The 49,627-nt window shown below is 66.9% G+C and carries 47 protein-coding genes and 3 tRNA genes (1 of these 50 running past the window's edge); 33 read left to right on the top strand and 17 right to left on the bottom strand.

The genetic code is table 11. The features are described 5' to 3' along the window. Window positions 1-155: 155 nt before the first annotated feature. Genes AC57BR_RS13040 through AC57BR_RS13030 form a run of 3 tightly spaced genes read right to left on the bottom strand, consistent with a single transcriptional unit; the run spans window position 156 to window position 2,599 of the window. The gene (locus tag AC57BR_RS13040; RefSeq protein WP_496361164.1) at window positions 156-1,016 is read right to left on the bottom strand and encodes a lysophospholipid acyltransferase family protein; all 861 of its coding nucleotides are present in this window, start codon (window positions 1,014-1,016) and stop codon (window positions 156-158) included. Window positions 1,017-1,026: 10 nt separating this feature from the next. Then, complete coding sequence (locus AC57BR_RS13035) at window positions 1,027-1,827, bottom strand: DUF1295 domain-containing protein (RefSeq protein ID WP_496361162.1); 801 nt, start codon at window positions 1,825-1,827, stop codon at window positions 1,027-1,029. 13 nt (window positions 1,828-1,840) lie between these two features. Beyond that, a complete protein-coding gene (locus AC57BR_RS13030; RefSeq protein WP_496361160.1) occupies window positions 1,841-2,599 on the bottom strand; it encodes an alpha/beta hydrolase in 759 nt (252 codons plus the stop codon). 53 nt (window positions 2,600-2,652) lie between these two features. Between AC57BR_RS13030 and AC57BR_RS13025 the strand changes: the two genes are divergently transcribed. The 6 genes from AC57BR_RS13025 to AC57BR_RS13000 all read left to right on the top strand — a co-directional run bounded on the left by AC57BR_RS13025 (window position 2,653) and on the right by AC57BR_RS13000 (window position 8,980). Continuing rightward, on the top strand, window positions 2,653-4,104 hold the full coding sequence (locus AC57BR_RS13025) for a YibE/F family protein (protein ID WP_496361158.1): 1,452 nt from the start codon (window positions 2,653-2,655) through the stop codon (window positions 4,102-4,104). A 71-nt stretch (window positions 4,105-4,175) separates the two neighbouring features. Continuing rightward, entirely contained in the window at window positions 4,176-5,357 is a 1,182-nt protein-coding gene (dusB, locus tag AC57BR_RS13020) for a tRNA dihydrouridine synthase DusB (protein ID WP_496361156.1), read from the top strand. Next, on the top strand, window positions 5,341-6,654 hold the full coding sequence (locus AC57BR_RS13015) for a deoxyguanosinetriphosphate triphosphohydrolase (protein ID WP_496361154.1): 1,314 nt from the start codon (window positions 5,341-5,343) through the stop codon (window positions 6,652-6,654). The genes dusB and AC57BR_RS13015 overlap by 17 nt, the downstream gene beginning before the upstream one ends. A 52-nt stretch (window positions 6,655-6,706) precedes the next feature. Next, a complete protein-coding gene (gene dnaG / locus AC57BR_RS13010; protein ID WP_496361152.1) occupies window positions 6,707-8,653 on the top strand; it encodes a DNA primase in 1,947 nt (648 codons plus the stop codon). Window positions 8,654-8,709: 56 nt separating this feature from the next. Continuing rightward, window positions 8,710-8,782, top strand: a tRNA-Asn gene (locus AC57BR_RS13005). A gap of 125 nt (window positions 8,783-8,907) precedes the next feature. Next, a tRNA-Asn gene (locus AC57BR_RS13000) sits at window positions 8,908-8,980 on the top strand. A gap of 114 nt (window positions 8,981-9,094) precedes the next feature. On the opposite strand, the gene AC57BR_RS12995 is transcribed toward AC57BR_RS13000, so the two are convergent. The 3 genes from AC57BR_RS12995 to AC57BR_RS12985 form a co-directional block, all read right to left on the bottom strand. Next, window positions 9,095-9,502 (bottom strand): hypothetical protein, encoded by a 408-nt coding sequence (locus AC57BR_RS12995; RefSeq protein WP_076798221.1) that lies wholly within the window; start codon window positions 9,500-9,502, stop codon window positions 9,095-9,097. A 123-nt stretch (window positions 9,503-9,625) separates the two neighbouring features. Next, on the bottom strand, window positions 9,626-9,805 hold the full coding sequence (locus AC57BR_RS12990) for a hypothetical protein (RefSeq protein WP_496361150.1): 180 nt from the start codon (window positions 9,803-9,805) through the stop codon (window positions 9,626-9,628). Window positions 9,806-9,915: 110 nt separating this feature from the next. Then, entirely contained in the window at window positions 9,916-11,136 is a 1,221-nt protein-coding gene (locus AC57BR_RS12985) for a multidrug effflux MFS transporter (RefSeq protein ID WP_496361148.1), read from the bottom strand. Window positions 11,137-11,316: 180 nt separating this feature from the next. On the opposite strand from AC57BR_RS12985, the gene AC57BR_RS12980 reads away from it, so the two are divergent. From AC57BR_RS12980 to AC57BR_RS12955, 6 genes are all read left to right on the top strand, one after another. Next, window positions 11,317-12,198: a phage holin family protein gene (locus AC57BR_RS12980; protein WP_496361146.1), complete on the top strand. Its 882-nt coding sequence runs from the start codon at window positions 11,317-11,319 to the stop codon at window positions 12,196-12,198. Between the two features lie 55 nt (window positions 12,199-12,253). Continuing rightward, window positions 12,254-12,877 carry a CDP-alcohol phosphatidyltransferase family protein gene (locus tag AC57BR_RS12975; protein ID WP_496361144.1) on the top strand — a complete coding sequence of 208 codons (624 nt, stop codon included), beginning with the start codon at window positions 12,254-12,256 and terminating at the stop codon, window positions 12,875-12,877. Next, window positions 12,877-13,785, top strand: a complete 909-nt coding sequence (locus tag AC57BR_RS12970; protein WP_496361142.1) for a DMT family transporter — start codon at window positions 12,877-12,879, stop codon at window positions 13,783-13,785. The genes AC57BR_RS12975 and AC57BR_RS12970 overlap by 1 nt, the downstream gene beginning before the upstream one ends. A 107-nt stretch (window positions 13,786-13,892) precedes the next feature. Continuing rightward, complete coding sequence (locus AC57BR_RS12965) at window positions 13,893-15,089, top strand: glycosyltransferase (RefSeq protein WP_496361140.1); 1,197 nt, start codon at window positions 13,893-13,895, stop codon at window positions 15,087-15,089. Window positions 15,090-15,252: 163 nt separating this feature from the next. Next, a tRNA-Ile gene (locus tag AC57BR_RS12960) sits at window positions 15,253-15,326 on the top strand. A gap of 139 nt (window positions 15,327-15,465) precedes the next feature. Continuing rightward, window positions 15,466-16,656, top strand: coding sequence for an acyl-CoA dehydrogenase family protein (locus AC57BR_RS12955; RefSeq protein ID WP_496361138.1), 1,191 nt, complete (start codon window positions 15,466-15,468; stop codon window positions 16,654-16,656). Between the two features lie 18 nt (window positions 16,657-16,674). Here AC57BR_RS12955 and AC57BR_RS12950 read toward each other — a convergent pair whose 3' ends face one another. Then, window positions 16,675-17,238, bottom strand: coding sequence for a M23 family metallopeptidase (locus AC57BR_RS12950; protein WP_496361137.1), 564 nt, complete (start codon window positions 17,236-17,238; stop codon window positions 16,675-16,677). A gap of 420 nt (window positions 17,239-17,658) precedes the next feature. On the opposite strand from AC57BR_RS12950, the gene rpsB reads away from it, so the two are divergent. The 6 genes from rpsB (at window position 17,659) to AC57BR_RS12920 (ending at window position 22,606) form a co-directional block, all read left to right on the top strand. Continuing rightward, window positions 17,659-18,510 (top strand): 30S ribosomal protein S2, encoded by an 852-nt coding sequence (rpsB, locus tag AC57BR_RS12945; protein WP_496361135.1) that lies wholly within the window; start codon window positions 17,659-17,661, stop codon window positions 18,508-18,510. Between the two features lie 126 nt (window positions 18,511-18,636). Then, window positions 18,637-19,473 carry a translation elongation factor Ts gene (tsf, locus tag AC57BR_RS12940; RefSeq protein ID WP_306921968.1) on the top strand — a complete coding sequence of 279 codons (837 nt, stop codon included), beginning with the start codon at window positions 18,637-18,639 and terminating at the stop codon, window positions 19,471-19,473. Window positions 19,474-19,597: 124 nt separating this feature from the next. Next, window positions 19,598-20,335 (top strand): UMP kinase, encoded by a 738-nt coding sequence (gene pyrH / locus AC57BR_RS12935; RefSeq protein WP_496361132.1) that lies wholly within the window; start codon window positions 19,598-19,600, stop codon window positions 20,333-20,335. A gap of 97 nt (window positions 20,336-20,432) precedes the next feature. Then, the gene (gene frr, locus AC57BR_RS12930; RefSeq protein WP_003805927.1) at window positions 20,433-20,990 is read left to right on the top strand and encodes a ribosome recycling factor; all 558 of its coding nucleotides are present in this window, start codon (window positions 20,433-20,435) and stop codon (window positions 20,988-20,990) included. Continuing rightward, window positions 20,990-21,913, top strand: coding sequence for a phosphatidate cytidylyltransferase (locus AC57BR_RS12925; RefSeq protein WP_496361130.1), 924 nt, complete (start codon window positions 20,990-20,992; stop codon window positions 21,911-21,913). The genes frr and AC57BR_RS12925 overlap by 1 nt, the downstream gene beginning before the upstream one ends. 105 nt (window positions 21,914-22,018) lie before the next feature. Continuing rightward, window positions 22,019-22,606, top strand: a complete 588-nt coding sequence (locus AC57BR_RS12920; RefSeq protein ID WP_496361128.1) for a DivIVA domain-containing protein — start codon at window positions 22,019-22,021, stop codon at window positions 22,604-22,606. Between the two features lie 23 nt (window positions 22,607-22,629). On the opposite strand, the gene AC57BR_RS12915 is transcribed toward AC57BR_RS12920, so the two are convergent. The 4 genes from AC57BR_RS12915 to AC57BR_RS12900 all read right to left on the bottom strand — a co-directional run bounded on the left by AC57BR_RS12915 (window position 22,630) and on the right by AC57BR_RS12900 (window position 26,452). After that, window positions 22,630-24,096: a sodium/solute symporter gene (locus AC57BR_RS12915; protein WP_496361126.1), complete on the bottom strand. Its 1,467-nt coding sequence runs from the start codon at window positions 24,094-24,096 to the stop codon at window positions 22,630-22,632. Window positions 24,097-24,118: 22 nt separating this feature from the next. After that, window positions 24,119-24,469 carry a DUF485 domain-containing protein gene (locus tag AC57BR_RS12910; protein WP_496361124.1) on the bottom strand — a complete coding sequence of 117 codons (351 nt, stop codon included), beginning with the start codon at window positions 24,467-24,469 and terminating at the stop codon, window positions 24,119-24,121. Further along, window positions 24,466-25,185: a LytR/AlgR family response regulator transcription factor gene (locus AC57BR_RS12905; protein WP_496361122.1), complete on the bottom strand. Its 720-nt coding sequence runs from the start codon at window positions 25,183-25,185 to the stop codon at window positions 24,466-24,468. The genes AC57BR_RS12910 and AC57BR_RS12905 overlap by 4 nt, the downstream gene beginning before the upstream one ends. A gap of 70 nt (window positions 25,186-25,255) precedes the next feature. Continuing rightward, window positions 25,256-26,452: a sensor histidine kinase gene (locus AC57BR_RS12900; protein WP_496361120.1), complete on the bottom strand. Its 1,197-nt coding sequence runs from the start codon at window positions 26,450-26,452 to the stop codon at window positions 25,256-25,258. Between the two features lie 164 nt (window positions 26,453-26,616). On the opposite strand from AC57BR_RS12900, the gene AC57BR_RS12895 reads away from it, so the two are divergent. Beyond that, complete coding sequence (locus tag AC57BR_RS12895) at window positions 26,617-27,000, top strand: DUF485 domain-containing protein (RefSeq protein ID WP_496361118.1); 384 nt, start codon at window positions 26,617-26,619, stop codon at window positions 26,998-27,000. Next, window positions 26,997-28,613, top strand: coding sequence for a monocarboxylic acid transporter (locus AC57BR_RS12890; RefSeq protein ID WP_496361116.1), 1,617 nt, complete (start codon window positions 26,997-26,999; stop codon window positions 28,611-28,613). The genes AC57BR_RS12895 and AC57BR_RS12890 overlap by 4 nt, the downstream gene beginning before the upstream one ends. Before the next feature lie 167 nt (window positions 28,614-28,780). Here the strand turns inward: AC57BR_RS12890 and AC57BR_RS12885 are convergent, their stop codons facing one another. From AC57BR_RS12885 to AC57BR_RS12870, 4 genes are all read right to left on the bottom strand, one after another. Beyond that, entirely contained in the window at window positions 28,781-29,401 is a 621-nt protein-coding gene (locus AC57BR_RS12885; RefSeq protein ID WP_496361114.1) for a hypothetical protein, read from the bottom strand. Beyond that, window positions 29,402-29,806, bottom strand: a complete 405-nt coding sequence (locus tag AC57BR_RS12880) for a DUF4383 domain-containing protein (RefSeq protein ID WP_496361112.1) — start codon at window positions 29,804-29,806, stop codon at window positions 29,402-29,404. A gap of 127 nt (window positions 29,807-29,933) precedes the next feature. Continuing rightward, window positions 29,934-30,374, bottom strand: coding sequence for a hypothetical protein (locus tag AC57BR_RS12875; protein WP_496361110.1), 441 nt, complete (start codon window positions 30,372-30,374; stop codon window positions 29,934-29,936). A gap of 293 nt (window positions 30,375-30,667) precedes the next feature. After that, window positions 30,668-31,141, bottom strand: coding sequence for an Lrp/AsnC family transcriptional regulator (locus AC57BR_RS12870; protein WP_306921989.1), 474 nt, complete (start codon window positions 31,139-31,141; stop codon window positions 30,668-30,670). Window positions 31,142-31,337: 196 nt separating this feature from the next. Here AC57BR_RS12870 and pdhA point away from each other — a divergent pair, with 196 nt between their 5' ends. From pdhA to AC57BR_RS12855, 3 genes are read left to right on the top strand one after another with little or no spacing between them, the layout of a single operon-like run. Beyond that, window positions 31,338-32,513 carry a pyruvate dehydrogenase (acetyl-transferring) E1 component subunit alpha gene (gene pdhA / locus AC57BR_RS12865; protein ID WP_496361107.1) on the top strand — a complete coding sequence of 392 codons (1,176 nt, stop codon included), beginning with the start codon at window positions 31,338-31,340 and terminating at the stop codon, window positions 32,511-32,513. Further along, entirely contained in the window at window positions 32,513-33,523 is a 1,011-nt protein-coding gene (locus AC57BR_RS12860) for an alpha-ketoacid dehydrogenase subunit beta (RefSeq protein ID WP_496361105.1), read from the top strand. The genes pdhA and AC57BR_RS12860 overlap by 1 nt, the downstream gene beginning before the upstream one ends. Window positions 33,524-33,531: 8 nt before the next feature. Beyond that, the gene (locus AC57BR_RS12855) at window positions 33,532-34,926 is read left to right on the top strand and encodes a dihydrolipoamide acetyltransferase family protein (RefSeq protein ID WP_496361103.1); all 1,395 of its coding nucleotides are present in this window, start codon (window positions 33,532-33,534) and stop codon (window positions 34,924-34,926) included. A 161-nt stretch (window positions 34,927-35,087) separates the two neighbouring features. Here AC57BR_RS12855 and AC57BR_RS12850 read toward each other — a convergent pair whose 3' ends face one another. Then, a complete protein-coding gene (locus AC57BR_RS12850) occupies window positions 35,088-35,762 on the bottom strand; it encodes an SACE_7040 family transcriptional regulator (RefSeq protein ID WP_496361101.1) in 675 nt (224 codons plus the stop codon). A gap of 145 nt (window positions 35,763-35,907) precedes the next feature. Between AC57BR_RS12850 and AC57BR_RS12845 the strand changes: the two genes are divergently transcribed. From AC57BR_RS12845 to AC57BR_RS12810, 8 genes are all read left to right on the top strand, one after another. Further along, the gene (locus AC57BR_RS12845) at window positions 35,908-37,515 is read left to right on the top strand and encodes a carboxyl transferase domain-containing protein (RefSeq protein ID WP_496361099.1); all 1,608 of its coding nucleotides are present in this window, start codon (window positions 35,908-35,910) and stop codon (window positions 37,513-37,515) included. 7 nt (window positions 37,516-37,522) lie between these two features. Further along, window positions 37,523-39,763, top strand: coding sequence for an acetyl/propionyl/methylcrotonyl-CoA carboxylase subunit alpha (locus AC57BR_RS12840; protein ID WP_496361097.1), 2,241 nt, complete (start codon window positions 37,523-37,525; stop codon window positions 39,761-39,763). A 2-nt stretch (window positions 39,764-39,765) separates the two neighbouring features. Next, window positions 39,766-40,941, top strand: a complete 1,176-nt coding sequence (locus AC57BR_RS12835) for an acyl-CoA dehydrogenase family protein (protein WP_496361095.1) — start codon at window positions 39,766-39,768, stop codon at window positions 40,939-40,941. A gap of 55 nt (window positions 40,942-40,996) precedes the next feature. Continuing rightward, entirely contained in the window at window positions 40,997-41,839 is an 843-nt protein-coding gene (locus tag AC57BR_RS12830; protein ID WP_496361093.1) for a CoA transferase subunit A, read from the top strand. Window positions 41,840-41,841: 2 nt separating this feature from the next. Beyond that, on the top strand, window positions 41,842-42,582 hold the full coding sequence (locus tag AC57BR_RS12825) for a CoA transferase subunit B (protein ID WP_496361091.1): 741 nt from the start codon (window positions 41,842-41,844) through the stop codon (window positions 42,580-42,582). Then, window positions 42,579-43,130, top strand: coding sequence for a MaoC family dehydratase (locus tag AC57BR_RS12820; protein ID WP_496361089.1), 552 nt, complete (start codon window positions 42,579-42,581; stop codon window positions 43,128-43,130). The genes AC57BR_RS12825 and AC57BR_RS12820 overlap by 4 nt, the downstream gene beginning before the upstream one ends. Before the next feature lie 15 nt (window positions 43,131-43,145). Beyond that, window positions 43,146-43,976 (top strand): HpcH/HpaI aldolase/citrate lyase family protein, encoded by an 831-nt coding sequence (locus AC57BR_RS12815; RefSeq protein ID WP_496361087.1) that lies wholly within the window; start codon window positions 43,146-43,148, stop codon window positions 43,974-43,976. A 106-nt stretch (window positions 43,977-44,082) separates the two neighbouring features. Then, a complete protein-coding gene (locus AC57BR_RS12810) occupies window positions 44,083-46,647 on the top strand; it encodes an ATP-dependent Clp protease ATP-binding subunit (RefSeq protein WP_496361085.1) in 2,565 nt (854 codons plus the stop codon). A 78-nt stretch (window positions 46,648-46,725) separates the two neighbouring features. Here the strand turns inward: AC57BR_RS12810 and AC57BR_RS12805 are convergent, their stop codons facing one another. After that, window positions 46,726-48,171, bottom strand: a complete 1,446-nt coding sequence (locus tag AC57BR_RS12805) for a lipase maturation factor family protein (protein WP_496361177.1) — start codon at window positions 48,169-48,171, stop codon at window positions 46,726-46,728. 119 nt (window positions 48,172-48,290) lie between these two features. Here AC57BR_RS12805 and dxr point away from each other — a divergent pair, with 119 nt between their 5' ends. After that, window positions 48,291-49,505, top strand: coding sequence for a 1-deoxy-D-xylulose-5-phosphate reductoisomerase (gene dxr, locus AC57BR_RS12800; protein WP_496361083.1), 1,215 nt, complete (start codon window positions 48,291-48,293; stop codon window positions 49,503-49,505). A 19-nt stretch (window positions 49,506-49,524) separates the two neighbouring features. Further along, a protein-coding gene (locus tag AC57BR_RS12795) for a M50 family metallopeptidase (protein WP_496361081.1) crosses the window boundary here: on the top strand, window positions 49,525-49,627 show its beginning. It continues 1,229 nt past the right edge of the window; only the first 103 of its 1,332 coding nucleotides appear in the window; it begins with the start codon at window positions 49,525-49,527; the stop codon falls past the right edge of the window.

Genomic DNA, 49,627 nt, shown 5'->3' with positions numbered 1-49,627 from the left:
CGAGACGAACAGTCCCATGATCAACCCGCAACCCGGGAAGTCGCCAGAGCCTCGGCGAGCTAGGCGCATACTTTCCCACTCCACGGCGCGCCAGCGGCGCTCATCCGCTGTGTAGCAGCTCAGGGCGTTCCCAGGCCTGGGAACGCCCTGAGCTGCTACCTACTTGGGCTGTTTCCCTCTGGACCCGCTGTTATTCGGGAAGTACGACGGCGGTCCCTCGCCAGATCGGCCGCATCGAGCCTTTGGCGTTCCGCCTCCGAGATTGCGCCGCCGCCGAGGTCCGCCGGCATCCACCAGTCGCCCGGCTGCGCGGCCACCGGAAAGCCGGCGATGGCGGCGTCGATGCCCGCCTGGAGCGTCCTGCGGAGCCGCGCCGTTTCAGCCTCCGGGTCGATGCCCAGGGCCGGGTGCACCGGCTCGCCGATATGCACCCGGACCGGCGCGCGGCGGATGCGGTGCAGCGGAAGGCCGTTGCCGCGGGTCAGGATCCGATGGGCACCCCAGACGGAGACCGGAATGAGCGGCACGCCCGCCTCGGCTGCCATCCGCACGGCCCCCGTTTTGCATTCGCGGACCTTGAAGCTGCGGCTCACGCCGGCCTCGGGCATGACGGCCACGTATTCGCCGGCGCGGAGCCTGGCCACGGCGTCGTCATAGGCCGCAGTTCCCGAGCCGTGGCGCACCACCACCTGGCCCGCTGCGCTGATGAAAGGACCCGCCAGCCAATGGTCAGCGGCTCCCTGGTGGATCATGAACCGCAGCTGCCCGCGGTTGTGGCGCCACAACACCAGTTCGGCAGCGGCGAAGTCCAGATAGCCGAAATGGGTGATGGCGACGACGGCACCCCGGCCGGGCAGCACCGCCCTCGCCGCGTTGTCGCCACTCGGTGCTTTTCCGCCGGGCAGGTTTTGCTGCCCGGTGACGATCAGGCGGATCCGGAACAGCCAGCGCAGGAACAGCCCGGTCCGGATGAGGATGCGGTAGAAGCGGTCGCTGGCGGCTGGGGTCCAGGGCATGCGGACGCCTTCAGTGCCGCCGCGGCGGCCAAGGGACAAAGCCGCTGGTGGACTGCACGTATTCACGGTAGCCGGGTCGGCCGGACATGGCCTTCTCTGTGAGCGGCTTCCCGGTCTTGGCGGCCAGGGTCCAGACCATCAGCGCAGGGGAAAGGGCGGTCAGTACGCCGGGCCAGGACTCCGCCGCGATGAGGTACAGGCCCGCCCAGACGGCGGCGTCCCCGAAGTAGTTAGGGTGCCTCGTGTAGCGCCACAACCCGGTGTTCAGGACGGTTCCCCTTCGCGCCGGATCGCTCTTGAACTGCTCCAGCTGCCGGTCGCCCACGGACTCGAAGATGAACCCGGTCAGCCATACCGCCGAACCTGCCACGGCGAGCGGACCCAGCGGACCAGTGGCGAACATGCCCACCTGGATGGCGAGCGAGACGAAGAACATCACCAGGCCCTGGGGCAGGTAAACGCGGCGGAGGGCGGAGGCGTTCCGGGACCCGCGTGCCCCTTTAAGCAGCGCCACGTAGCGGGGGTCCTCATGGCCGCCGCGCGCCCGGCGGCCGATGTGCGCGCCAAGCCGGATCCCCCAGATGCCCGTCAGAACCAGCAGGAGCACCCGCCTGCCGCCGTCGCCTTCCCCGGCCGAGAGGACAAAGGAGATCACCGCGACGACGACAAAACCCGGACCCCACGCCACGTCCATCACCGAATGGCGCGCTTGGCCGACCGCCACGGCATAGGTGACGGCGAGCACCAGCACCACGCCCAGCGCCGTCCACGGCAGGCTGGCCAGGAACGCCTCCAGCGGAAACGGGTTCATGAAAGTGGTCGCCTCACAGAAACTGCAATGTCTCGCCGGACGGGGGAAGTACCCTGTCGAGCGCTGCGGCGGACGCGGAGGGCGCTGCCCCGGGAACTCCGGTCCGTTCCATGAAGGCCTTCATCAGGAACCCGGTGGCCAGCCTGTGCCACAGCCGGACCCGCCGGAACATGAAGTGCCCGGCGCCGCGGAGCGAGACGTACCGCAGCTCCGCCGCTCCCGGTGCCGCGCGCCGCGCGAACCGCAGTGAGGCCGACGGACTCGTCCACCGGTCCTCGTTCCCGTGCACAATCAGGACTTTCCGTCCATTGACCGTGGAAGCGGGCGTGGCATCGTCGAGCCACGGGGCCAGCGCCACCACGGCGTCCACGTCCGGTTCGTCCGCGGCGCAGATCGCGGTGAGGCCGCCCATCGAATGCCCCAGCAGGTAGATGGGCACGCCGGGGTGCTCCGCGCGGATTTTGGCGAGCGCCCAGCGCGCATCCTTCAGCGGGGTCATCTCCTCGCCGTTCCAGCCGCGCACGCTGTTCCGCAGGATCCACACCGCCAGGCCATGTTTCCGGCCGGCGGCGTGCAGGTGGCGGGCGAACGGCACCATCCGCGCAGGGCTCAGGTGCCGGGCCTGGACGGGCTCGAAGCTGTGCGACTTGCCGCCGTGCAGCACCAGGGCCACGCCGCGGGTAGGACCGGACGGGGCCAGAACCGTCAGCACCGCTTCGTGGTCAGTTCGGCGTTGGCTCACTGCTGCATCCTCCGACACTTCGTCGTTCATTTATCAACCCTATGGCGGCCGCCGTAGAGTTCAAGCATGAGGTTTAGCTGCTGATGGGTGCAGGTCACTCCCACGGTCATACAGGGCATTCGGAGCCAACTGCTGAAGCGATGGCTGCCCGCAGGAAAGCCAACAGGATTCTGGCTGCGGTGCTGGTCCCGCTGACCCTGCTGACCCTCGCGGCCATGGCGGCCCTCTGGCCCTCGGGCAGCAAGGAGGGCCTGACCCTGGCCAACCCGTATGCCGCAGCTCCGGGCGTCACCTTCGACACCGGACGGATCCAGCGGGTGGTCACGGAGAGCTGCACGCAGGCGCCAGCCGGAGACTCTGCAGCCCAGGACGGCACAGCCCAGGGCAATACAGACGGCGGCTCGCAGTGCACCTTCGCGTTCACCGAGCCGGACAAGGGCGGCAACCCGGTCAAGGTGGTGATCAATCCGGACATCGCCAAGTCGCACGGTGTGAAGGTGGGCGACAACATCCGCTACCTGAACCTGTCCCACGCCCAGGCGGCCGCCACCGGCGCCGATGCGCCGGCGGCCCAGGGGTCGCCGTCGTACATCTTTGTGGACTTTGTCCGCACCATGCCGATCATCCTGCTGGCCATCCTCTACGCCGTCGTGGTGGTGGCCGTGGCGCGCTGGCGCGGGCTGCGCGCGCTGATCGGCCTCGTCGGCGCCTATTTTGTGCTGGGCAGCTTCATGCTCCCCGGCCTCGTGGAGGGCAAGCCGCCGCTCCTGCTGGCCCTCGTCGGCTCCACGGTGATCATGATTGGGGTGCTGTACTTCGCACACGGCTTCTCGGCGCGGACCTCGACGGCGCTGCTGGGCACCATATTCGGGCTGGGCATCACTGCGCTGCTCGCGGCGTGGGCCACCGACGCGGCGAACCTCGCAGGCGTGGGAAGCCACGACGCCGCCACGCTCGTGAACATCTCGGACAACATCTCCATCTCCGGCATCATCCTGTGCGGCCTCATCATCTCCGGGCTCGGCGTGCTGAACGACGTCACCATCACGCAGTCCTCTGCGGTGTGGGAACTGTACGAACTCGCGCCCAACACGAGCGCACGGAAGCTGTTCTCCTCGGCCATGCGGATTGGCCGCGACCACATCGCCTCCACCGTGTACACCATTGCGTTCGCCTACGCCGGCGCCGCCCTGCCCATCCTCATCATCGTGATGCTCTACAACCGGCCGCTGGGGGAGGCGCTGACCAGCGCCGAACTGTCCGAGGAGGTCATCCGCACGCTGGTCGGCTCAATCGGGCTGGTCCTGGCGATTCCGGTCACCACGCTGATCGCCGTGCTGGTGGTCAAGGCCACGGGAGTCCGGAGTGCCGGTGTGCCCGATCAGCAGTCGCGCGGGAGGACGGCAGTGACGGCCGACGACGTCGACAACACCGGCGCGCTCGCGGCCGCCGCCGCGGTGGCCGGCCGGGAAAACGCCGACGCTGACACGCCGCCGGCGACCCGTCGGGGACGGCGCGCAGCCCAGCGGGAGTAGGTGCCGCCGCCGGCATCGCGCCGGATTGCCCGGCTTTGAGACGATTTGCCCGACTTTGAGACAATGGACGGGTGACTGTTGTAGCAACGCCTCCCGCCCCCCGGCTGGAACTTCCGCCGCTGAAGCTCGGCCCCATCACCGTGGACACCCCGGTGGTGCTGGCCCCCATGGCCGGAATCACCAACACCGCCTTCCGCAGGCTCTGCCGTGAATACGGCGGCGGCATGTACGTGGCGGAGATGGTCACCTCCCGCGCACTGGTGGAACGCACGCCGGAGTCGCTGCGCATCATTTCGCACGACGACGACGAGAAAGTCCGTTCAGTGCAGCTCTACGGCGTGGACCCCGTCACGGTGGGTGCGGCCGTCCGCATGCTGGTGGAGGAGGACCGGGCGGACCACATCGACCTCAACTTCGGCTGCCCCGTGCCCAAGGTCACGCGGCGCGGTGGCGGTTCGGCCCTGCCCTGGAAGATCGACCTTTTCACCGCCATCGTCCAGACCGCCGTCCGGGAGGCGTCCAAGGGCGGCATCCCGCTGACCATCAAGATGCGCAAGGGCATCGACGATGACCACCTGACGTACCTCGACGCCGGCCGGATCGCGCGCGATTCCGGTGTTGCCGCCGTCGCCCTTCACGGCCGCACGGCGGCGCAGTTCTACTCCGGCCAGGCGGACTGGTCCGCTATCGCCCGCCTGCGGGAGGCGCTGCCGGACATTCCGGTGCTGGGCAACGGCGACATCTGGTCTGCCGAGGACGCCGTCCGCATGGTCCGCGAAACCGGCATCGACGGCGTGGTGATCGGCCGTGGCTGCCAGGGCCGGCCCTGGCTGTTCGGCGACCTGCAGGCGGCATTCGAAGGCAGCGACCACCGGCACCGGCCCGGCCTGCGCGAGGTGGCCGAGGGCGTCTACCGGCACGCCGAACTCATGGTGGAAACCTTCGGCAACGACGAATACAAGGCGCTGCGGGAGATCCGCAAGCACATGGCCTGGTACTTCAAGGGCTACGTGGTGGGCGGCGAACTGCGGGCGAAACTGGCCACCGTGCCCACACTCGAAGTGCTCCGCGAACTGCTGGACCAGCTGGACGTGGACCTGCCGTATCCCGGCAGCGATTCCGAAGGGCCCCGCGGGCGTGCTGGTTCACCCAAGAGACCGGCACTGCCCAAGGACTGGCTGCTGAGCCGCCAGCTGAACGAGGACCAGTCGCGGGACATCGCCGCGGCGGAACTGGATGTGTCCGGTGGCTGAAAGCCGGCTTGCGGAAGCCCGCACCACCCCGCAGGCGCTGCCGGGCTACGAAGCCCACGATTCGGCCCGCTGGGTGGAGGAGCCGCCCAAGAGCACGTACCGCTCGGACTTCGAGCGCGACCGTGCCCGCGTGCTGCACTCCTCGGCCCTGCGCAGGCTCGGCGCCAAGACTCAGGTGGTTGCTCCGGACACCGACGACTTTGTCCGCACCAGGCTGACGCACAGCCTCGAGGTGGCCCAGGTGGGCCGGGAACTTGGCCGCGCCCTCGGTTGTGACCCCGATGTGGTGGATACCGCCTGCCTCAGCCACGACCTCGGGCACCCGCCGTTCGGGCATAACGGGGAATCGGCGCTCAACGAGATGGCCCATGCAATCGGCGGGTTCGAGGGCAACGCCCAGACCTTGCGCCTGCTCACCCGGCTGGAGCCGAAGGTCCTCGACTCCGAGGGCAGGCCGGCCGGGCTGAACCTCACCCGGGCCAGCCTTGACGCGGCCGCAAAATATCCGTGGTCCGCCCTGGACGCCCCCGTGATCCACGGCCAGCGGACCAGTAAGTTCGGCGCCTACGAGGACGACCTGCCCATCTTCAACTGGATCCGGGAAGGCGCCCCCGAACGGCGGTCCTGCCTCGAGGCGCAGGTCATGGACCTCGCGGACGACATCTCGTACTCGGTCCACGACGTTGAGGACGCGATCGTGGCCGGCCACTTCCAGCTGCGCTGGATGGACAACCCGGACCACCGGGCCCGGGTGGTGGGCTACGCCAAGCAGTGGTACCTGCCCCACAACGATCCAGCGGCCATCGACGCCGCCCTGGCACGGCTGGAAGCCACCGATGTCTGGGTGCGCGAGGCGGACGGCAGCCGCAAGTCCATGGCGGCGCTGAAGGACATGACCAGCCAGCTCATTGGCCGTTTCTGCCAGAGCGCACTGGAAACCACCCGCGCCGTCTATGGTCCGGCGAACCTGACCCGCTACAACGCCGAGCTCATGGTCCCGGACGAGACCGTCCTGGAGATTGCGGTGATGAAGGGCCTGGCCACCACGTTCGTGATGACCACGGACCACCGGCAGCCCATCTACGAACGCCAGCGCGAGGTGCTCCACGCCCTGGTCACGGCGCTGAACGCCTCCGGCGACCGCCACCTCGAGCCCATGTTCGCCGCGGACTGGCGTGAAGCGCCCGACGACGGCGCCCGGCTCCGCGTGGTCATCGACCAGGTGGCATCGCTGACGGACGGCTCCGCGCTGGCCATGTACGAACGGCTCGTGGGCAGCCTGCCCTCGCTTTGGTGACGGCCGCCATACGGCGGCTCCCGCCGTCGTACCCGGGGACTAGGATTGCTTCGTGGCTGGGCTGATTAAACGGGAAGATATCGATGAAGTCCGCCAGCGCACGGACATCAAGGAAGTCGTTGACGGCTACGTCACGCTCAAGGGCGCCGGCCTCGGCTCCTACAAGGGCCTGTGCCCCTTCCACGACGAGCGCTCGCCGTCGTTCACGGTCCGCCCGCAGGTGGGCCGCTACCACTGCTTCGGCTGCGGCGAGGACGGCGACGTCATCTCCTTCGTGCAGAAGCTGGACCACACCTCCTTTCACGAGGCCGTGGAGAAGCTGGCCGCGCGGATCGGGTACGAGCTCCGCTACGAGGACGGCGGCACCGGTCCAAGCCGCGAGGAAGTCGGCAAGCGGCAGCGGCTCCTGGACGCCCACAAGATCGCCGACGAGTTCTTCCGCGCCCAGTTGCTCACCGCCGGCGCTGCAGAGGGCCGGAAATTCCTGCAGCAGCGCGGCTTCGACCGGGCCGCCGCCGACCACTTCGGGGTCGGCTACGCACCCCAGGGCTGGGACGCGCTGCTCAAGCACCTCCGCGGCAGGGGCTTCACCGATCCCGAACTGAAGCTCACCGGGATGTTCTCCGAAGGCAACAGGGGGATCTACGACCGGTTCCGCGGGCGCCTCATCTGGCCCATCCGCGACATCGCCGGCGACACCATCGGCTTCGGCGCCCGCAAGCTGTACGAGGACGACCAGGGCCCCAAGTACCTCAACACCCCGGAAACCACCCTCTACAAGAAGTCGCAGGTGCTGTACGGCATCGACCTTGCCAAGCGGAACATCGCCAAGGACCGGCAGTTGGTGGTGGTGGAGGGCTACACGGATGTCATGGCCTGCCACCTCGCGGGAATTCCGACGGCGGTGGCCACCTGCGGTACGGCGTTCGCCGCCGACCACATCAAGATTGCCCGCCGCCTGCTGTCCGACGACGGCACCGGGGGAGAGGTCATCTTCACCTTCGACGGCGACGCGGCCGGCCAGAAGGCGGCCCTACGGGCCTTTGAGGAGGATCAGCGCTTCGTGGCCCAGACCTACGTGGCGGTCGAACCCACAGGGGCTGACCCCTGCGACCTGCGCCAGACGCGGGGGGACGCCGCCGTCCGCGAGCTCATCAGTTCCCGTCGCCCGCTTTTCGAGTTCGCCATCCGCGCCACCCTGCGGCGGCACAACCTTGACACCGTGGAGGGGCGGGTGGCCGCGCTGCGCGAGTCCGCGCCTGTCGTGGCCCAGATCCGCGACGCCGGGCTCCGGCCCGGCTATGCCCGGGAACTGGCGGGGTGGCTGGGGATGCCCATTGAGGACGTCACGCGGGCTGTGGGGGCCGCCGCGAAGCGCGGGGCGCCCGGTGCACAGGCATCCGGTGCGCAGGCGTCCGGGGCCCAGGCACCCGGCTCAGCCGGACATCACCCGGCCCCGGGGAGCGGCCAGAACGCGCCCGGCGTGGCGGCGCTCCCGCCGTCGGGCGTTCTTCCGTCGTTCCACCGTCCGGATCCCCGGGACCCGGTGGCGTCCATGGAGCGGCAGGCCCTCGAGGTGGCGCTGCAGGAGCCGGCAATGCTGGGGGGCGCTGCCTGGGAGCGGTTTGCGACCGCCAGATTCGCCACGCCCGCCTACCAGGCCATCCACGATGCCATCCGCGCCACGGCTCCCGGGTTCTCGGGGGATGCCGTGCAGTGGGTGGAGGCGTTGCGGCAGGAGGTTCCCGAGCCGCTGCAGCCGCTGGTTTCGGAGCTCGCTGTGGTTCCGCTGCCGGCCCATACCGCCGAAGCGGTGCAGAAGTACTGCCGGGACATCCTCGCCAGGCTGTTCGAGCTGCAGATCACCCGTGTGAAGGCGGACAAGCTGGGGCAGCTGCAGCGGCTGGATGCCGCCGCCCACCCCGAGGAGTTCCAGCAGCTGAACCGTGAGCTCATGATGCTCGAAATGGAGCGCCGGTCGCTGCGCTCCGATGCCTAGAAACACGCCGATTTCGTATCCGGGCCGGGTGTTTGCTAGGCTAGTACCCGCTTCATTCCTCCTTAGCTCAATTGGCAGAGCATTCGACTGTTAATCGAAGGGTTGCTGGTTCAAGTCCAGCAGGAGGAGCGCACAGTCCCCGTTCCGGGTTCCGGAACGGGGACTTTTTTATACCCCGGAGGGGTATTTGTGCCCAGTGCTGGCGCCGATTTCGCATTGCGGGAGAACGTTTGCTAATGTCATACCTGCTTCATTCCTCCTTAGCTCAATTGGCAGAGCATTCGACTGTTAATCGAAGGGTTGCTGGTTCAAGTCCAGCAGGAGGAGCGCACAGTCCCGCGGTTGGCCCCAGAGCCGGCCGCGGGACTTTTTTGTGTCGTCAGCGCTGTGCCCGGGCCGCTGCCAGGTCCGGCGCCAGGTTGTGTGCCAGGGGGGCCGGGGTCAGACGAAATCCATCTCCACCTGGAGGAATCGCTCGGCCTCGGCTATGGCAGCTTCAAACGCTTCCCTCTCCGTGGGGGACTTCCGCGGTTCGCGGGGGTGCCACTCGTGGGGCGAGGAGTGCACGCGCGTGAAGCCGCCGTCGGGCGGCGCATAGAAGATGCCGAACCGCTGGACGGGCCATTCGGGGGAGGTCTCGGGGGCCACCAGCAGGGCAGCATTGAAAGCCGGGTTGAACCACTGGGCTATGGGCCGGCGCCGGTCCTCAGTGAAAAGTCCCGCCGCATAGAGCGCTGCCGACTGCGCACTGGTCTGGGTGCACAGCCGGTCCCACCACAACGGCAGAATGCCGGAGTCGCACCGCTGCCACGTGGCCGGAAGTGGAGGATGATCCTGCCAGTGGGGCACGTAACAACTTTATCGCGCAGGTACCCAAGCGAACAGATGGCCCGGCGTCGATCGCCCCCTGTCTGGAGGCCCGGCTTGGAGGCCCGGCTTGGAGGCCCCGCTTGGCTCAGGGGAAGCGGCGGGTCAGGGCCTGTTCCACGGTCCCGGATTGACGCGGTACAGCAGCGCAGAACCGACGACGGCGCCCACCAGGATGCCCAGAGCCGCGTTGCCCATCATCCTGCCGGCGAAGAAGCCGGCCACTGCGCCGAGAATGGCTCCGAGGACGAGCCCCCGGCCGTTGCGGTGGGGTTTGCGGGTCATGGTGCCAGCCTACCCGCCGCCGCCGCCGACGCCCGGGGCGCCGCCGCCGACGACGCCCGGGGCGCCGCGGCCGCGGAACCAGCCGGGGCCGGGGAACCAGCCAGGGGCCATCAGTGGATGGAAGGCACGGTCCGAGGCCGGACCACAAGCCACAGGGCCGCCGCGGCGAGGAAGATGCAGCAGGCCTGGACGGCGCCCATGGGAGTGGCGGAATTTCCTCCCAGCCACCCCACGACGGGGGAGATGATGCCCGCCATGAGGAACGTGGACGCCCCGAGCAGTGAAGCAGCCGTGCCAGCCTGCGCTCCGTGGCTGGCCAGCGCCAGGACCTGCACGCAGGGAAAGGTGAACCCGGTGCCCAGGATGTAGAACCACAGCGGCACCATGACGCCCCAGAGCCCGAACCCCAGCTGGTCGAACACGACGATCAGCACGGCCATCAGGAACATCCAGGCCGTGGAGCATGCCAGGATCCACTGCGGCGGGACCCGCTTGATCAGCCGGGAACTTGTCTGGACCCCCGCGACGATTCCCAGCGAGTTGACGCCGAAGAGCAGGCCGTACTGCTGGGGTGAGAACCCGAAGACGTCCTGGAACAGGAACGGGGAAGCCGAGAGGTAGGTAAACAGGCCACCGAAGTTCATTCCGCCCAGCATCAGCAATCCAACGAAGATGCGGTCGGAGAAGAGCACGCCATACCGCTGCCGGGCCGTCAGGCCGGACTGGCCACGCTTCTCGCGCGGCAGCGTCTCCCGGACAAGCACGACGGCGGCAAGGATCACCACAGTGCCGTAGCACGCCAGGAACACGAAGATGCCCGGCCATGGCATGACCAGAAGGAGCTGGGAGCCAATGACCGGCGCCAGGATGGGCGCGAGCCCGTTGACCAGCGCCATCCGGGAGAACATCCGGACCATGGCGTATCCGCTGAACAGATCGCGGACCATGGCCATCGCCACCACACCGCCGCCGGCTGCGCCGCCGCCCATCAGGACCCGGAACACGCCAAGGGTCGCGATGTCGGTGGAGAGCGCGGCGCCCAGCGAGGCGGCGATGTGCACCGCGGTGGCCAGGATCAGCGGGAGCCGGCGCCCGAACTTGTCGCTGAAAGGACCCACCACCAGTTGCCCCAGGGCAAAGCCGACAGTGGTGCCGGTCAGGGTGAGCTGGACGGCTGCCTCCGAGACGTTGAGGCTCGCTTCCAGGGCGGGGAAGGCCGGCAGGTAGAGGTCCACCGTGAACGGCCCGAGGGCGGTCAGGGCGCCGAGTAGAAGGATGTAGAGGAATTTCTGCCGGCGGCTGAGCGCATCGCCCGGGTTGCTGGTGGTCACAGAGAACCATCCTAGGGCTGACAGATCAGACTTTTACAGCGTTGGAGGGCTCGCCGGGGCTAATTCCAGAAGTTCCGGCTGACCCTGAATGATAGTTTTGTCAGCGGGGGCGCGCGGGCGCACCGGAAACCCCCAAAGCAGCGACGAAAAATCGACCACAGAACCAGTTAGGCGGAACCTATGAGCGGGCGTCACACCGGGCGGGCCAACCAAGGACTGCGTATCACTGCGCTGCCAAAGACGTTGAGGCTCGCCATCAAACTAGTGCCACGCCAGCTCAATGATGAGATCGCGCTGGCCAAGATTGAGGCAAAGCGCAAAGGCAAGCAGCTTGGCGTCGCCGGCGCCTTCTTCGGGGTGGCCGCCGTCTTCCTGGCGCTGCTGGTCACCGGTCTGATCGTCGCCGCCATCATGGGCCTGGCCACCATCATGCCGGCCTGGCTGGCGGCTCTGCTCGTCAGCGCGGTCTTCCTGCTCATTGCCCTGATTGGCGGACTCATCGGCCTGCGGAAGTTCAAGCAGGCCATGCCGCTGATTCCCGAGGACACCGTCCGCGGCCTCAAGCACGACCTGGGCATCGCGAAGGAGGGCTCGGACTTCGACGCTGCCGTGCTTGATCCCAACTCGCCGCAGGCCAAGGCGGCCGCGGAAGCAAAGGCCGCGGAGAAGGCCAAGGAGAAGGCGGACAAGGAAGCCAAGAAGGCTGCCGAGGCCGTGGAGGTTCCCGTGGCCACCGAGCCTGAACTCCGCCGCCGGCTGAAGCAGCGCCGCGAACACCTGACCGGTGTGCGGGATGAGCTTGGCGAGGAACTGGACGTCAAGATCCAGGCCCAGGCTCTACTCGGCGCCGCGAGGCACCGCGCCGCGGAGGGCAACGAGAAGTTCCAGGAGGTCCGCGAACGTGCGGCCGAACGCTTCGCCGCCGTGTCGGCGTCGGCCCGATCCGGGGTTCCGGAGGCCTCGCTGCCCGGCCAGCTGGAGGCGCGCTGGAAGCCGCTTCTTGCTCTCGCAGCCTCCACTGCCGTCCTGCTCGCCCTGCTGCGGAAACTCTTCAAGAGCTGAGCCTTGCCCTGAACGAAGACTGTACGAGGCCCCCGGCCGTGGAGAGGAAGGCCTGATGAGATTCATCGGCGCTGGTTCCCGCCCCGGCCAGCCGCATGTCGATCGCGATCTGGTCTACACCGTCCCCAATTTCCTCACGGTGCTTCGCTTCATGGGCGTGCCGATCTTCATCTGGCTTGTGCTGGCCCAGAAAGAATACGGGCTTGCCGTGCTGGTGCTGGCCATCATGGGCAGCACCGACTGGGTGGATGGGTACATCGCCCGGCGGTTCAACCAGGCCTCCAAACTGGGGCGCGTCCTGGATCCCATCGCCGACCGGCTGGCTCTGATAGCCGTCGCGGTCACCCTGGTGATCGCCGGCGTCGTGCAGTGGTGGTACCTGGCGGCGCTCGTGGTTCCCGACGCCGTCCTGCTGGGCATGTCGCTGTTCTACTTCCGCGGACATCCGGACCTGCCCGTCAGTCTTGTGGGCAAGGCCCGCACCGGCCTGCTGCTGCTGGGAACTCCGCTCCTGGTGCTGTCCAAGCTGTCCATTCCCTTCGCCGGAGCATGGTTCGTCGCGGCCTGGGTGGTTCTGGGGCTGGGGCTTGTTGGCCACTGGGTTGCCGCCTACAACTATTTCTGGGCGATCAAACGCAAAGGAAAAATGCTGACGGCCGACGACGGCGGGAACGGCTGATGGTCTGGCTTGCGGTTTTGCTCGCGGTCATGGGCGCGTTTTGCCTCGCCTTTGGTGCCCAGCGCCAGGGCAGCGCCGTGAAGGGGGATACCGGCGGCCTTGCGCTGAGCTCCAACGGTTTCCTGCGCCTCCTGCGGAACCCCCGGTGGGTTTTTGGCCTCCTCCTGCTCTGCCTCGGCATGGCCATGAACTCCGTAGCGCTGGTCACGGCGCCCCTCACCGTGGTGCAGCCCATCGGCGCCATCGCCCTGGTGATCACCACGGTGGTCAACACCAAGGACCAGGGGCTGAGCGTCAACCGCGCCACGGTGGTGGCAATTACCTTGTGCGTGACGGGATCGGCGCTGTTCGTCCTGCTGGCCGTCAACGTCACCCAGGAAAGCCACCACGTCACGCCTGAGGACGAACTCACTATCGTTCTGCTGCTTGCCCTGGCGGTGGGCATCTTCGGCAGCCTCGCCGCCATGTTCAAGCACCGCATGAGCGCGTTCATTTACATCCTGGGTGCGGGCATCCTGTTTGGTTTCGTGGCCGTGCTGACACGGATCATCGGCAAACACCTGCTGGATCCGAACGGCCTGTTCCTGCTGAACGTGCCGTGGTATTCGTTGGTGGCCATTGCAGCGGCCGGAGGACTGGGATCCTGGTTCGTCCAAAGCGCATACTCCACCGGTCCGCCGGATCTGGTGATTGCCGGCCTCACCGTGGTCGACCCCATTGTGGGCATCGCGATCGGCATCACGATCCTTGGCGAGCTGCGTCCCGATGTCCACGCCGTCTTGGCGATTGCCATGGGTACGGCGGCAACCCTTGCTATCGTGGGGGTAATCGCCCTTTCAAGACACCATCCCGAGGTCACCAAACGGAAGAAGGACGTTCGGAAGGCCACGGGCAGGGCGTCCCACTAGCCGATTTTTACTGCGGACCAGGCAAGAATGTGCCGGTGCATCACGTGCCGGCACCGGCCAGTGTGGTCAGCCGCAGCCGACCACCATGACCACCAGGAGCTTTCTACGTGACCATGCCCGACGCCCAGCGTCCACTGACCATCCTCATCGCGGCGGACACGTATCCGCCCCACGTTAACGGAGCCGCCCAGTTCGGCTACCGGCTGGCCAAGGGCATGACGGCGCGCGGACACGACGTCCATGTGCTGGCCTGCCGGCAGGACAAGGGCAAGAGCTTCACGGAGTTCCGCGCCGAAGCCACTGTCCACCGCCTCCGCTCGCACAGCGTGTTCACGCACGAATACTTCAGGGTCTGTTTCCCGTGGGAGATCAAGAAGGAAATCAGCCTGCTGTTCGACAAGGTCCAGCCGGACGTGGTGCACATCCAAAGCCACTACATGATCGGCGAGCACGTCCTGTACGAGGCGGTAAAACGAGGCGTGAGGATCGTCGCCACCAACCACTTCATGCCGGAGAACCTCAACCCGTTCCTGCCGTTCCCGCAGTGGTTCAAGGACATCATAGGGAAGATCTCCTGGAAGGACATGGGGAAGGTGATGGGCAAGGCGGACGTCGTCACCACGCCCACGCCGCTGGCCGCCAAGGCGATGCACCAGCATGCCTTCCTGCGCAAGGTGCTGCCACTGTCCAACGGCATTGACTCAGCAGCATACGAGCCCAAGCCCGACGAGGTCATTGAGCCACACGAACACCCGACCGTGCTGTTTGCCGGGCGGTTGGCCGAGGAGAAGCACGTTGACGTGCTGATCAAGGCGGTGGCCAACACCCCTGCCGACCTGAACGTCCATCTTGAGATCGTCGGCGGCGGCGAGGTGCGCCCGTCGCTGGAGGCCCTGGTGGAACGGCTCGGACTGCAGAACCGGGTGAAGTTCCTGGGCCTGGCCAGCGATGACGAACTCCGCGAGGCCTACATCCGGGCCGACCTGTTCTGCATGCCCGGTACCGCGGAACTGCAGTCGCTGGTGACCCTGGAGGCCATGTCAGCATCGACGCCCGTTCTGCTGGCGGACGCCATGGCCCTTCCGCACCTGGTGCGCGACGGCGAAAACGGATACCTGTTCACGCCGAATGACAGTGCGGACCTCGCGGAGAAAATCACCCGGATATTCCGCCTGCCGGCCGAGGAACGGAAAGCCATGGGCAATGCCAGCCGGTGCATGGTGGAACCGCACAGCATCCAGGGGACCCTGCAGACATTTGAGGACCTGTACTACGGGGCGAACTACGAGGACAAGGTCGTCTAGGGTCCTAGTCGTCCGAGGTGGGGCTCGTCTCAGGGTCCGGCGGTGCCTGAAGTGGTCTGAAGCGCTTCGCCGGTTTGCTAGAGTGAATCTGCCCCGCCGACGACGGGCCCCTCCCGGGCCGGCGCCGGCCGGGCGCACATCCCGGTATCCGGGGCTGGTGCACGGGGCTATAGCTCAGCTGGTTAGAGCGCGGGACTCATAATCCTAAGGTCCTCGGTTCAAGTCCGAGTAGCCCTACCTCGAGAGCCCTGATCCGCGTCTTCGCGGATCAGGGCTCTTTTCATTTTCTGCAGTACTGCGATATGTTACTGACCAGTAACTATCCCGCCGGCGTCGTATTGTTCCACCGCGACGCTGGCCAGTGCGAAGGAGCGCCATGTCCGCAGCTGCAACCGACATCAACAGCCTGCCCTACGCCGACGGCGACTTCTTCTCCTTCGAACAGCTGCTCAGTCCCAAGGAGCAGGACAGGCTGGCCGAGGTCCGTTCCTTCCTGGCCCGGGAAGTAAAGCCCATAGCGGTGGACTGCTGGAACCGTGGCGAATTTCCTTTGGACCTGATTCCCAAGCTGGCGGAGCTTGACCTCGTCAGCCCGGTGCGCCGCCAGGGCCATTCCAATCTGTTTGCCGGCATCGTGCACGCGGAAGTTACCCGCGCGGACACGTCCATCGCCACCTTCATGGGTGTGCACGACGGCCTTTTCACCGGTTCCATCGAGGCCCTGGCCTCCCGGGAGCAGCAGGATGCCTGGCTGCCGGACATCTACTCGCTGCGCAAGATCGGGGCCTTCGGGCTGACGGAACCCCTGGGCGGTTCGGATGTCGCTGGCGGCACGCGCACCACGGCCAGGCGCGACGGCGACCGCTGGATTCTCAACGGCGCCAAGCGCTGGATCGGCAACGCGACATTCTCCGACTGGGTGGTGGTCTACGCGCGCGACGTGGCCGACAACCAGGTCAAGGCTTTCCTCGTGGACACGGCACTGCCGGGATTCAGCGCAACGAAGATCGAGAACAAGATTTCGCTGCGGACGGTGCAGAACGCCGACATCACCCTCGAAGACGTGGCGGTCCCGGATTTCTTCAAGCTGGCCAACGCCAACAGCTTCCGCGACACCAACAAGGTCCTGAAGGTCACCCGCCTCGCCGTCGCCTGGCAGGCGGTGGGCCAGCAGCTCGCCGCCTTCGACGTGGCCCGGCACTACGCCGTGGAGCGGCACCAGTTCGGGCGCCCCTTGGCCTCCTTCCAGCTGGTGCAGAGCCAGCTGGTCCAGATCCTGGGGAACGCGGTCAGCTCCATGGGCATGATGGTGCGGCTTTCCCAGCTCGAGGACGCCGGCCAGGCCAAGGATGAACAGTCAGCCCTCGCCAAGGCGTTCACCACAGCGCGGATGCGGGAGAGTGTGGCCATCGGCCGCAGCCTCCTAGGCGGAAACGGCATTGTGACGGACTTTGAGATGGCAAAGATCTTCGCCGACGCCGAGGCGATCTACTCCTACGAGGGCACCCACGAAGTCAACACCCTGGTGGCGGGCCGGGCCATTACCGGCGTCTCTGCGATCGTCTAGCAGGCGCGATCCTCAACGTCAGTTCAGCGGCAGCAGCACCGAGGGCCGCAGGTCCAGGATGAAGGACAGCGGGTTGAGGTACTCCTCTCCTCGGCGGACGCCCCAGTGCACGCACGGCGAGGGGCCGCAGTGGCCGGCCAGCAGGGTGCCCACCACGGCACCCCTGGCCACGGAAGCGCCCCTCCTGAGCGTGCTCCGCACCGGTTCGAAGCTGCTGCGCAGGCCATTGCCGTGATCGATGGTGATGACGGGCCGGTCCACCACCACGCCCACAAAGCTGACGGTTCCGGACTCCGGGGCGGTGACCGGACCGCCGTCGGACGCTGATCCGAGATCCACGCCGCGGTGTCCGCTCAGCCACGGTTTGTCCGGGGGATCGAACGGCCGCAGGACCGCCGGCCGCGGCGCAAGTGGCCAGCTCCAGCCCGCCGGCGCCGGCGTGGTTGCCTGGGAACTGACCCTGGCAGGGGGCAGGACCGGGACGCCGGAAGCTGCTCGGGAAGCCGGCAGTGCGGGGGCGGCGGAAGGTGCGGTGGCCGCCGTCGTGAGCAGAAGCACCGCCGCCATCACGTAAACTTTCATGCCCCCAGCGTGGTCGCCCGATCCGCCTGCCGGAACGGGGTCTTCGGCCTATGTGGAAAACGCTGCCCGGCGGCAGAACGGGTGCAGTTGCCGCGGTCCGCTGTAGTACACTTGGTGGAGCAGTTTGCTGTGCCCTCAACGCATTCCATTTCGTGGCTAGCGTCAGCACGCCCCATTCAGGAGTGCGGGGGAGCAGCAGCTGACTACGCGTATCCAGCCCTCCACAACCGGTAAGCATTTGCTTGCTGCTGCGGGGGATTGTGCCTCTTGCGGTCAGGTTCGGCAACGGTCCTGATGAGATGTGCAATGGATGCCAGGAGCCTGCGCCCGTCCGGGCAAGGCTAAATAACCGTCAACTATTGGCAGGGTAAGAGCGGCCGCGGCCGCTCTCATGAATGACCTGCCGGAAGGAGCGTCGGCATGCCCGTCGTAACCATGCGCCAGCTGCTTGACAGCGGCGTCCACTTTGGACACCAGACCCGCCGTTGGAACCCGAAGATGAAGCGCTTCATCTTCACCGAGCGCAACGGCATCTACATCATTGACCTCCAGCAGTCGCTGTCCTACATCGACCGTGCCTACGAGTTCGTCAAGGCCACAGTTGCCCACGGCGGCACCGTGCTCTTCGTCGGCACCAAGAAGCAGGCCCAGGAAGCCATTGCCGAGCAGGCCACCCGCGTTGGCCAGCCGTACGTCAACCAGCGTTGGCTCGGCGGCATGCTCACCAACTTCCAGACCGTTGCCAAGCGTATCCAGCGCATGAAGGAACTCGAAGAGATCGACTTCGACGACGTCGCCGGCTCCGCTTACACCAAGAAGGAACTGCTGCTTCTGCGCCGCGAGCTGACCAAGCTCGAGTCCAACCTCGGTGGTATCCGCAACCTGACCAAGGCACCGTCCGTGCTCTGGGTTGTTGACACCAAGAAGGAGCACCTGGCTGTTGACGAGGCCAAGAAGCTCAACATCCCGGTTGTGGCCATCCTGGACACCAACTGCGATCCGGACGAGGTCGACTTCCCGATCCCGGGCAACGACGACGCCATCCGCTCAGTGAACCTCCTGACCCGCGTTGTTGCTGACGCCGTTGCCGAGGGTTTGATCGCCCGCAACCAGCGCGCAACCGGCACCACCGAGACTCCGGAAGAGCCGCTGGCTGAGTGGGAGCGCGAGCTCCTCGAAGGCAGCAAGGCCGAGGAAGCTCCGGCTGCCGAGGCTGCTCCCGCCGCTGAGGAAGCCCCGGCTGACGCCGAGGGCACCGACTCCGCGAAGTAACAACTTCATCGGGATTTCCGGGCGCTGTCCGCAGCGTCCGGGCAACTGACAGGATGGCCGCTCACCCAGTGAGCTGCCGTCCTGTCGGTCCGTACACACAAAAATTTTCTAGACAGAGGGGTTCACATGGCGAACTACACTGCCGCTGATATCAAGGCTCTGCGCGAGCGCACCGGCGCCGGCATGATGGATGTCAAGAAGGCTCTCGACGAAGCCAACGGCGACGCCGAGAAGGCGATCGAGATCATCCGCATCAAGGGCCTGAAGGGCGCCACCAAGCGCGAAGGCCGCTCCACCGCTGAAGGCCTGGTTGCTGCCAAGGTCGAGGGCGGCGTCGGCGTAATGATCGAGGTCAACTGCGAGACCGACTTCGTCGCCAAGGCTGACAAGTTCATCCAGCTGGCTGACAAGGTCCTGGCCATCGCCGTCGAGTCCGGCGCTGCCGACCTCGAGACCCTGCTCGCCACCGACGTTGACGGCAAGCCGCTGTCCGAGGTTGTCGTCGAAGAGGGCGCTATCCTCGGCGAAAAGGTTGTTGTCCGCCGCATCGCCCGCATCGAGGGTGCCACGGTCGACGCTTACCTGCACAAGACCTCCAAGGACCTCCCGGCCCAGGTCGGCGTGCTGTTCGCTGTTGACGGCGAAGGCGAAGCGGCTGCAACCGCAGCCCACGACGTCGCCGTGCACATTGCGGCAATGGCCCCGAACTACCTCTCCCGCGAGGACGTTCCGGCTGACCTGGTCGAATCCGAGCGCCGCATCGCCGAGGAAACCGCAAAGGCCGAGGGCAAGCCCGAAGCTGCGATGACCAAGATCGTCGAAGGCCGCGTTACCGGCTTCTACAAGGGTGAGGTCCTGGTTGACCAGGCTTTCGCCAAGGACGCCAAGAAGTCTGTGGCGCAGGTCCTTGAAGAGGCCGGCGTCAAGGGAACCGCCTTCACGCGTTTCCGCGTCGGCTCCTAGTTTGACACGCAAGGGGGTGGCCACTTCGGTGGCCGCCCCTTTTGCATGCACCGGCCACATAAGAATGTGAGCGCTGGCCGGATGCACGATAACCTAGCTCAGAGTTCACCAAACGGAAGGCACCATGGAAGCCGTCAATCCTCCCATCCAGTCAGAGAAGAGCAGGCGCCGGGTCCTCCTGAAGCTGTCCGGTGAAGTCTTCGGCGGCGGCAAGCTGGGCGTCGACCCGGACACCGTCCGCGCAGTAGCCAAGGAGATCGCCGCAGCCGTTCCCGACGTCGAGGTGGCCATCGTGGTTGGCGGCGGCAACTTCTTCCGGGGTGCCGAACTGTCCCAGAGCGGCATGGACCGTTCGCGTGCCGACTACATGGGCATGCTGGGTACCGTCATGAACTGCCTCGCGCTGCAGGACTTCCTGGAGCAGGCCGGTGTTGAGACCCGGGTCCAGACCGCTATCACCATGGGACAGGTGGCCGAGGCCTACATTCCCCGCCGCGCCATCCGCCACATGGAAAAGAACCGTGTGGTCATCTTCGGTGCCGGCGCAGGCCTGCCCTACTTCTCCACTGACACTGTGGCTGCCCAGCGCGCACTCGAGGTGCACGCCGACGTGGTGCTGATGGCCAAGAGCGGCGTGGACGGTGTGTACACCGCCGACCCGAAGAAGGACCCGGCGGCGGAGAAGCTGGAAAACCTCAGCTATGACGACGCCCTCCGCCGCGACATCCGCGTCATGGACCAGACCGCAATGACCATGTGCAAGGACAACAAGCTCTCCATGGTGGTGTTCGGCATGGAAGGCGAAGGCAATGTCACGCGCGCCATCCGCGGCGAAAAGCTGGGAACCCTGGTCACGCCCTAGTTACAGCTAGGATATTTCCAGGACGGTTCCGCCCAGCGGGCGGGACCAGGATTATGAAATGCCCGGTTGGCCGGGAACCAATTTCTGAGGAGAGATCGTGATCGAAGAAACCTTGCTCGAAGCCGGGGACAAGATGGACAAGGCTGTTGAGGTAGCCAAGGAAGACTTCGCCTCGATCCGCACCGGCCGTGCCACCCCCGGCCTGTACAACAAGGTCATGGTGGAGTACTACGGAACCCCCACACCGCTGCAGCAGCTGGCCTCCTTCGCGGTTCCCGACGCCCGCACCATCCTCATCACGCCCTACGACAAGACCGCCCTGCGCGACATCGAGCGCGCGCTGAGCGATTCCGAGGTCGGCGCCAACCCGTCCAACGACGGCAACGTCATCCGCATCACCATCCCGGAGCTGACGAAGGAACGCCGCAAGGAATACGTCAAGATCGTCAAGTCCAAGGGCGAGGACGCCAAGGTGTCCATCCGCAACATCCGGCGCAAGGCCAAGGAAACCCTGGACCGGCTCGTCAAGGACGGCGAAGCCGGCGAGGACGAGGGCGCCCGTGGCGAAAAGGAACTTGACGTGATCACCAAGCAGCACGTCGACGGCATCGACGAGCTCCTCAAGCGCAAGGAAGCTGAGCTGCTCGAGGTCTGATGGGCCAGGCACAGCAGGCCCCCGGTGCGCGGGCCCGAACCCGGACCCGCCAGCCACGGCCCAACCCCACCCCCGGGGCCGGGCGCAATCTGCCGGCGGCTATCGCCGTGGGCCTGGCCATGCTCCTTGCGGTGCTCGGCGGGCTGCTTTTCCTGCCGCTCGGCTTTGTTGCCGTCGTCACCACCTTCGCAGCCTTTGGCGTGTGGGAGATCTTCCGCGCGCTCGAAGCGAACGGCACACGCCTGCCCATCGTGCCGGCCATGGTGGGCACGGTGGCAATGCCCTTCTCGGCCTACTTCGGCGGGCTGGAAAGCCTGCTGTTCGCGATGCTCGCCAGCAGCGTGGCGGTGCTGCTCTGGCGGTCGGTGGAAAGTGCAACGGGTTCGGCCCGCAGCATCTTCGCCGGGGTGTTCACCCTCGCCTGGGTGCCCTTCCTGATCAGCTTCGCCGCGCTGCCGCTGCACGTCGAAGGCGGCGCCTCGCCGGTGGGGCCGTGGCCCGGCGGAACAGTGCCTGAGGGCGCCTGGCAGATTGTCATCCTGCTGCTTCTGGTGGTATCCAACGACACCTTCGGTTACCTCGTGGGTGCCCGGTTGGGTAAGCACCCCATGGCGCCGAAGATCAGCCCCAAGAAGTCCTGGGAGGGTTTTGCCGGATCCATCGCGGGCGCCATGCTCGTCGGTATCCTGGCCAGCATCTTCCTGCTGGACAAACCCTGGTGGGTGGGGGTGGTGCTGGCGATCGGCATGGTCGCTTCCGCCACCGCCGGCGACCTCGCCGAATCGATGGTCAAACGCGAACTCGGCGTCAAGGACATGAGCAGCATCCTGCCAGGACACGGCGGGGTGATGGACCGGCTGGACTCGATCGTGTTCGCCTCGCCGGTGGCCTTTATGCTGTTCGTCCTGTTCTCCGGGGCCTGAGCATTTCCCGGCCTGAGTTTTCTGGCAGGGGCCTCTGGCATCCGGCCCTCCGCAACGCCCTAGAATAATGCGGTTACGACCCGCCAAAGAAGTATCGAAGGAAACATGGTGAGAGTGGACAGCAAGCGGCAGATTCCCGCGTCGTTCGAACGCGTGGCGCGGACCGAGTACGGGTACAACGCCAAGCAGGTGGACCAGTTCCTCCAGCAGGCCCGCGTATCACTGGAGACGCCCGAGGCTGCCGCCCGCCCCATCAAAAGCGCTGACGTCCGGTCCGTGTCCTTCGACCCCGTGAAGGGCGGATACTCGGCCACCGCTGTGGACGCCGCGTTGGACCGGCTGGAAGACGCCTTCGCCCGCCGGGAGCGGGACGATCTCATCGCCGAACGGGGCGAGGACGCCTGGCTCCGGCAGATCGGACAGCTTTCCGGGACGCTCCGCGGCCGCCTTCACCGGCCCGACGGCGAGAGGTTCCGCCGCCCGGTCAAGAAAAAGGCTCGCAGCTACAACACCAGAGACGTGGACACGTTGTGCCGGGACCTGATCGGTTACCTGGAGCAGGACAAGCCCCTCAGCGTTGACAACGTGCGCCGGGCCGTCTTCCGGCCAGCCATCGGCACGGACGGCTACGAGGAGACCCAGGTGGACGCCTTCCTCGACCGGGTGGTCGAGCTGATGGCCGCCATCGACTGACGGCTCACTGACGGCCCAGCCTCTCAGCGTTCCGTGGCCATTGGCCGCTCGGGCGTGTGCAGCCTGGTCATCACCCGGGTGATGGTCCGCGGCACCCGGGAACTGGTGGCACGCGATGCCAGGACCATCACGGTGAAGGCCGCCGGCACCGTCCAGGCCGCGGGCTGCGCCAGCCACGGCGGCGTTCCCGCCACACCGAGCACCGTCCCCGCCACCATGGCGCCGCCACACAGGAGGCCGCCGGTCACCATGCCGGCGATGGCGCCGGCATCGGTCAGGCCCCGCCACCAGATGCCGAGCAGCAGGACCGGGCAGATGGTTGACGCCGTGAAGGCGAAGACCAGGCCCACGCTGCCGGCCAGTGCCAGCGAGTCCGTCATGAGCGCCAGGCCCAGCGGAATGGTGATCGAGACCAGCGCCGCCACCCTGAAGCCGCGCACACTGCCGCCCAAAACGTCCTGGCTGATCACGCCGGCCAGCGAGACGACCAGCCCCGACGTTGTGGACAGGAACGCGGCGAAGGCCCCTGCCACGACGAGGGCAGACAACAATTCGCCTGCCGGGCCCCCAACGAGACGGCCCGGAAGCAGCAGCACCAGGGCATCTGCCTGCCCCGTCCTCGCCAGATCGGGGGCGAACAGCCTGCCGGCCAGGCCGTACGCCGTGGGAAAGAGATAGAACACGGACAACAGGCCCAGCACGATCAGCGTGGTCCGCCTCGCCGAGTGCCCGTCAGGGTTGGTGTAGAACCGGACCAAAACGTGCGGCAGTCCCAGCGTTCCGAACAGCAGGGCAACGAGGAGCGAGATGCTCTGGTAGGGGCTGGCCGGACCCGCTCCGCCCGGGTTCGTGGCCGCTGCCGCCAGCGCCGGGGAGCCGTTGTCCGTCAGCACCAGCAGGATGAAGATGAGTGGCACGGCCAGGGCCGTGAGCTTCAGCCAGTACTGGAAGGCCTGGACGAAAGTGATCGAACGCATGCCGCCGGCCACTACGGTGAGGCACACCACCACCACGACGGCGGTTGAGCCGGCCCAGGCGGGCAGGCCGGTAGTGGTCCGGATGGTCAGGGCAGCGCCGTGCAGCTGCGGGACGATGTAAAGCCAGCCCACAATGACCACAGCCACGCTGGTGACACGGCGCACGGCCCGCGAATCGAGCCTGGCCTCGGTGAAATCGGGGATGGTGTAGGCCCCGGAACGCCGCAGTGGCGCGGCCACGAACAACAGAAGCATCAGATACCCGGCGGTGTAGCCCACGGGATACCACAGGGCATCCGTACCGGACAGCAGGGTCAGGCCGGCCACGCCCAGGAAGCTGGCGGCGGACAGGTACTCCCCGCCGATTGCCGACGCGTTCCACCACGGCGGTACGGTTCGGGAGGCGACATAGAAGTCGCCGGTGGTGCGGGAGATCCGCAGCCCGTAGAAGCCGATCACCGCCGTCGCCACAGAAACGGCCGCTACCGCCGCGATGCCCACTGCCGGGTTCATCGGTGCATCACTTTCCGGTGCATCATCTATCCCCGGCGAGGTCGCGGTAACGGGCTTCGTTCCGCGCCGCGCTGCGGATGTACAGCCAGGCGCTGATTCCTGTTACCGGGTAGATCCCGGCGCCCAGCAGGAGCCAGTCGAACGGAATGCCGGCGATCCGGGTCTGCGCCAGTCCAGGTATCGCGCCAAGCAGCAGCGGAAAGGCGCCGAGGATCAGCAGGAAGCCGCCGGCCACCACCAGGGCGAGCCGGAGCTGGGAGCGGATCAGCGAGCGGACGAACACCTGGCCGACGGCCGACTCCTCGGCGGACTCCCGCGGTTCGGCCGTCGGCCGCGCCGCTGAACGGGGCGCCGTGACCCTGACGCGCGTCATGCCTGCGGCCGGATCCTGGTCGCCTCAAGCTTCTCGCGGACGGCCGGCAGGTGCCGGCGGCTGATCGGCAGTTCAGCGTCCTCGACAGACACACTGGGGCGGCCGGCGGCGAGCTTGAGGTGGGAGACGTGGGCGAGGGCCACGAGGTAGGACCGGTGGGTGCGGATGAAACCCGCGTCCGCCCACTGCTGTTCCAGGTCGGCAAGGGGAACCCGGATCAGGTAGCTGGCATCGGTGGTGTGGAGCCGGGCGTAGTCACCCTGTGCCTGGACGTACGTGACGTCGTCGCGCCGGATCATCCGGGTGGTGCCGCCCTGGTCCACGGTAATCACCTCCGGCGCGGCACCGCCGTCGCGGATCAGTTCACTGATCCGGCCCACGGAGCGGGCCAGCCGCTCGGCCCGAACGGGTTTCAGCAGGTAGTCCACGGCCGCAAGCTCGAACGCTTCCAGGGCGCAGTCCTCATCCGCTGTCACGAAGACGACGGCGGGAGGCCGGCTGCTGCGGGATAGGGCCCGTGCGATGTCCAGGCCGGATACCGCCGGCATGTGGATGTCGAGGAAGACGGCGTCCACCGCCTCGGCTTCGAGGACCCGAAGGGCCTCGGCACCGGAGGACGCGCGGAGGATGGTGCCGATCCTCTCGTCACGGCCCAGCAGGAAGGCAAGCTCCTCGATCGCGGGCAGCTCATCGTCGGCGACGAGAACGTTAATCATGGTCCTAGGTTATCTTTCGGGCCCGCAGCTTCGGGCCGGGGAACGTCCGGCGCCGGCAAATTCAGGCATTTCAGGCATCGTGGTCCGGCTGGGACTTGGGGACCCGCATGGTGATGAGCGTGCCCTCGCCGGGAGCCGTCTCGATCACCAGGCCGTGCTCGTCGCCGTACACCTGCCGGAGCCGGGCATCGACGTTCCGCAGGCCCACGTGCTCACCGTCCAGGTGGCCGGCCAGCATGGACTGCAGCTGAACCGGGTCCATCCCCACGCCGTCGTCCTCGATGGTGACCTCGGCGAACGCGCCCGAATCGTTGGCGGAGATGGTGATGTGGCCCGGCCCCTCCTTCGCTTCCAGACCGTGCCGGACCGCATTCTCCACGAGCGGCTGCAGGCTCAGGAAGGGGATCACCGTGCTCAGGACCTCCGGCGCAATCCGCAGGCTGACCTGGACCCGCTCGCCGAACCGGGCCCGCTCCAGCAGCAGGTACCTGTCGATGCAGCGCAGCTCCTCAGCCAGCGTGGTGAAGTCCCCGTGCCGTCGGAAGGAGTACCGGGTGAAGTCCGCAAACTCCACCACCAGTTCCCGCGCCCGGGCCGGATCAGTGTTGATGAAGGAGGCGATGGCGTTCAGCGAATTGTAGATGAAGTGCGGGCTGATCTGGGCACGGAGGGCCCGCACCTCCGCCTCCATCAGGAGCGTCCGGGAGGCGTCCAGCTCGGCCAGCTCGACCTGGGCGGCCACCCAGTCGGCCACCTCGGTGGTGGCGCGCACCAGCCCTGCCCCCGCTTGCGGGGCGAAGGCGGCAACCGCTCCCACCACGCGCGAGCCGGCCCGGACGGGAGCTATGACGGCGGCCGCGACTGACCCGGATTTGGGGGAGTGGAGCTGCAGGTCGGCGGCATTGAACACCTGGGTCCTGCCACTGGAGAGCACGTCGGCGGCGAGCCCCATCAGCCCTGGCCGCAGTTCCTCCGCCGTCCCGTCCCAGGCCAGCACACCGGACACATCCAGGATGGCCAGCGCATCACAGCCAAGCAGGGTGCGCAGCTGGCGGCTGGCCTTGGTGGCGCCCGCGGGGTTCAAGCCGGTCCGCAGGTGCCGGCCGGCTTTCGAGGCGGCGTGGAGGGTGTTGTAGGTGGCCCGCTCGGCATCGGTGCCAAGCTCGCGGAAGGAGCGCAGCACCTTGAGCCCGACGGCGACGACGAGGGCCACCGCCAGCGCGATGACGGCCACGGCGGCTGCGGAATAAAGGGGGGAATCCGGCATGCTGCCCAGCGTAGCGCGTGCCGTTTGGCGCAGCATCGCCGCCGCTGGCCGACGGGCGGCGGGCAACCACTGGTTTATCGTCCACGCCGCGACGCACAGTGATGGCAGTCACATTGGCTCGTGAAGTGCGGCCGTGTGTGAGCCAGTCTCAATGAGGAGGAATGATGGGTAACGATGCCCGAACCAAGGACGCGGCGGCGTCCGTGGACTTCGAGGAAGTCCAGGCCACGCAGCAGTTCAAAGACCTGCGCAAGCGCCACCGCAACTTTGTGTTCCCGATGGCCATCGCGTTTCTGCTCTGGTACTTCGCATACGTCATCCTTGCCGCCTACGCCGTGGACTTCATGTCCACCAAGGTGTGGGGCAACATCAACGTAGGCATCATCATGGGCCTGCTGCAGTTCGTGACCACGTTCGCCATCACCGGCTGGTACGTCAGCTACTCGAACCGGCGCCTGGACCCGATCGCCGCGGACATCCGGCACGGCATTGAAGGCCACGAGTATGACAAAACCGGCAGCAACGCACAGGGTGGAGGGGCAAAATGATCACCATTCCCGCAGCGGTTGACGTTGCCGCCCTCAAGGACACCACGCTGCTGAACATGGGCATTTTCGCCCTGTTCGTCGCCGTCACCATGGTCATCGTTCTCCGGGCCAGCCGGAACAACAAGACGGCCGCCGATTACTATGCCGCCGGCCGTTCCTTCACCGGCTCGCAGAACGGCACCGCCATCGCGGGCGACTATCTGTCCGCTGCATCCTTCCTGGGCATCACCGGCGCCATCGCCGTCAACGGCTACGACGGCTTCATGTATTCCATCGGCTTCCTGGTCGCCTGGCTGGTGGCGCTCCTGCTGGTGGCGGAACTGCTCCGGAACACCGGCAAGTTCACCATGGCCGACGTCCTTTCGTTCCGTCTTCGGCAGAAGCCGGTGCGCATCGCGGCCGCCATCTCCACGCTGGCCGTCTGCTTCTTCTACCTCCTGGCCCAGATGGCCGGCGCCGGAAGCCTGATCTCGCTCCTGCTCGGCATCAGTGACTGGGGCGGACAGGCACTGGTAATCATCGTCGTCGGTGCGCTGATGATCATGTATGTCCTGATCGGCGGGATGAAGGGCACCACGTGGGTGCAGATCATCAAGGCCATCCTGCTCATCGCCGGTGCCGCCGTCATGACGCTCTGGGTTTTGGCCATCTACGGCTTCAACCTTTCCAGCCTGCTGGGCGGCGCGGTTGACGCGGCCAACAACCCGGCTGTGCTCAACCCCGGCCTGCAGTACGGGAAGACGGAAACCTCCAAGCTGGACTTCATGTCCCTCGGCCTGGCCCTGGTGCTGGGGACGGCCGCCCTGCCGCACGTGCTGATGCGCTTCTACACGGTGCCCACCGCCAAAGAAGCCCGCAAATCAGTCGTGTGGTCCATCTGGCTGATCGGGCTGTTCTACATCTTCACTCTGGTCCTCGGCTACGGCGCCGCTGCCCTCGTGGGGGCGGACACCATCAAGGGGGCCCCGGGCGGGGTCAATTCCGCGGCGCCGCTTTTGGCCTTCCACTTGGGTGGCCCGTTGCTGCTGGGCTTCATTTCGGCCGTGGCTTTCGCCACGATCCTTGCCGTGGTTGCCGGCCTCACGATCACCGCCGCCGCCTCGTTCGCCCATGATATTTATGCCAACGTCATCGCCAAGGGGAAGGCCGACGCCGACACCGAAGTTAAGGTGGCCCGCCGCACTGTGATTGTGATTGGCATCCTCGCCATCCTGGGCGGGATCTTTGCCAACGGCCAGAACGTGGCGTTCCTGGTGGCCCTGGCGTTTGCAGTCGCGGCCTCCGCCAACCTGCCCACCATCATCTACTCCCTGTTCTGGCGCCGGTTCACCACGCAGGGTGCCGTCTGGAGCATGTACGGCGGGCTCGCGTCGGCCATCATCCTGATCGCGCTCTCCCCGGTGGTGTCGGGCACTGCGACCTCCATGATCAAGGGCGCCAACTTCGCTGTCTTCCCGCTCAGCAACCCGGGCATCGTGTCCATCCCGCTGGCCTTCCTGCTGGGCTGGCTCGGCACGGTGCTGGACAAGAGGCAGGAGGACCGCGGCAAGCAGGCCGAAATGGAAGTCCGGTCGCTGACCGGGGTCGGCGCCGAGAAGGCCGTGGAGCACTAGCCGCTTCCGGTTCGCGCAAACTCCGTCCTCCGGTAGAACCCGTCCTCCGGTAAAACCCGTCCTTCGTTAGAACCCGACGAACAGGCAGGAGCCCCCGCGCACCGCGCGGGGGCTCCTGCCGTGTCTGCCGCCGTCGGGCTGGGCGCCGTCCGGGGTAAGCCCGCGACTCAAGGCGAGTGGTGGCCCCCGATGTGTTCACCGTGTGGCACTGCGAACTGGCCCGCCGTCGATGCGGCGAGTCCCGGCGTCGTGATGGCGGCAACCAGCAGCGCACCGGTGAAAGCGGCGCCGAGCAGCGCTCCGGCGCCCATGCGGGCCGGCGCGTTCCGGCCCGATCCGCCGGGAAGATTGGGGGATGTGCGGCCAAGCCACGATGTGGCCGCCAGGATCATGAGGGTCAGCAGCAGGGCCGCGAGGTGGCTGATGCCCAGGCCCGCCATGCCGCTGCCGGCGCCCAGAACAATGGCCGCCACATGCGCCGCGGCAGCCGCAGGCAGCAGGAGGGTGGAGGCCCGCGGCAACGGGAAGCGGTTTCTGCTCAGTCCGGCAACCGTCCACCCCAGCAGGGCCGCTCCCCAGAGCAGCGCGGCCGCGGCGCCGGCCGCCCTCACTGGGAGGGCAGGGCCGACGGCGGCAAACAGGCTGGAGGCGACGGCGAGGTTCACCGCTGCGGCGCCGAGGCCGGCAAAGCCGGCGACGAGCCGCACGGCATCGGAACGGAACGTTTCCTGCGTTGCCGGGGGTGCCGCGATGGCCTGGCCGGTCACCATCTTTAGGCGCGGGGTCATCTAGGCACGGGCCGTGGCGGGGACCTTGTCCAGGGACAGGCCGACGCCGAGCAGCAGGACGGCGCTCGCCAGGTGGAGAACGTTGTCCGCGCCGTTGAGGGCAATGATGTTCAGCGGCGAGCTGAGCAGGAACAGGCCGAGGATACCGACCAGCAGGTATACCGCCCCCACTGCCGTGTTGACGGTGCGCGCAAGCTGGATGTCCTTGACCCCCGCGTAGAGCAGGGCGGCGCCGATGGCCAGGTGGATCACGTTGTGCAGCGGGTTGACCTCGAAAATGATCAGGTTGGCCCCTTCGGTGGAGAAGAAGCCGACTCCCGAGGTCACGGCGAAGCCGACGAGGCCCACCAGGAGGTAAACAGCTCCGAAGACCGTGGCAATAAGTCGGTTCGGTGAGTTGCGCATGGCCCAAATTCCTTCCGGTTGCTGGCCGGGTCAGTGCCCTGGCCAGTTTTTCGGAGCCCCGGGCGGGACTCCCGGAAGCAATTCGGGTCCGCTGTGCGCTTGGATGGGTGGGCGGTCTGAAAGAGAGTCAGGCTTTTGGCCGGAGCCGGATGGTGACCATCTTGAGGTCGTCCTTGCCGGCGAAGCGGTACACGAGCTCGATGTCCTTGCCCTGGCATTTGATGAGCCCGGCGACATCCGCGATTTTGCTGCCGTTCTGGTCGCTGACCTTGAGGTCGTCGTACGCCGTGGTGCAGGAGGGGTCCAGCTGGAGGCTCTTGACGCCGGAATCGAACTCCTCCCGTGACAGCTGCGCCTTGAGGCTCGGGTCCATGTAGTCGTTGTAGGCCTTGCCCGTGTCTCCGGCGATGACGAGCCTGGTGAAGCTGTCCGCGAGGTCCCCGGCCTGCCGCGTGGCTCCGCCCACCAGGTTCACCAGAAGCAGCACCCCGACGACCACCAGCAGGAGCACGCCCGCCACAATGCCCAGGACGATCCACAGGCCCTTCCGGCTGTTGGCAGGAGGCATGCCGGGCAGGCCGAAAGGGGAAGGCGGGAGCCGCCGCCGGCCAAGGGGCTGCTGCGGTCCTGGTGGGTAGGGGCCGGGCTGCTGCGGTCCTGGTGGGTAGGGGCCGGGCTGCTGAGCGCCGGGCTGCTGCGGGGGGAGCGGGGGGTTGCTCAAAGGGTGGGCCTTTCCGGCACCGCACAAGCGGCGCCCCAACTAACGGGGCACAGCCGGCGCCCGGTCACTTTTGTGGAATAGCCTATAGCGCCGGCGGCCCGGAACAGCGATGTTTTCCCGTGGTTACGCGTCCGCTGCGATCAGTCCTCAGCTGAGTTGCGCTCCAGCAATGGCTGGATCCGGAACGGAATCAGCTCACCCATGGCCAGGGCGGTATCGGTCCTCTCGACACCGTCGCAGGCCAGGATCTTCCCGTTGATCCGGAAGAGGTCTTCGGCGTCCAGTGCCACCACGCGCAGCAGCAGGTCGGCCGAGCCGGTCAGGCCGTAGCCTTCGAGGATTTCCGGCACGGCTGCCAGTTCCTCGGCAAGGGAGCCGAGCTTTTGCTGCTGGACATGCACGGAGATGAAAGCCATCAGCGGATAGCCCAGGGACACCGGATTGATGCGCCGCTCGAACGACAGGAAGGCGTGCTTCTTCTCGAGCTGGGCCATCCGCGCCTGGACGGTGTTGCGGGAGAGGCCGAGCTTCTGGGCGAGGGCCACCACAGTGCGGCGCGGGTCCTGTGCCAGAGCAGAGAGCAGCCGGGTGTCTGTGCCATCCAAAGCTTGCATAATGCGCAAGGCTAGCACGGTCCGGAGCCACCAAACAGTGCATTGTGCTCAGTTTTAGCCGCGGTGGTTGTACCACCTGAGCATTGTGAGTATGGTCACAATTAACCGGGGCAAAGGCGCCCGGGGGGCCGGAACGCGGCGGTATCACGAGTCCTGCCGCGGGATGGTTACACGACGTCAGAAGGTTGCGGCAACAGTGGTGACAGACGATGCGGGCCAGGGCAAAACAGCCGCCGGCCACGACAACAAAGCAGGGAACCAGGGTGGCGCAGGCCACAGCATGGTTCAGCTGATCACCCCCGCGGGGGAGCGCGTCAGCCATCCGGAGTATGACCCCTGGGTCAGGGACGTATCAGACGAGCAGCTGTGCTCGCTTTACGAGGACCTGGTGGTGATCCGGCGGATCGACAAAGAGGCAACCGCGCTGCAGCGCCAGGGCGAACTTGGCCTGTGGCCGCCTCTGCTGGGCCAGGAGGCCTCGCAGGTGGGATCCGTGCGGGCACTGCGGGATGACGACTTTATTTTCCCGAGCTACCGCGAGAACGGCGTGGCTTACTGCCGCGGGGTGGACCTGGCGGACATCCTGCGTGTCTGGCGCGGCGCTGCCTCCGGCGGCTGGGACCCGTACACGGTCAACATGGCCATCCCGCAGATCGTCATCGGCGCGCAGACGCTGCATGCCACCGGGTACGCCATGGGAATCCAGAACGATGGCGCCGACTCCGCCGCTATTGTGTACTTCGGTGACGGCGCCACCAGCGAGGGTGATGTCAACGAGGCCATGGTGTTTGCCGCCAGCTTCCAGGTGCCCCTGGTGCTCTTCTGTCAGAACAACCACTGGGCCATCTCCGAACCGGTGCGCCTCCAGTCCCACACCCAGCTTGTGGAACGCGGGGCCGGCTTCGGCATCCCCAGCATGAGGGTCGACGGCAACGACGTGCTGGCGGTCATGGCTGCCACCCGAGTGGCCCTCGACCGGGCCCGCCGGGGCGGCGGTCCCACCTTCATCGAGGCCGTCACCTACAGGATGGGGCCGCATACTACGGCGGATGATCCCACCCGGTACCGCGATGCCAATGAGCTCGAGGACTGGGCGGCCAGGGATCCGATCGGCCGGGTCCATGCGCTGCTTGACCGCAAAGGCCTGTTCACCGAGGAGTTTGAAGCAGGTGTGCGGACCAAGGCAGACGCCGTCGCCCGTGAACTGCGCGCCGGCTGCACTGGCATGCCGGACCCCGAACCCCTCGACGTCTTCAAGCACGTCTACAGCACCCCGAATTCCTGGCTGGACCGCCAGCAGGACCACTACTCCCGGTACCTTGCCACCTTCGGCGATCCCGAAGCGGCAACACAAGAAGAAGGTGCACGCTGATGACGCAGATGACCTTTGCGCGGGCAATCAACTCCGGCCTCCGCAGATCCCTCGACAACGATCCCAAAGTGGTCCTCATGGGCGAGGACATCGGCACCCTGGGCGGCGTCTTCCGCGTGACCGACGGGCTGCAGAAGGACTTCGGCAAGCACCGCGTCGTGGACACGCCGCTGGCTGAGTCCGGCATTGTGGGCACCGCGGTTGGCCTGGCCTACCGCGGGTACCGGCCGGTGGTGGAAATCCAGTTCGACGGCTTCGTGTATCCCGCGTTCGACCAGATCGTGTCCCAGGTGGCGAAGATGCACTACCGCAGCCGGGGCACCGTGAAAATGCCCATCACCATCCGGATCCCGTTCGGCGGCGGCATCGGGTCCCCGGAGCACCACTCCGAATCGCCGGAGGCCTACTTCGCCCACACGGCAGGCCTGCGGGTGGTCACTCCGGCCAGCCCGCAGGACGCCCACACCATGATCCAGCAGGCCATTTCCTGTGATGACCCCGTGGTGTTCTTTGAGCCCAAGCGCCGCTACCACGACAAAGGAGAGGTGGACGAGTCACTGGATCCCGGTTCAGCCCCGCCGATGGGCCAGGCGCGGGTGGTCTCTGACGGCAGCGACGTCACGCTCGTGGCCTATGGGCCACTGGTGAAAACGGCCCGCGATGCCGCCACGGCGGCCGCTGACGAAGGCGTCTCGGTTGAGGTCATTGACCTGCGGTCCCTGGCTCCTGTGGACTTCGCCACCGTTGAAGCCTCGGTGCGCAAGACCGGCAGGCTGGTGATCACCCACGAGGCCGGGCAGTCAGGCGGGCTCGGCGCGGAGGTTGCGGCCAGCATCACCGAGCGCTGCTTCTATCACCTGGAGGCGGCGCCGGTCCGCATCACCGGCTTTGACGTGCCGTATCCCTATTCGAAGGTGGAGATGCACCACCTTCCGAATCTTGACCGGATCCTCGACGGCGTCGATCGCGCGCTGGGCCGGCCGAATTCGCTGAGCGGGCTGGAAGGATGACCGCCACCATGATCAAGGAATTCCGGCTGCCCGATCTCGGCGAAGGACTGACCGAATCCGAAATCGTCAGCTGGAAGGTGGGGGTCGGCGACACCGTCAGCCTGAACCAGATCATCGCAGAGGTGGAGACGGCAAAAGCCGTGGTGGAGCTGCCCTCACCGTTCGCGGGCGTGATCACGGCCCTGCATGAACAGCCGGGAACCGTGGTGGAGGTGGGCAAACCGATTGTCTCGTTCGAGGTGAAGGACGACGCCGGTAACCAGCCCGGCGCTGCCGCTCCGGCTGAAGCGCCGCTCCCCAAGAGGGAACCCAACCTCGTCGGGTACGGCGCCGTCGTCGAAAGCACCGGCCGCCCCGTCCGCCGGCAGCGCACGCTGGCCGAGCCCGCCCCTCCGGTGGTTGAGCCTGTCGAAACCAAGCCTGTCGAAACCATGCCTGTCGAAACCATGCCTGTCGAAACCAAGCCTGTCGAAACCAAGCCTGCCGCTACCAACCCCGCCGAGCGGCCCCGTTCAACGCCGCCCGTCCGGAAGCTTGCCAGGGACCTCGGCGTGGATCTGGAGAAGGTGGCCGGGACCGGCCCCGGCGGGCTGATTACCCGTGACGATGTGCGCAATTTCGTGGGCGGCGGGGACCTTCCCGCGGCCGCCCAGGAGCTGGCGGCACAGGAAACGGCGCCCCAGTCCGCGACGGCCCGGGGCGACCGTGAGGTGCGTACGCCTATTAAGGGCGTCCGCAAATTCACGGCGGCTGCCATGGTCAGCAGCGCCTTCACGGCGCCGCATGTGACGGAGTTCCTGACGGTCGACGTCACTCCGGCCATGGAACTGCTGGCCAGGCTCAAGGAAAGCAAGCCCTTTGCCGGTCACAAGCTCACACCGCTGACCCTCGTGGCCAGGGCTGTGCTGATCGCCCTGCGGCGCAATCCCGGCCTGAACGCGAAGTGGGATGAGGCCAACCAGGAGATCGTGCAGTTCAACTACGTGAACCTCGGCATCGCAGCCGCAACGCCGCGGGGCCTCACTGTTCCCAACATCAAAGATGCCGACCGCCTGACGCTCATCGACCTGTCCGCGGCGCTCGCGGAACTGACGGACACCGCCCGGGCCGGCAAGACCAGCCCGGAAGACCTCTCCGGCGGCACCATCTCCATCACCAACATTGGTGTCTTTGGGATCGACGCCGGCACACCCATCCTCAACCCGGGGGAGGCTGCCATCCTCGCCATGGGCGCCGTACGCAAGACCCCGTGGGAGTACCAGGACCAGGTCGCGCTGAGGCAGGTCATGACGCTGAGCCTGTCCTTCGACCACCGGCTCGTGGACGGCGAGCAGGGATCCCGGTTCCTGGCCGACGTCGGCGCCCTCCTCGCGGATCCCGGCATGGCCTTCGCGATGGCCTAGCCGCAACCTGCAACCAAAACGGGGCACTTTGACGCCGCAACCGGGGTTTAATCGCCCAAACCCCGGCGTGTCCATGTCAAAGTGCCCCGTTTCAAAGTGCCCCGTTTTGGCGCGGAACCTGGCAGGGAGGCCGGGGCAGTGCGGCCAACCGGCCAGCAGGCTTACTCGGCCAGCGGGCTGGCTGTCACCAGCAGGGCCGCAAGCGCCATGTTCTCCAGGAGCGGCCGCGCGGACTTGATGGCCATCCGCCGGCCGTGGTTGCGGACAGAGTGCGGCGTGGAGTTGATCAGGCCGAACGTCGCGTGGGCGCGCATGCGGAGGTCTGCGGTATCCGTGGTGCCGTGGATGCCAGCCAGCACGTCCACCCACACTTCCACGTAGCTGCGCTGCAGGGCGCGCACCTGGGCCTGGTCCTCGCCGGTCAGGTTGCTGAAATCCCTGTCCTGCACCCGGATCACGTCGGGGTTGCTGAGGGCAAAGTCCACGTGGAACTGCACCAGCCGGGACAGTGCCGCGGAGGGATCGGCGGCGTCGGCCACCACGTGGCGGCCGCCGTCGAGCAGGTCCTGGCTGACGGTGAGCAGCAGCGCTCCCAGCACGGCCTGCTTTCCGGGGAAATGGCGGTACACGGCGGGTCCGCTCACGCCTGCGGCGGCGCCAAGGTCCTCAAGGGAGACCCGGTTGAACCCGTTGACGGCGAAGAGCGTGGCCGCTGCGGACAGGAGCGCCTGCCGGCGGGACTCCTTCGCCCGGCTGCGCTGGGTGGGGCCGGCTGTCTCATGGCCGGCTGCGGTCTGGCCGGCAGCGGTGAGCTCTCCGTGATCTGTGGTGGGCACATTTCCTCCTCGGAACCCAAGAACTCTACCAACATCCTGTGTTGGACATCACAGTTACTAGAGACTAACCTAAACTCAGTTACGAGGCACTAACCGAAAACGCGGCAGGACTGCCGCCGGAGGTGCCCGGGAATGGAAGCGGTCAATGGAGACACTCGCCAGCCGGCTGGATACCGCCGGCAGCGCGTTCGAGGCCAACAGCCTTGCGCAGCGCGCGCTCGCCGATGAGCTGCGGAAACGGCTTGCGACGGCGGCCGTGGGCGGGCCGGAGAAATCCCGGGAGCGGCACATGGCCCGCGGCAAGCTGCTTCCCCGGGAGCGGATCGACCGCCTTCTCGACGACGGCAGCCCCTTCCTTGAGATCGCCCCGCTGGCCGCGAACGGCATGTACAACGACGATTCACCCGGCGCCGGCATCATCGCGGGCATCGGCCTGGTGCACGGCCGCCACGTGCTGGTGATTTCCAACGACGCCACCGTCAAGGGCGGCACCTACTATCCCATGACCGTGAAGAAACACCTCCGCGCCCAGGAGATCGCGCTCGAGAACCGGCTCCCGTGCATCTACCTCGTGGATTCCGGCGGCGCCTTCCTCCCCAAGCAGGACGAGGTCTTCCCGGACCGGGACCACTTCGGCCGGATCTTCTACAACCAGGCCCGCATGTCCGCTGCCGGCATTCCCCAGATCGCTTCCGTTATGGGCTCCTGCACCGCGGGCGGCGCCTACGTTCCCGCAATGAGCGATGAAACGGTGATTGTCCGCAACCAGGGGACAATCTTCCTCGGCGGCCCGCCCCTCGTGAAGGCCGCCATAGGCGAGATTGTCAGCGCGGAGGAGCTCGGTGGCGGCGACGTGCACTCCAGGATCTCCGGCGTTACAGACCATCTCGCCGAAAATGACGAACACGCCCTGCAGATCGTCCGTGACATCGTCGCAACGCTGCCCCGGCCCGCCGCGCCGTCCTGGGACGTGGACATCCCCGTCGAACCGGCTGCCGAGCCCGGCCAGCTCTACGGCGCCGTCCCCACGGACGTCAACGCGCAGTACGACGTCCGCGAAGTGATCGCCCGGCTGGTGGATGGCAGCCGCTTCCACGAGTTCAAGAAGAACTACGGCGCCACCCTCGTGACGGGATTCGCCAGGCTCCACGGACACCCTGTCGGCATCGTGGCCAATAACGGCGTGCTGTTCAGCGAGTCGGCACTCAAGGGCGCCCACTTCATTGAACTGTGCGACCAGCGGGGCATTCCGCTCCTCTTCCTGCAGAACATCTCCGGTTTCATGGTGGGCAAGGACTACGAGCAGGGCGGGATTGCCAAGAACGGCGCGAAGATGGTTACCGCCGTTGCCACCACCCGCGTGCCCAAGCTGACCGTGGTGATCGGCGGGTCCTTCGGTGCCGGCAACTACTCGATGTGCGGCCGGGCCTATTCACCGCGCTTTCTGTGGATGTGGCCAGCCAGCCGGATCTCCGTCATGGGCGGCAACCAGGCCTCCAGCGTCCTGGCGACCGTCAAGCGCGACCAGTTCGAGGCGGCCGGGCAGGAGTGGTCAGCGGAGGATGAAGAGGCGTTCAAGGCACCCATCCGGCAGCAGTATGAGGACCAGGGCAGCCCCTACTACTCGACGGCCCGCCTGTGGGACGACGGCGTGATCGACCCCGCGGACACCCGCACCGTGCTGGGCCTGGCGCTCGACGTCGTGTCCCGTGTTCCGCTGCCGGAGACCTCCTTCGGCCTCTTCCGAATGTGAGCCCGAGATGACTACTGAGAACATGTTCCGCACCGTCCTGGTGGCCAACCGGGGAGAGATTGCCTGCCGGGTGATCAGGACCCTGCGCGCCATGGGCATCCGTTCGGTTGCGGTCTACAGCGATGCCGACGCCGGTGCCCGCCACGTGCGCGAAGCCGACGCCGCCGTCCGGATCGGGCCCGCTGCGGCGGCCCAGAGCTACCTCAGCATCGAGGCGATCATCAGGGCCTGCCAGGACACGGGCGCGCGGGCGGTGCATCCCGGCTACGGCTTCCTCAGTGAGAACGCCGACTTCGCCCGGGCTCTGAAGAATGCCGGCATCGCCTTCATCGGCCCCGGGGTCGAGGCCCTGGAGGTCATGGGCGACAAGATCCGGTCGAAGAACCACGTGGCTGGGTACGGCGTTCCGGTGGTCCCGGGCATCGCCGAGCCCGGCATGACCGATGAGGAACTCATCGCCGCCGCCCCGGCCGTGGGCTTCCCCCTGCTCATCAAGCCCTCGGCGGGCGGCGGCGGCAAGGGAATGCATGCCGTCGAGCGGCCGAAGGACCTGCCGGCCGCCCTGGCAACCGCACGGCGCGTGGCTGCGAGCGCGTTTGGAGACGACACCCTCTTTCTGGAACGCCTGGTGACGTCCCCGCGGCACATCGAGGTGCAGGTCCTGGCCGACACGCACGGCAACGTGATCCATCTGGGGGAGCGCGAATGTTCCCTGCAGCGGCGGCACCAGAAGGTCATCGAGGAGGCGCCGTCACCGCTGCTGGAATCCCTGTCCGACGGCGGGGCGGTCCGTGCGAAGATCGGCGAGGCCGCGTGCCAGGCCGCCCGCAGTGTCCACTACACCGGCGCCGGCACGGTGGAGTTTCTCGTTTCGGATGACTCCCCTGACGAGTTCTTCTTCATGGAAATGAACACCCGGCTCCAGGTGGAACATCCGGTGACTGAAATGGTCACCGGCGTCGACCTCGTCGAATGGCAGGTACGGATCGCCGCCGGTGAGGTGCTCACCGTCGGACAGGACGACGTCGAACTTAACGGCCACGCCGCGGAGGCCCGCGTCTACGCGGAAACCCCGCACCGGAACTTCCTGCCATCCTCGGGCGAGGTGGTGCTCCTCGACGAAGACGGCGGACTCTTCACGCCCCTGGGGCTGCCGGGCCCCCAAAGGCCTGCGGCTCCCAGCATTGGTTTCCAAAGCCACGGCGTTCGGATCGACTCATCCCTGCTGCCGGGGCTGGAAATCTCCAGCGATTACGACCCCATGCTGTCCAAGGTCATCGCCTGGGGAACAGACCGCAAGGCCGCCCTGGACAAACTGGACGCGGCGCTGGAGCGGTACACCGTCCTCGGCATCGACACCAATGTGGAGTATCTGCGGCTCCTGATTAATGACGACGACGTCCGCGCCGGCCGCCTCGACACCACGCTGATCGACCGCAAGATGCCGGAGCTGGCGTTCCGGGACATCGGCGCCACGGAGCTGACAGCGGCCGCCCTGCGGTTCTGGCTTGGCGACGTCGGGGCCGTGCCTGGCGACGACGGGGCCGTTGAAACCGGCGGGGGGCAGGCAGGTCCCCTGTCCCCTTGGGACAGCGCCCGGGGCTGGCGCCTCGGAGCGCCGGCGCCGTGGCGGATGAGCTTCGGTCTTCCCGGCGGTGCCATGGCCACAGTGGCCATCACCTGGCAGGGCGACGCCGGCCACGCCCTGGTCCGTGTCGACAACGGACCGGAGCTCGCGGTGCGGGTCCTCGGCACCGGACCCGACGGCACCGGACCCGACGCCATCACATTCGAAGTGGGGGACCAGCAGCACACCTTCGCCATTGGCGTGTCAAGGGCGGAACATGCCGACGGCGGCCGTCGCGGAGCCGTGCGGGCGGGGCATGTCTACGTGGGCAGCGGCGGCTGGTCCTGCGGGCTCGAAGTCCTCACCCGCGAGTCCCGCCTGGAGCGGGTGCTGGCCGCCGTCGAACGCGAAGAGGGTGCCGCAGATCCGGAAGTCCGGTCACCCATGCCCGGCACCGTCGTCTCCGTTGCGGTGCGCGACGGCGATCCGGTGGCAGCGGGCCAGGTGCTGCTGTCCGTGGAGGCCATGAAGATGGAACACCAACTCATGGCCGAAGTCTCCGGCACCGTCCATATCACCGTCGCCACAGGCGATCTGGTCAAGGCCGACCAGGTCGTAGCCACCATTCACGCGGCAGGCACCGCAACACAGGATCCAGCAGAAGAACGTAAGGAGGCCTAACCATGGCCGATTTTGACCTCAGCGAGGAATACCAGGACCTCAGCAAGACCGTCCGCGAATTCGCCGACGAGGTGGTGGCCCCCGTCTCCACCAAACACGACGAGGAACACAGTTTCCCCTACGAAGTGGTGTCGCAAATGGCCGACATGGGGCTGTTCGGCCTGCCCTTCCCGGAGGAGTACGGCGGTATGGGCGGCGACTACTTCGCGCTGGCCCTCGCGCTGGAACAGTTGGGGCGGGTGGACCAGTCCGTCGCCATCACGCTGGAGGCAGGGGTGTCCCTTGGCGCCATGCCCGTTTACCGTTTCGGCACCGCGGCCCAGAAACAGGAATGGCTCCCGCTGCTCGCATCCGGAAAGGCGCTCGCCGGCTTCGGCCTGACCGAGCCGGAGGCAGGCTCCGACGCCGGGGGCACGAAGACCGCGGCCCGGCTGGTAGGGGGCGGGGACGCAAAACAATGGATCATCAACGGCAACAAGGAGTTCATCACCAACTCGGGAACAGACATCAGCAAGCTGGTGACCGTCACCGCCGTCACGGGCCAGCATGAGCGCAAGGACGGCAGCATCAAGAAGGAAATCTCCACCATCCTGGTGCCCACCGACACGCCCGGCTTCAAAGCGGAAAAGGCCTACAACAAGGTGGGCTGGAACGCCTCGGACACGCACCCCCTGACGCTGCGCGACGTCACCGTCCCCGAGGCAAATCTGCTGGGGGAACGCGGGCGCGGCTACGCCAACTTCCTGTCCATCCTGGACGAGGGCAGGATCGCCATCGCCGCCCTGGCCACCGGCGCGGCGCAGGGCTGCGTGGACCTCTCGGTCCGCTACGCCAAGGACCGCAACGCCTTCGGGACCAATATCGGCAAGCACCAGGCGATCGCGTTCAAGATCGCCCGGATGGAAGCCCGCGCCCACACGGCCCGCCTGGCGTACTACGACGCGGCCGCGCGGATGCTCGCCGGCAAGCCGTTCAAGACCCAGGCGGCCATCGCTAAGATGGTCGCAGGCGAGGCGGCCATGGACAATGCGCGGGATGCCACCCAGGTATTCGGCGGCTATGGCTTCATCAACGAGTTCACCGTGGCGCGCCACTACCGGGACTCCAAGATCCTGGAGGTCGGGGAGGGCACCACGGAGGTCCAGCTGATGCTGATCGCCCGGGAACTCGGGCTGTAGCAGGCCCGGTGGCCGTGACTGTCGAAAGTCTGTGGAGACGCCGAAAGGATCAACGATGATTGACAAGGTTGTTGCCAGCGCTGACGAAGCGGTCGCCGACATATCCGACGGCGCGTCGCTCGCCGTCGGGGGTTTTGGACTGTGCGGGATCCCGGTGGCGCTCATCGATGCCCTTCACCGCCATGGCACCAAGGAACTGGAGACCGTCAGCAACAACTGCGGCGTGGACGACTGGGGCCTGGGAATCCTCCTCAGGGACGGCAGGATCCGCCGGACTGTCAGTTCGTACGTGGGGGAGAACAAGGAGTTCGCCCGGCAGTACCTCGCCGGCGAACTGGAAGTGGTCCTGACCCCGCAGGGAACCCTGGCCGAGAAGCTGCGTGCCGGCGGCGCCGGCATACCCGCCTTCTACACCAAGGCAGGGGTGGGGACCCAGGTGTCCGACGGCGGCCTGCCCCAGAAATACGACGCCGACGGAGGCATCGCCATCGCGTCACCGCCAAAGGAAGTGCGGAGCTTCGACGGCGTCGACTACGTCCTGGAGGAGTCGCTGACCCCCGACTACGGCCTGGTCCACGCCTGGAAGGGCGACCGCCACGGGAACCTGGTCTTCCACGCCACGGCCATGAACTTCAACCCCCTTTGCGCCATGGCAGGGCGGATCACCATCGCGGAGGTGGAAGAACTCGTGGAGCCGGGCGAGCTGGATCCCGAACACGTCCACCTGCCCGGCATCTTCGTGCAGCGGGTGGTCGTGGTGCCCGAGTCCGAGAAGCGCATTGAAAAGCGGACGGTGGCACTGTCAGCGGCGTCGGCCACCCAGTCAGGAGCCACCAGCGCAGCAGGAATCACCGGCGCAGCAGGAACCACCGGCACCACCGAACAGGCAGGAGCGTAGCCATGGAGTCGAACACCTCGCAGGGGGCGCCGCCCCGCCCCGAAGCCGTCCGTCATGAGTACCGGCGCGCCGCCACATCCCACCCCGAGGGCAAGGGCTGGACGCGCAACGAGCTCGCCGCCCGCGTGGCCCAGGAGCTGAGCAACGGCCAGTACGTGAACCTCGGGATCGGCATGCCCACGCTCATCCCGAACTACATCCCGGCCGGCGTTGAAGTGGTGCTGCACTCGGAGAATGGAATCCTCGGCGTCGGCCCCTACCCCGGCGAGGACGAGGTGGACCCGGACCTGATCAACGCCGGCAAGGAGACCGTCACCGTCAACAAGGGCGCGGCGTTCTTCGACTCCGCGCAGTCCTTCGGCATGATCCGCGGCGGGCATGTGGACGTGGCCGTACTCGGCGCCATGGAGGTGGCCGCCAACGGGGACCTCGCCAACTGGATGATCCCCGGAAAGATGGTCAAGGGGATGGGCGGCGCCATGGACCTGGTCTTCGGCGCCAAAAAAGTGATTGTCATGATGGAGCACGTGGACCGCAGCGGGAAACCGAAGATCGTGGATCGCTGTTCGCTGCCTTTGACGGGCAAGGCCTGCGTGGACCGCATCATCACCGACCTCGCCGTCCTCGACGTGACACCCGACGGCCTGATCCTGCGCGAACTTGCCCCCAATGTGTCGGCGGAGGATGTTGCCGCGGCTACCGGTGCGGAGCTGTTCGAGGAAGACCAGGAACTTACCGTATGACGCCGAACCCTGAACAGAGTGCTGCCGGGGTTTCGACAGGCTCATCCACCGGTGGCGCCCGCGTCGTTGAGCAGCGCGGGCTCTACTTTGAGGAACTCGAGGAAGACGTCGTTTACGCCCACCGGCCGGGGCGGACCGTCACGGAGACGGACAACGTGCTGTTCACCACCATGACCATGAACACGCAGGGGCTGCACCTGGATGCTGCGTGGAGTGCGGGCCAGCCCTTCGGCCAGCGGCTAGTCAACTCGATGTTCACGCTGGCGACGGTGGTGGGTCAGTCCGTCGGCCAGCTGACCCAGGGCACCATCATTGCGCAGCTGGGACTGACCGACGTTTCCTTCCCGCACCCGCTCTACCACGGCGACACGCTCTATACGGAGACCGTCATCACCGGCAAGCGGCTCTCCGGGTCACGGCCGGGGCAGGGAGTGGTCACCATGCAGCACACCGGCCGCAACCAGGACGGAACCGTGGTGGCACTGGCCACGCGCAGCTGCCTGGTGTGGACGCGCGAGGCGCATATAGAGGCGCAGCGGGGCAAATAATCGGACAATGGCTGTATGACTTTTGTGATGGGCCCCGCCCTGCTTTTCTGCCCTGCCGACCGCCCCGAACGCTTCCAAAAGGCTGCCGAGCGCGCCGACGCCGTCATCCTGGACCTCGAGGATGCCGTGGCGGCGCCGGACAAACAGCGGGCACGGGGTGCCATCCTGGCCCAGCTCGGCGGCTCCGGCGAGGGGCCGGAGCTGGACCCCAGCCGGACCATCATCAGGATCAACCCGGCCGGCACCGAGGACTTCGAGAAGGACCTGCACTGCCTGGCCCACACGCCCTACCGCACCGTCATGCTCGCTAAGGCGGAGAGCGCGAGCCAGCTCCGGGCGCTGCCGGACTTCCATGTGATTGCCCTGTGCGAGACGGCCGCGGGCGTGGTCCACGCACCCGCCATTGCTGCCGAACCCAACGTGGTGGCCATGATGTGGGGGGCCGAGGACCTGCTGGCCTCCCTCGGCGGCACTTCCAGCAGGAACGACGACGGCGGGTACCGCGCCGTTGCCCTGCATGCCCGCTCCTCCGTTCTCCTGGCAGCGGGCGCAGCCGGCAAGCAGGCCGTGGACGCGGTCTACGTGAACATCCCCGACCTCGACGGGCTTGCCGCCGAGGCCCGGGACGCCGCTGCCTCCGGATTCGGCTCCAAGGCCTGCATCCACCCCAGGCAGGTGGCCGCCGTCCGGGAGGCGTACGCGCCCTCCGAGCGGGACGTCGCCGCGGCCAGGGAACTCCTAGAAGCCGCACGCCTTGCCGGAACCGGCGTGTTCCAGTATCAGGGGAGGATGATCGACGGGCCCATCCTGCGGCACGCGGAGTCGGTGCTGGCCAGATCCCGCTAACTGTCCAGGGAAGAAGAGAGCCCGGGAGAGGGCCACAGGCGGCAGGGGAATAAATCTCCACGAGTAAGACTTGAGTCAAGTACACTCAAGTTTCTATGGAGGTTGAATGCCTACGCTTTTCGGGCCTGCCAGTTCCGGCAACGGTTCGTTTGATGAGTTTTTTGCCCGTTACCTTCAGGGCCAGCGGGCTGCCAGGTCGGCGCGCGCCCGGGACCTCACCCGGTTGCTGAGCCGCCGTACCCATGAGGTGCTTGCCCTCGCTGCCCGGTTCGCCATGGAGCATGGCCACAGCGAAGTCGACGCGTTGCATATTCTTCGCGTGATGGTGCAGGCCGAACCCGCCGCCGGTTACCTGCGGCGCGCAGGTGCTGACCCCGCCGCAGTCGCCCAGGCGGCAGACGAGCGGCTGCCCGAAAAGTCAGGTGTCGCAGTGGACGGAGCACCCGCCCTGACGCCGTCGGCCCAGCGGGCCCTGCTTGACGCCCACCAAGTCGCGCGTGCCTTCGGTTCTACCTACATCGATCCCGATCACCTGTTCGTCGCCCTGGTGCTCAACCAGGAGGCGCCAACAGGCCAGATCCTCATGGCCGCCGGCGTGACGCCCGAGTCCTTCCAGTCGGGAGCCACTGAGGCAGAACCTGATGGCGGATCCGCAGGCGGACCAGGTTCGCCGGCGTCCGGCCAGCAGGCCACCGGGCCCGCCCCGGCGACGCCCACCCTTGACACCTACGGCACGGACCTCACGGCGCGTGCCCGCGAAGGCGGACTGGATCCGGTGATCGGGCGCTCGGAGGAGACCGAACAGGCCATCGAGATCCTCGCCCGCCGGACCAAGAACAACCCGGTCCTGATCGGCGAGGCCGGCGTGGGCAAAACCGCCATTGTTGAGGGCCTGGCGCAGGCCATTGCCGCAGGCGCGGTTCCCGAGCAGCTTCGAGGCAAGCGCGTCATTGCACTGGACCTGCCTGCCATGCTCGCCGGCACGCGGTATCGGGGCGACTTTGAAGAGCGGCTTACCAAGGCGATGGACGAGATCAGCGGCCACGCGGGCAGCATCATCCTGTTCATCGACGAACTGCACACAGTGATTGGTGCCGGCGGGGCGGGTGAGGGAGGCATGGACGCGGGCAACATCCTGAAGCCCCGCTTGGCACGCGGCGAACTCCATCTGGTCGGGGCCACGACGCTGAACGAATACCGCAAGGTGGAAAAGGACCCGGCCCTCGAGCGGCGGTTCCAGCCCGTCCACATCGGTGAGCCGGACATTGAGGATGCCATCCAGATTTTGGCTGGGCTGAAGGACCGGTACGAGGAACACCATGGCGTGCAGTACACCGATGCTGCCATCCGGGCGGCGGTTGAGCTGTCCGCACGATATGTCACGGACCGCTTCCTGCCGGACAAGGCCATTGACCTCATCGACCAGGCGGGAGCGCGGCTGAGCCTGCGGCGCGGTGCAGGTGAACTGAATGCCCTGCGCGAACGCCTCACCGCCCTGGAAGAATCAAAGAATGCCGCCGTCGCTGACGAGCGGTTCGAGGAGGCGTCCCGGCTGCGGGACGAGATCGCATCCGTGAAGGAGAAGATCGACGCCGGGGCGGCCCCCGGTGCCGTCCCTGCGGTGGTCGACCAAGCGGGCATCGCTGACATCATTTCCAGGGCCACGGGCATCCCGGCAAGCCGCATTACCGAGGGTGACCGGGAACGGCTGGCGAAGCTGGAAGAGGAACTGCATGAGCGGGTCATCGGGCAGGATGATGCCGTAACGGCCATCGCCAAGTCCGTCCGCCGCAACCGCACCGGCATGGGCGCGGAGGGTAGGCCGATCGGCAGCTTCCTGTTCCTCGGGCCCACGGGCGTCGGTAAAACCGAACTGGCCAAGGCGCTGGCCCGGTCCCTCTTCGGCAACGAGAACGCCTTGGTCCGCTTCGACATGAGTGAGTTCGGCGAACGGCACACCGTCAGCCGCCTGGTCGGTGCGCCTCCCGGATACGTCGGCTACGGCGAGGCCGGCCAGTTGACCGAGCGGGTGCGGCGGAATCCGTACTCGATTGTGCTGCTGGACGAGATTGAGAAGGCCCATCCGGACGTGTTCAACCTCCTGCTCCAAGTCCTGGATGATGGGCGTTTGACCGACGGGCAGGGGCGCACCGTTGACTTCCGCAACACCGTGATCATCATGACGTCGAACCTCGGATCCGAGTTCCTCGCCAGCAAGGCGGGCCCGGCCGGATTCGCCATCCAGGCCAGCGACGGAGCCGCCGGTTCGGAGCGGGCCCTGCACGGACGCGTGATGGCCCGGCTTCGTGAATCGATGCGGCCGGAGTTCATCAACCGACTCGACGAGATCGTCCTGTTCCGCAAGCTTGACCAGGCGCAGCTACGCCGGATCGTCCGGCTCATGCTGAACGGGACCGAAGCCCGCCTGCATGCGCAGGGGATCGGCTTTACCGTGACCGGGGAGGCCGTTGACTGGATTGCCGCGCGGGGCTACGAACCGGAATACGGTGCGCGTCCCATGCGGCGTGTAATTCAGCGCGAGGTGGACGACCGCATCGCCGACCTGCTGGTGGCGTCCGAGGTGCAGCCTGGCGGAAGCGTCGCAGTTTCCGTTCAGGGCGCGGAGATCAGCGTCAGCTCTGGCATCCAGATGCTGCCCCTCGCGGCGTAGCTGTCGGTGGGAACCGGCCGGGGCGGGTGCGGAGCGAATCTCAGCGCCCGCCCCGCAGGCTGCTTCCGAAATCATCTGCTATTTCCCTGCCCGCAGGGAAATGGGCGGGATTGCCTCGTATAGAGGTGTCCGGATCCAGCGCTGGCCGGTCTCCCGGAACTCCGCCCGGGTGGCGAAACGGTACAGATAGGTGCGGGCGCGCACCCAACGGGGGCGTTCGCCGTCGAACGGGTCATGGCGCAGCAGCCGCAGCATGGCTGCGTCAGCCTCGAGCAGCTTGCCGAGGAAGGCGTAGAACCATTCCTCGTGGACCGTGCGCAGGGGCAGGAACCACATAAGCCAGTCCAGCCGCAGGTGATAGGGGGCCCACTGGCGGGGGAGCCGGTGCACCTCGCCGGGTTTTCCCTTGAAGCCGTACTCGCGCCAGTCGGCCGCCTCGTCCGGCTCCTCGTCCAGGGTGCCCTCCACCGCCACCTCGATGCGCTGCTTCGTTACTGTGCCGAACGCGCCGTAGGTGTTCACCAGCTGCCAGCGGTTGAAGCTGGCGTTCATCAGCTGGTACTGGGAGAACAGGTTGCGGATGGGCCAGTAGCTAAGGACCACCAGGAGCAGGGACGCGGCCAGCGTGATGATGAGCCACCACAGCGGCGTCTCCCCGGTGGTGTGCCAGTCCAGCGGAATGACCGGCAGCACCGCGTGCGCCACAGGGTCGCTGACGCCGGCGAAGGCCAGCACGATCGCTATCCAGTTCAGCCACGCAAAATTGCCGCTGGCCACCAGCCACAGCTGGGTGAAGATGATGATCCCCGCCGCGATGCTGCCCAGCGGCTGCGGTGCGAAGAGGAAGAACGGCACCACCAGCTGGGCGAAGTGATTGCCCACCACCTCCAGCCGGTGGAAGGACTTCGGCAACAGATGCGCCTGCCGGCTGAGAGGTCCTGGCATCGGCTGGGTCTCGTGGTGGTAGTACAGGGCCGTGAGGTCGCGCCACTCCCGGCCGCCGCGGATCTTGATCATGCCGGCCCCGAATTCCAGCCGGAACACCAGCCAGGCCACGAGGATCAGGACGGTCCGGGGCGGATCGGTCTGGTCGGATCCCAGGAAGGCCACGGTGAAGCCGGCCTCCAGTAGCAGCATTTCCCAGCCGAACCCGTAGAACGTCTGCCCAACGTTGACCACTGACATGTACAGCAGCCACAGCGCCAGGAACGCGATCAGCGGCAGCCAGGGCGGACCCAGCTGGGGGAGGCCGAGGACCAGGACGCCCGAGATGACCAGACCCGCAGCGCAGACAGCCCGGAACAGCCGGTCCGAGTAGCGCCAGCGGAACAGGGTGGGCCGGCGCATCCGGCTGAACGATTTCAAGTAGTCCGGAACTGGAAGGAGTCCGCGCTCGCCGAGAAGGGCGGGGAACTGGTTGAGGGAGGAGAGGAACGCAACAAGATAGAGTGCGGCAACACCGCGCTGCAGCACCTGCCGGGCGAATTCATAGTCCGGCGCATCGAACCACGCGGCCCAGTCCACGGGCACCACGTTACCCCGGCGCGGAAGCGCGTCAAGGTGCTGCGGCATGGTGCCGCGCAGCCCGCCCTCGCCGGTCCCCGCACGTCCGTCGGCCACTGGCGGTGCGGGATACTTAAGCCATGCAGACTTCCGGCTCCAGCCGTCCAGCCAGCCAGCCGCGCACCATTGTCATCCTCGGATCCACCGGTTCCATCGGCACCCAGGCGATTGACGTCGTCGACGGCGCCCCCCATCTTTTTGAGGTTGTGGCGCTGAGCGCCGGGGGCGGCAACCTCGAACTCCTCGCCCGGCAGGCCGTGCACACCCGGGCCGCCGCCGTCGGCATCGCCGAAGGCGATCCCGGGCGACTCCGGGACCTGATCAACGACGCCGCCCGCGAGGCAGGAATCGGGCAGTACCGTCCCGAGATCATCGCCGGCCCCGACGCCTCAACCACGATCGCCGCCGTCAAGGCGGACGTGGTGCTCAACGGCATCACGGGCTCGATCGGGCTGGCGCCCACGCTGGCCGCGCTGGAAACCGGCGCCACCCTGGCGCTCGCCAACAAGGAATCCCTGATCGTTGGCGGTTCGCTGGTCAAAGCCGCCGCCGCGGAGGGACAGATCGTGCCGGTTGACTCCGAGCACTCCGCCATCGCCCAGTGCCTGCGCTCGGGTACCGCCGCTGAGGTGGACAAGCTCATCCTGACGGCCTCGGGCGGGCCCTTCCGCGGCCGTACCCGCGAACAGCTCTTCGCCGTGACGCCGGAGGAGGCGCTGGCCCACCCCACCTGGGATATGGGCCTGATGGTCACCACCAACTCAGCCAGCCTGGTGAACAAGGGCCTTGAAGTCATTGAGGCGCACCTGCTGTTCGACATCCCGCTGGACCGGATCGACGTCGTGGTCCACCCGCAGTCCGTGATCCACTCGATGGTGCAGTTCGTGGACGGTTCCACCATCGCCCAGGCGTCGCCGCCGGACATGCGTCTGCCGATTGCGCTTGGCCTGGGCTGGCCGGACCGGGTGCCCAACGCTGCAACCCCCTGCGACTGGACCCGCGCCACCAGCTGGACGTTCGAGCCGCTGGACTCCGCCGCCTTCCCCGCCGTCCGGCTGGCCAAGGACGCCGCGAGGCAGGGAAGCACCTACCCCGCTGTATTCAACGCCGCCAATGAGGAAGCCGTGACGGCTTTCCACGCCGGACACATCCGGTTCACGCGCATCGTGGACACCATCGAAGCCGTCCTCAGCGAACATTCGGGTTCCTCCGGGCTGACGGTCGGATCCGTGCTCGATGCTGAGAAATGGGCACGTGCGCGCACCCACGAACGTTTAGCAGTGAGCAGTCTCTAGGAAGCAGCAGATCTGAAGCATGAGTCCCGTCATCCTCTTTATTCTTGGTGTCGTCTTTGTGGCGCTCGGCATCGCGGTATCGATAGCGCTGCATGAGGTGGGCCACCTGGTGCCCGCCAAGC

The organism is Arthrobacter sp. BGA-UO-ETr-C19 (genome assembly GCF_059568005.1).
Note: the sequence above shows the minus strand (reverse complement) of the source record. Positions and strands in the feature narration are given on the sequence as shown.

Excerpts from the sequence above, each read along its gene's own strand:
- AC57BR_RS13040 (WP_496361164.1), bottom strand. The coding sequence starts at position 1,016 with ATGCCCTGGACCCCAGCCGCCAGCGACCGCTTCTACCGCATCCTCATC.
- AC57BR_RS13035 (WP_496361162.1), bottom strand. The coding sequence starts at position 1,827 with ATGAACCCGTTTCCGCTGGAGGCGTTCCTGGCCAGCCTGCCGTGGACG.
- AC57BR_RS13030 (WP_496361160.1), bottom strand. The coding sequence starts at position 2,599 with ATGAACGACGAAGTGTCGGAGGATGCAGCAGTGAGCCAACGCCGAACT.
- AC57BR_RS13025 (WP_496361158.1), top strand. The coding sequence starts at position 2,653 with ATGGGTGCAGGTCACTCCCACGGTCATACAGGGCATTCGGAGCCAACT.
- AC57BR_RS13015 (WP_496361154.1), top strand. The coding sequence starts at position 5,341 with ATGTGTCCGGTGGCTGAAAGCCGGCTTGCGGAAGCCCGCACCACCCCG.
- AC57BR_RS12990 (WP_496361150.1), bottom strand. The coding sequence starts at position 9,805 with ATGACCCGCAAACCCCACCGCAACGGCCGGGGGCTCGTCCTCGGAGCC.
- AC57BR_RS12980 (WP_496361146.1), top strand. The coding sequence starts at position 11,317 with ATGAGCGGGCGTCACACCGGGCGGGCCAACCAAGGACTGCGTATCACT.
- AC57BR_RS12975 (WP_496361144.1), top strand. The coding sequence starts at position 12,254 with ATGAGATTCATCGGCGCTGGTTCCCGCCCCGGCCAGCCGCATGTCGAT.
- AC57BR_RS12970 (WP_496361142.1), top strand. The coding sequence starts at position 12,877 with ATGGTCTGGCTTGCGGTTTTGCTCGCGGTCATGGGCGCGTTTTGCCTC.
- AC57BR_RS12955 (WP_496361138.1), top strand. The coding sequence starts at position 15,466 with ATGTCCGCAGCTGCAACCGACATCAACAGCCTGCCCTACGCCGACGGC.
- AC57BR_RS12950 (WP_496361137.1), bottom strand. The coding sequence starts at position 17,238 with ATGAAAGTTTACGTGATGGCGGCGGTGCTTCTGCTCACGACGGCGGCC.
- rpsB (WP_496361135.1), top strand. The coding sequence starts at position 17,659 with ATGCCCGTCGTAACCATGCGCCAGCTGCTTGACAGCGGCGTCCACTTT.
- tsf (WP_306921968.1), top strand. The coding sequence starts at position 18,637 with ATGGCGAACTACACTGCCGCTGATATCAAGGCTCTGCGCGAGCGCACC.
- pyrH (WP_496361132.1), top strand. The coding sequence starts at position 19,598 with ATGGAAGCCGTCAATCCTCCCATCCAGTCAGAGAAGAGCAGGCGCCGG.
- AC57BR_RS12925 (WP_496361130.1), top strand. The coding sequence starts at position 20,990 with ATGGGCCAGGCACAGCAGGCCCCCGGTGCGCGGGCCCGAACCCGGACC.
- AC57BR_RS12920 (WP_496361128.1), top strand. The coding sequence starts at position 22,019 with ATGGTGAGAGTGGACAGCAAGCGGCAGATTCCCGCGTCGTTCGAACGC.
- AC57BR_RS12915 (WP_496361126.1), bottom strand. The coding sequence starts at position 24,096 with ATGAACCCGGCAGTGGGCATCGCGGCGGTAGCGGCCGTTTCTGTGGCG.
- AC57BR_RS12910 (WP_496361124.1), bottom strand. The coding sequence starts at position 24,469 with ATGACGCGCGTCAGGGTCACGGCGCCCCGTTCAGCGGCGCGGCCGACG.
- AC57BR_RS12905 (WP_496361122.1), bottom strand. The coding sequence starts at position 25,185 with ATGATTAACGTTCTCGTCGCCGACGATGAGCTGCCCGCGATCGAGGAG.
- AC57BR_RS12900 (WP_496361120.1), bottom strand. The coding sequence starts at position 26,452 with ATGCCGGATTCCCCCCTTTATTCCGCAGCCGCCGTGGCCGTCATCGCG.
- AC57BR_RS12895 (WP_496361118.1), top strand. The coding sequence starts at position 26,617 with ATGGGTAACGATGCCCGAACCAAGGACGCGGCGGCGTCCGTGGACTTC.
- AC57BR_RS12890 (WP_496361116.1), top strand. The coding sequence starts at position 26,997 with ATGATCACCATTCCCGCAGCGGTTGACGTTGCCGCCCTCAAGGACACC.
- AC57BR_RS12885 (WP_496361114.1), bottom strand. The coding sequence starts at position 29,401 with ATGACCCCGCGCCTAAAGATGGTGACCGGCCAGGCCATCGCGGCACCC.
- AC57BR_RS12880 (WP_496361112.1), bottom strand. The coding sequence starts at position 29,806 with ATGCGCAACTCACCGAACCGACTTATTGCCACGGTCTTCGGAGCTGTT.
- AC57BR_RS12875 (WP_496361110.1), bottom strand. The coding sequence starts at position 30,374 with ATGCCTCCTGCCAACAGCCGGAAGGGCCTGTGGATCGTCCTGGGCATT.
- AC57BR_RS12870 (WP_306921989.1), bottom strand. The coding sequence starts at position 31,141 with ATGCAAGCTTTGGATGGCACAGACACCCGGCTGCTCTCTGCTCTGGCA.
- AC57BR_RS12860 (WP_496361105.1), top strand. The coding sequence starts at position 32,513 with ATGACGCAGATGACCTTTGCGCGGGCAATCAACTCCGGCCTCCGCAGA.
- AC57BR_RS12855 (WP_496361103.1), top strand. The coding sequence starts at position 33,532 with ATGATCAAGGAATTCCGGCTGCCCGATCTCGGCGAAGGACTGACCGAA.
- AC57BR_RS12845 (WP_496361099.1), top strand. The coding sequence starts at position 35,908 with ATGGAGACACTCGCCAGCCGGCTGGATACCGCCGGCAGCGCGTTCGAG.
- AC57BR_RS12840 (WP_496361097.1), top strand. The coding sequence starts at position 37,523 with ATGACTACTGAGAACATGTTCCGCACCGTCCTGGTGGCCAACCGGGGA.
- AC57BR_RS12835 (WP_496361095.1), top strand. The coding sequence starts at position 39,766 with ATGGCCGATTTTGACCTCAGCGAGGAATACCAGGACCTCAGCAAGACC.
- AC57BR_RS12830 (WP_496361093.1), top strand. The coding sequence starts at position 40,997 with ATGATTGACAAGGTTGTTGCCAGCGCTGACGAAGCGGTCGCCGACATA.
- AC57BR_RS12825 (WP_496361091.1), top strand. The coding sequence starts at position 41,842 with ATGGAGTCGAACACCTCGCAGGGGGCGCCGCCCCGCCCCGAAGCCGTC.
- AC57BR_RS12820 (WP_496361089.1), top strand. The coding sequence starts at position 42,579 with ATGACGCCGAACCCTGAACAGAGTGCTGCCGGGGTTTCGACAGGCTCA.
- AC57BR_RS12815 (WP_496361087.1), top strand. The coding sequence starts at position 43,146 with ATGACTTTTGTGATGGGCCCCGCCCTGCTTTTCTGCCCTGCCGACCGC.
- AC57BR_RS12810 (WP_496361085.1), top strand. The coding sequence starts at position 44,083 with ATGCCTACGCTTTTCGGGCCTGCCAGTTCCGGCAACGGTTCGTTTGAT.
- dxr (WP_496361083.1), top strand. The coding sequence starts at position 48,291 with ATGCAGACTTCCGGCTCCAGCCGTCCAGCCAGCCAGCCGCGCACCATT.